This window comes from Serratia sp. NCCP-200 (genome assembly GCF_059697885.1).
The window spans coordinates 862,274-919,944 of the sequence record NZ_BAAKUJ010000002.1 but is presented as its reverse complement, the minus strand read 5'-3'; the positions used below and the strand labels follow the sequence as shown (position 1 = coordinate 919,944).

The window sequence follows — 57,671 nt, the reverse complement described above, 5'->3', positions numbered from 1 at the left end:
AGCATAGGCAATGTTGTTGGCAATGGTGTCATTGAACAGGTGGACGTTCTGTGAGACCAGGGCAACCTGATCGCGCAGCGAGGCCAGGGTATATTCCCGCAGATCGTGACCATCCATCAGGATCTGCCCTTCCTGCACGTCGTAGAAGCGCGTCAGCAGGTTGGCAATCGTCGATTTACCCGAACCAGAACGACCAACCAACGCCACCGTTTTACCTTCTGAAATGCTCAGATTGATATCACGCAGCGCTGGGATCTCGCGCCCCGGATAGGCGAAGGTCACATTACGGAATTCGATATCGCCTTTGGCACGCTCAACCTGGCGAGTACCGGTATCCTTTTCCTGTTCCAAATCCAGGATCGAGAACAACGTCTGGCAAGCCGCCATGCCGCGCTGGAACTGGGCATTCACGTTGGTCAAGGATTTCAGTGGACGCATCAAGGCAATCATGGCGGAGAACACCACGGTAATGGTACCGGCGGTCAGCGTATCCATCACGCTAGGGAAGCTTGCTGCAAACAGCACAAACGCCAATGCCAATGAGGCGATCAACTGAATAATAGGATCGGCAATAGAAGAAGCCGAAACCAGCTTCATCCCCTGCTGACGCATGCGGTTACTGACGGTGTTGAAGCGCTCGGTTTCCACCTGTTGGCCACCAAAGATCAGCACTTCTTTATGCCCTTTCAGCATCTGTTCTGCACTGGTCGTCACCTGCCCCATGGTGTTTTGCATATTTTTACTGATATTGCGGAAACGTTTGGAGACCAGGCGGATTGCGAAGGAAACAATCGGTGCCAGCACGATCAGGATCAGTGAGAGCTGCCAGCTGTAATAAAACATCATGATGAACAGGCCGATGATCGAGGCCCCTTCACGCACCACGGTAACCAACGCGCTGGAAGAGGATGAAGCTACCTGTTCCGAGTCGTAGGTAATACGTGAAAGCAGAGTTCCTGTTGATTGCTGATCAAAAAAGGCCACCGGCATTCGCATCATATGGCCGAACAGACGACGGCGCATCTGCATTACCACCATGCCAGACACCCAGGAAATACAGTAGCTGGAGACATAGCTGGTGATGCCACGCATCAGCATCAGGCCAATCACGACCAACGGCATCCAATGCAAGACTCGGCTATCGGCTTTACCAAAGTCATCTAATAACGGTTTGAGCAGGGACAGCATCAACGTATCCCCCGCGGCGTTTAAAACCAGCGCAATGGCGGCGACCACCAACCCGGTTTTAAACGGTGTGATCATCGGCCAGAGGCGGCGGAACGTCTGCCAGGTGGACAGATCTTTATCATTCATCATGCAAATACCAGCATCGGAAGAAATAGCGGCCCATTCTACTCATTATCCCCCTCAACGCCAAACCGCTGATGATACCAACGTGGATTTAGTTGTTCGCGAAAGCCTTTAACTTGCCAATCATGACGATAAAAAAACACGCTGAGCTGCCCTGAGCGGGCCGTATCACGCCAGGGAATGTGATTTTCCCGATAGCGTTTGACTATTTTTGCTGCCGGTAACCGCCAGGCGTTATAGCGGGATGCCGAGGCAAACGCCAGCTTGGGGGCAACGGCACGCAAAAATGGCGGCGTTGAAGATGTCTTGCTGCCGTGATGTGGCACCTGAAGGATAGTGCTGGGTAAATTCGCACGTTGTTTCAGCAATGCCTGCTCGGCCCGGCGTTCAATATCCCCCGTCAGCAACAGGCTGAACTTGCCGTCATCGACACGCACTACGCAGGAATCATCGTTAGCGGCATAATCCACCCTTGCAGGAGGCCACAACACCTGAAAGTTTAGCTCTCGCCACACCCATCGCTGCCCTTGAACACAAGGCAGGTGGCCAACGTTAACGATCGGCGTACGCACGCTGGCCTGTGGAAACGCCGCTTCGAGTACCGGCAAGCCGCCGATATGATCCAGATGGCTATGGCTGATAACGATTTGCTCCAGCGAGATCTGCCGCCAGCGCAGGAATGGCAAAATGTTGCGCTCTGCCGCGCTGGAGGCTTGCCAGCGGTTGCCCGTATCAAAGATGACTGCCTTACCTTCTCGCTCGATCACCACCGCCAGGCCGTGCCCTACGTCGAGCATATCGACCCGCCAGCGATAATCTGGCGATCTTTCCCGCCAGAACAGGCAACCCAGCACCACAACGGCACAACCAACAGGAAAGTGATACCACCAGCGAAAACGCCAGCAAACCACGGCTAACCACCCAAGGGCGCTAAATTGCAGCAAGGCAGCCCCAACCTGTAGCCACCCTTGCTCGAGCCCGGGAAGCGGCCATAAGGCCCAACTGACGGTAAGATCGGCCAATTGCCAACACCAGTGGCTTACCGGCGGAATAAAAAACAGCATCAATGCCAACAATATCAACGGAACCGACAGCAGAGAAACGATCGGTACTGCCCAAAGGTTGGCGGGTAACGATGTCCAGCTCAAGCCATGAAACAGGCCAAATTGTAACGGCATCAGCAATAGCGTCATGCCTAGTTGCATGTGTAGCCAACGCAGAGGTGCCCAACCCCAAGAAGTGCTGAAGCGCCTGGGCAACGGTGCCCATTCGAACCAAAAGATTAAGGCCGCAACCGCCAGGGCGGAGAGCCAGAAGCTGTCCGAAAGCACCGACATAGGATCGCACAACAACAGCAGGCTGATACACCACAGCCAGATTTGCCAGGAAGTGCAGGAAACGCCCTTGAGGCGCAACCAGAGCCACAGAGACAAGGCAATAAAGGCCCTCATTGCTGGCGGTTGCCCACCTGCCAGCCACACATAGCACAGCGCCATCAACCAACTGACGACCAGCGGCAAACGGTAGCCGATGTAACGCGCGGGCAATAAAAACTGCACGCCACGCGCCAGCCCCCAGGCAAAGGCCGCGGCCAGGGAAATATGCAGGCCAGAAATGGCCATCAGGTGAGCCACGCCGGTTTTCATCAGTTGCCCACGCAGCTCATTACTCATCAGCGAGCGTTCGCCAAACGCCAGCGCCAGCAACACCGGGCGTTGCGTCAGTGGAATGAACGATTGATCCATTTGTTTGACGATCAGCTGACGCCAGTTGCAGCCCTTATCCAACACAGTTGCGGAACGTACAAAGCCACGCAACGGTTGCCGATTAGCAATGGCCCAACGCTGCCCGTCAAAGCCCCCTTCATTCAGGCTGCTGTGTACCGGGCGGAAGCGAACCTTCATCGCCCAACGTTGCCCCGCACAGGGCTTTTCGCCGCGCCAGTTTGCCGTAAAGGACAATGCAGGCACCAGCCAGCGCCCGCCAACCTGCTCGATACGCAGTTGCACCTGTGGCGTTTCAGCCCCGTTCAGCCAAATGCTACGCACGGAAGCAATCACGGCTTTATCGCCGTTGGTCGTCAACGTTGCGACTTGCTGCATCAACAGGCTGGCACTGCCGGTGGCGTAGATAAAGCCCAGCAGGCAGCAGCATAGTGCCTGGCGCCATGGATTCGGCTTATATCGCCAGAGCCACAAAGCCGCAACGGCTAGCCCCATCAATAAAGGCCACGACGGTAAGTGGGGCAAAAACAGTATCGGCAGCATCCCCATCACCAAAGCGATGGCGGCCCTATCCAGTGAGATCCTGATTTCCGCGCTCCTTGCCAAGTTTATCCTGCAACAAATGTGACGTCTCAGACGAATAACCGCCAGTTGCAGGTTGCTACTCAGGAAAGGAGGTCGTAAACAATCGGTTGGCTATTTGGCATTTGCAGGAAAGGTTGCGGAGCGGAGCGCAAATTTTGGCAGGTATGGGAGGGTTTTCAGGCGAAAAAAAACGGCACCCTAAGGCACCGTTTTATATTCTTTACAAGCAACAACACTATGGGTGGTCAGCGACTAGCCATAGATATTGGCACGGTCACGTAACTCTTTACCTGGCTTGAAGTGAGGGACGTACTTGCCGTCCAACTCAACTTTGTCACCCGTTTTAGGGTTACGGCCGACGCGCGGAGCACGGTAGTGAAGAGAAAAACTGCCGAATCCGCGGATCTCGATGCGCTCACCTTCGGCTAGCGTAGCTGCCATGTGTTCGAGCATCTCTTTCACTGCATCCTCAACGGCCTTCGCCGGAATATGAGATTGCTGGCCAGCAAGTCTTTCAATAAGTTCAGACTTGGTCATAGTTCCTCCAAGCTTTGCAGCTAAACTACCGTATCGGGGCGGTCAGAAACCGCCCCCCGTCATTACTCGCCTTTAGCCGCTTTGAAGGCTTCAGCCATAGCGTTAGAGAAGTTGCTTTCTTCCGGCTTGGTGTTGTTAACCGTAGCGATTGCATCTTTCTCGTCAGCTTCGTCCTTCGCACGGACGGACAGGCTTACAACGCGGTTCTTACGGTCAACGCCAGTGAATTTAGCTTCAACTTCGTCACCAACGTTCAGAACCAGAGTTGCGTCTTCAATACGGTCGCGAGAGGCTTCAGAAGCACGCAGGTAACCTTCTACGCCGCCTGCTAATTCAACTGTAGCACCTTTGGCGTCAACTGCAGTGACTTTACCAGTAACAATAGTACCTTTCTTGTTCATAGACAGGTAGTTATTGAACGGATCTTCAGCCAGTTGCTTCACGCCCAGGGAGATACGCTCGCGCTCTGCGTCAACTTGCAGAACCACAGCTGCGATTTCGTCGCCTTTCTTGTATTCACGAACTGCTTCTTCGCCTGCAACGTTCCAGGAGATGTCAGACAGGTGAACCAGGCCGTCGATGCCGCCGTCCAGGCCGATGAAGATACCGAAGTCAGTGATAGACTTGATTTTACCTTCAACGCGGTCGCCCTTGTTGTGGGTTTCTGCGAACTGCTGCCATGGGTTGTTTTTGCACTGCTTCAGGCCCAGGGAGATACGACGACGTTCTTCATCGATGTCCAGAACCATCACTTCCACTACATCGCCCACGTTAACAACTTTGGACGGATGGATGTTTTTGTTGGTCCAATCCATTTCAGAAACGTGTACCAGACCTTCAACGCCTTCTTCGATTTCCACGAAGCAGCCGTAATCAGTCAGGTTGGTAACACGACCAGTCAGCTTGGTGCCTTCTGGGTAACGTTTAGCGATAGCAACCCATGGATCTTCGCCCAGTTGCTTCAGGCCCAGAGATACACGAGTACGCTCGCGGTCGAACTTCAGCACCTTGACAGTGATTTCGTCGCCCACGTTGACAATTTCGCTTGGGTGCTTAACGCGTTTCCAAGCCATGTCAGTGATGTGCAGCAGGCCGTCAACGCCGCCCAGATCCACGAATGCACCGTAGTCAGTGAGGTTCTTAACGATACCTTTAACTTCCATGCCTTCCTGCAGGTTTTCCAGCAGTTGATCGCGCTCTGCGCTGTTTTCGGATTCGATTACTGCACGACGAGAAACAACAACGTTGTTGCGCTTCTGATCCAGCTTGATGACTTTGAACTCAAGCTCTTTGCCTTCCAGGTGCAGAGTGTCGCGAACTGGACGCACGTCAACCAGGGAACCTGGCAGGAACGCACGAATACCGTTCAGCTCTACAGTGAAGCCACCCTTAACTTTGCCGTTGATAACACCGACGACAGTTTCAGCTTCTTCGTAAGCTTTTTCCAGCGTGATCCAAGCTTCGTGACGCTTAGCTTTCTCACGGGACAGCAGAGTTTCACCGAAGCCATCTTCAACAGCGTCCAGCGCAACGTCAACTTCGTCACCAACCTGGATTTCCAGCTCGCCCTGGGCGTTTTTGAATTGCTCAGCCGGGATGGCAGATTCAGATTTCAGACCGGCGTCAACCAGTACGACATCTTTATCGATAGCAACAACAACACCACGAACGATGGAACCCGGACGGGTTTCGATTGTTTTCAGGGATTCTTCAAAGAGTTGAGCGAAAGATTCAGTCATGTTTAATCTTCAGGGTTCTATAGTTTAACGTCCATTTAGCGTCCCGCCGAATGGGGTTGTTTCACATACCTTGCCATTGGCTTCCTGCCGACAAGGTTTAGGTTACAGGGGTAAAATTTTACCCGATATATTCAGTTACTGCTATGCAGTACGATGACAAATATGACAAAAAGCTAAAAACGCCGCCGCGCTTATTGCTGCGGCAACGCCAAAACTTCATGTGCATATGCCAACGCCCGCTGGATCACTTCCTCGATCGACATGCTGGTAGAATCCAACACGAGGGCATCGAGAGCCGGTACCAGTGGCGCAATAGCCCGATTACGGTCACGGTCATCCCGTTCCTTTATCTCGGCTAAAAGACGTTCAAAGTTAACATTAAAGCCCTTTTCCTGCAACTGTAGCATGCGACGATGCGCACGCTCTTCGGAACTGGCGTCAAGGAAAATTTTAACCGGCGCGTCGGGGAACACCACCGTGCCCATGTCACGGCCATCGGCGATCAGGCCCGGTGCCTCGCGAAATGCGCGTTGGCGGCGCAGCAGCGCCTCACGAACTCGTGGGAATGCGGCCGTTTGCGAAGCCGTATTGCCAACGGTTTCGGTGCGGATCTCATTGCTGACGTCCTCACCTTCCAAAATAACCTGCAGCTTGCCATCCTGAGCAACAAAGCGGACGTCGAGATGGGCGGCCAAGGGGACTAACGCCTCTTCAGAGGTGATATCCACCTGATGGTGCAACGCTGCCAGGGCCAGTACGCGATAAATCGCGCCGGAATCCAGCAAACGCCAACCAAGGGATTCTGCCAGCGCCTTGCACAGCGTGCCTTTGCCTGCACCACTTGGTCCATCAACGGTTATCACCGGAACTGTAGCCGTCATTTCTCTCTCCTTCAGGTAGGAACCTCACAGGAACACGCCCTGCAGTCTGCCCAAGTAGGAGCAGATTCGGGGGCATATTATACGCGCCTGTGGAGTTTACTGTTACCGCGAACTGTCTGATTGCCGAAAAGATGGGCACTAATCGCAAAAAAGGCCTCAAACGAGGCCCATTGATAACGGATATAGAGAAGATTAGGCCAACTGGCTGATACGCGCCAACTGCTCAAAATAGTCCGGGAAGGTCTTGGCGGTACACTTCGGATCAAGAATGGTCACCGGCGTATCCGACAGCGCCACCAGCGAGAAGCACATCGCCATACGGTGATCGTTGTAAGTGCCGATCTCGGCAAACTGCAGCTTGCTTGGCGGCACGACGTGGATGTAATCCTCACCTTCATCCACCTCGGCGCCAACTTTGCGTAGTTCTGTTGCCATCGCCGCCAGACGGTCGGTTTCTTTTACCCGCCAGTTGTAGATATTGCGGATGGTGGTCGGCCCGGCCGCGAACAGCGCGGTGGTGGCAATGGTCATCGCCGCATCTGGAATGTGGTTCATGTCCATATCGATGCCTTTAAGCTCACCGCGGCTGCACTCGATAAAGTCATCGCCCCAGGTGATGCGCGCGCCCATTTTTTCCAGCACGTCGGCAAATTTGGTATCGCCCTGCACGCTTTTCTTACCGATACCGGTAACACGCACTGTGCCGCCCTTAATCGCCGCAGCGGCCAGGAAATAGGATGCTGAAGAGGCATCGCCTTCTACCAGATAGTCGCCTGGTGAACGGTAAGTCTGCTGCCCACGGATATGGAACACGCGATAGTTGTCGTGCGTGACTTCCACGCCGAAAGTCCTCATCAGGTGCAGGGTAATATCGATATAAGGTTTGGAAACCAGCTCACCTAAAATATGGATAGCGGTGTCTTGGGCCGCCAACGGTGCCATCATCAGCAAGGCGGTCAGAAACTGGCTGGATACGCTGCCGTCAACGCTTACGTCGCCGCCGCGGAAACCGCCACGCAGGCGCACAGGTGGATAATCGGTTTGTTCAAGGTAATCGATTTGCGCCCCGCCCTGGCGTAAGGCATCCACCAGATGGCCGATCGGGCGCTCTTTCATGCGCGGTTCGCCGGTCAACACCACGTCGCCCTCTCCCAGACACAGTGCTGCCGCTAATGGACGCATTGCCGTACCGGCATTACCGAGGAACAGCTCCAGCGGCTGCGCGGCAACCAACGGGCCAGCATTACCCTCAACGGAACAGGTGGTGCGATCGTCGGAGAGCTGGTAACTCACTCCCAGCGCCTGCAAGGCATTCAACATATGACGCACGTCGTCGCTGTCCAGCAGGTTGGTCAGCCGGGTCGTTCCCCGCGCCAGTGCAGCCAGTAGCAAAGCCCGATTGGATACGCTCTTGGAGCCGGGTAAGTTGACGGTGCCATCGACCAAAGCAACCGGTTCTAACGTCAGGGAATCCACCATGTGAACAAAACTCTCCAGAATCTGATAAACGAAACGACCCCGGGATAATGCCGGAGCCGCTTTAATGCAAAAGGACAACAGCGGTACGACCGCCCGTTCAATGCGGGCGGTGGCAATCAACCATGGCGGCGTTCAAAGTCGACCATAAAGTCGGTCAGGGTCTTCACGCCGGCCAGCGGCATCGCATTATAGATGGAAGCACGCATGCCGCCTACTACGCGGTGGCCCTTCAGCGCCTGCAGGCCAATGGCTTCTGCTTCGCTCAGGAACACTTTATCCAGCGCAGGATCGGCAAGCTGGAACGGCACGTTCATCCAGGAGCGGTTGGCAACGGCCACACGGCTACGGTAGAAGTCCGACTGATCGATAGTGCTATACAGCAACTCGGCCTTGGCCTGGTTACGCTTTTGCATTTCCACCAGGCCGCCCTGCTCTTTCAGCCATTTGAATACCAGGCCAGACAGATACCAGGCGAAAGTTGGCGGCGTGTTGAACATCGAGTCGTTTTCTGCCAACACGGTGTAATCCAGGATCGACGGGACTTCACGGCGTGCTTTACCCAGCAGGTCATCACGCACAATCACCAGCGTCAGGCCAGCGGGGCCAATGTTTTTCTGTGCGCCCGCATAGATAACGCCGAAACGGCTGACGTCCAACGGACGGGAAAGGATGGTCGAAGAGTAATCGCCAATCACCACTTTATCGCCAAAGTCTGGCGTTTCATCAATGGCCACACCGTCAATGGTTTCGTTCGGACAATAGTGGACGTATGCCGCGTTATCGCTCAGTTGCCACTCTTTCATCGGCTTGATGCCGCTTAAGCCGTCAACGGTGGTTTTGACGTCGATCACGTTGGGTTGGCAGTATTTTTCCGCTTCGGTGATCGCGCTGTGCGCCCAGTAGCCACCATCGATATAGTCGGCGGTGGTGTTATCACCCAACAGGTTCAGTGGCAACGCGGCAAATTGGGCACGGGCACCGCCGTGGCAGAACAGCACTTTATAGTTGGCGGGGACTTTCAGCAGATCGCGCAGATCCTGTTCGGCCTGTTCGGCGACGGCGATAAATTCTTTACTGCGATGGCTGATTTCCATCACCGACGTGCCAAGACCGTGCCAGTTGCACAGCTCTTGTTCCGCACGACGCAACACTTCAACCGGCAGCATCGCCGGGCCTGAGCTAAAATTATAAACCTGAGTCATTTCCCCTCACCACATTCACTGTGCGCCGTAAAAATCGGCTTTCGACATATGCCCGAAGTTAACGCTGATGTTAACCAACTCTATCGGTTTTATCACTCACGTAACCCGGCTGCAATGCTTATTGTTCCAAGGGTGAGAAACTGGCGAGGCCGCAAATAACAGGCTCTGCGGCCTCAGGGTTTATTTATGCCATAAAACGCTGTGACACTGGCGTATTCAGCGGGTTAACGCGGTTTTTTGTGCTGTATTCAGCTTACCCGGCTATGGGACAAGGCTGCGATCCATTTACGGTTACCACAGCGTGGGCAGTCGTGTTCGGGTGATGGCGTCAAGGTGGAGATCAGGCTACACATCCCGCAGGCATAGTCACCCTCCACATCAATCTCAACCACGCTTTTGACGCATTGTGCCGGTAACACTGGTAATCCTGGCCGTACCTGCTCATCCGGGTAGAAATACACCGATATGGTGCCGTTCACCTCAAGGATGGCCAATCTCACCTGCCCAAGGTGCTCAACACCGGCCTGACGGAGTTCCATAAAGAACTCATCATGGGTGATATTTTCCCGGCACAGGATATCCCAATCGAACAGCCCCTCACTGACCAGAATCAGCGGCTCGCCCTCCATCCAGGTCTGGAGTTTTTGAAAGCGATCCATCAACCAGGTGGAAAAGCGGTACATCACCATCATACAAACGAAAACCATCAGCACCGGTAGCAAAGGAACATCGTGATAAAACGCGACGTCACCCGCGGCGGACCCCAGAGTCAGGATGATCAGCACTTCAAACAGCGACATTTGGCGTACGCCACGGCGCCCGGTCATTTTTAAGAAGATAAACACCAGCAGAAAAGTGAACAGGCAGCGTAGCGCCACCTCGGCCAGGAACTCTGGCGTGGTCTCGTCAAATGCCATTCTTTGGATATCAAATGCCTGCATGAAATCGTTCCTGCGAAAAGAGATTTCCTACAGCATAGTCGGAGCGGGGAAAATGGGGGCATTACGCCCCCACTTGAGTCAGGGATCAATACTGATTAAACATCGCCTGGATCTGTTTGGCGTCTTTGGTTTGAGTTAATGCCAGTTGCAGCAGAATTCTCGCTTTTTGCGGATTCAGCGTTCCGGCTGCCACAAAACCGAGTTTAGTATCATCCACTTCCGCATCTTCAGTAGTGGAGCCAGTAGGCACACGGGAGGAACGCACTACCGCTACGCCGTTATGGGCCGCCGTGGCCAGCGTATCAAATACGGTTTTATACAGGTTGCCATTACCCACCCCGGCGCTGACGATCCCTTGATAACCTTCGGCGATCAGCGCCTTGGCTGGCGCGTCGGACGCGTTGGCATAGTTATAGATAATACCAACCGTCGGCAGCGTACTCATCTGGTCGACGTTAAACGGCGTTTCGCTGGTGTGCTTGCGCTGTGGCGAACGTTGGTAGTCAATTTTGCCGTTGTGGATGTATCCCAATGGACCAAAATTAGGTGACTGGAAGGTCTGTACGCCGGTAGTATTGGTTTTGGTCACGTCGCGGCCATCGAGCACCGTATCATTCATCACCACCAGCACGCCACGCTTGGCCGATTGAGGGTCTGCGGCTGTGACAACTGCGTTATACAAGTTAAATGGGCCATCGGCACTCATGGCCGTTGCCGGGCGCATCGCCCCCACGATCACTACCGGCTTATCGCACTTGACGGTGAGATCCAGGAAATAGGCGGTCTCCTCCAGCGTGTCGGTACCGTGAGTGATCACGAAACCATCGGTTTTGGCACAGTCCGCATTAATTTTCTTGACCAGCTTGAGCCAGACTTCGTCATTCATATCCTGCGAACCGATGTTGACCACCTGCTCGCCCTGCACGTTGGCAACCTTTTTCAACTCCGGCACCGCATCCACCAACGCCTCTACACCCAGTTTACCCGCAGTGTAGTTAGACTTGGTGGCCGAGTCGCCGCCGCCAGCGATAGTACCGCCGGTGGCCAGCAAGGTGATATTAGGTAACGCCAGTGCCGAACCACAAACCCCGGACAACAGTAGTGCCAATACGCTAAGTTTCACTGATTTCATTACGTTTCTCCGTTATTGATAACCCGCTGAATTATCGTCTTTATCCACATAATTACTGTGACATCTGATCGGCTTTCGGAATACGTGGAGCTTGAGAACAAAACCCCGTATCATTGCGCGTTTTTAGTACGCCATATAAGTGAAGACAATGACGCAAACTTTTATTCCTGGCAAAGACGCTGCGCTGGAAGACTCCATCGCCCGTTTTCAGCAGAAATTAACCGATCTGGGTTTCAATATCGAAGAAGCCTCCTGGCTGAATCCGGTGCCACACGTCTGGTCAGTGCATATCCGCGATCGCGATTGCCCGCTGTGCTTCACCAACGGTAAGGGTGCCAGCAAGAAGGCCGCGCTGGCTTCCGCGCTGGGCGAGTATTTCGAGCGCCTGTCGACCAACTATTTCTTTGCCGATTTCTATTTGGGCCAACAGATTGCCGAAGGCGATTTCGTTCACTATCCCAATGAGAAATGGTTCCCGATCCCGGCTGACAACTCACTGCCACAAGGCATCCTGGATGAGCGCACGCACGCCTTCTACGATCCGGAGCAGGAACTGACAGCCAGCGATCTGATCGATCTGCAGTCTGGCAATAGCGATCGTGGCATCTGCGCCCTGCCATTCACCCGCCAGTCGGATCAGCAGACCGTTTATATTCCGATGAACATCATCGGTAACCTGTATGTGTCCAACGGGATGTCCGCTGGCAATACCGCCAACGAAGCGCGGGTTCAGGGCCTCTCCGAGGTGTTCGAGCGTTATGTGAAAAACCGCATCATCGCCGAGTCCATCAGCCTGCCGGAAATCCCGAGTGAAGTGCTGAACCGCTATCCTGACGTGGTTGAGGCGATCGCCAAGCTGGAGGCCGAAGGCTTCCCGATCCTCTCTTATGATGCTTCGTTAGGCGGCAACTACCCGGTGATCTGCGTGGTGTTGTTCAACCCCGCCAACGGCACCTGCTTTGCCTCCTTTGGTGCTCACCCCGATTTCGGAGTCGCGCTGGAGCGTACCGTTACTGAGCTGCTGCAAGGCCGCGGCTTGAAAGATCTGGATGTGTTTACCGCCCCAACCTTCGACGACGAAGAAGTGGCCGAGCATGCCAACCTGGAAACTCACTTCATCGATTCCAGCGGTTTGATCTCCTGGGATCTGTTCAAACAGGATGCCGACTATCCGTTTGTCGACTGGAGTTTCAGCGGCAGCACGCAGGAAGAGTTCGCCACCCTGATGAGCATCTTTAATAAAGAAGATGCCGAAGTGTACATCGCCGATTACGAGCACCTGGACGTGTACGCCTGCCGCATCATCGTACCGGGGATGTCCGACATCTATCCGGCAGAGGATCTGCTGCTGGCCAACAACAGCATGGGCGCACACCTGCGTGAAACCCTGCTGCAACTGCCGGGCAGCGAGTGGGAGCCGGAAGAATACCTGGCTCTGATCCAGCAGTTGGATGATGAAGGGCTGGACGATTTCACCCGCGTACGTGAATTGCTGGGCATTGCCTCTGGTAAAGACAACGCCTGGTACACCCTGCGCGTTGGCGAACTGAAATCCATGCTGGCATTGGCCGGTGGCGATCTCGAGCAGGCACTGATCTGGGCCGAGTGGACGCAGGAGTTCAACGCCTCGCTGTTTACCCCAGAGCGCAGCAACTACTATCGTTGCCTGCAGACGCTGCTGCTGTTGGCGTTGGAGCCAGAACGCGATCCTGCTCAATATCACACGGCCTTCGTGAAGATGTATGGTCAGGATGCGGTTGACGCTGCCTCTGCGGCCATGAGCGGTGAAGAGCGCTTCAACGGCCTGTTTGCCATCGACAGTGAATTGAAAGCCCTGCCGGCCCACCAAGCGCTGTTGGCGGCTTACGAAAAGCTGCAAACCGCTAAACGCCGTCACTGGGCGCAGGCATAAGCCTGATTGATACGCCGGTAGAACCTTACCGGCGTTACTCCCAAAGAAGCAGCCTTGACCCGGTTGCCGATCAAAAAACAGGCAAAGCTTGGCGTTGAATGTTTTTATCAAAAGCGCACTTATCAGCCAACAGGATAATTAAATCGCCAATTGTTACGTCAGCGTGAAATATTAATTAACCATCAATTAATGCTTATTCATCAAAAAGCGACAATAAGTACAAAAATTTAACCCTTCCCAGTCCAAAACGGCGTTAACTTCAAAATTTTTTGTAAACATTAAAAAATATTTTTTGCATTAAAATCAATAATATAACTCAATAAACCCTACTAAATTTGCGGTTTTAAGCCGTTTTACTTCCGCGCGTTATGATCCAAGTCAATTTTTACCCTATACTGCTTTGCTAGTATCTCAGTGTGTTGTAATAACCCTTAAGAGCGAGAGTTAGTGTGAGAGCTGACAACCCCTTCGATATGCTGTTACCTGCCGCGATGGCGAAAGTTGCCGAGGATGCGGGGGTGTATAAAGCCACCAAGCATCCGCTGACGACTTTTTATTTAGCGATCACCGCAGGTGTGTTCATTTCTATCGCCTTTGTTTTTTATATCACAGCGACCACCGGCACCGCCGCCATTCCTTTCGGCCTCGCCAAGCTGGTGGGTGGTATCTGCTTCTCCATGGGGTTAATGCTGGTCGTCGTCTGCGGGGCAGACCTGTTTACCTCCACCGTACTGACCGTGATCGCCAAAGCCAGCGGGCGTATTACCTGGGGGCAATTGGCTCTTAACTGGTTAAACGTCTATATTGGCAACCTGATTGGTGCCCTGTTCTTCGTTGCTCTGATCTGGTTCTCAGGCGAGTATATGGCGGCCAATGGCCTGTGGGGTTTGAACGTATTGCAAACCGCCGACCATAAACTGCACCACACCTTTATCGAAGCCGTCTGTCTGGGCATCCTGGCTAACCTGATGGTTTGCCTGGCCGTCTGGATGAGCTACTCCGGCCGCAGCCTGATGGACAAGATGTTCGCCATGATCCTGCCGGTAGCCATGTTCGTTGCCAGCGGCTTTGAGCACAGTATCGCCAACATGTTTATGATCCCTATGGGTATAGTGGTTAAGCACTTTGCCACGCCAGAGTTTTGGCAAGCCGTGGGGGCAGCACCCGAGCAATTCGCTCATCTGACCGTAAGCAACTTTATCATCGACAACCTGATCCCCGTCACCATCGGTAACATCATTGGTGGTGGTCTACTGGTTGGGTTGACTTACTGGGTAATTTATCTGCGTGGCGGCAAACAGAATCACTAATCTGTTGGCTGGCACGGCGCCGGGTTTACAAAGAAATCCACATTAGAAGGTAGGTGTATAATGACCGAACTTAACGAGAAGTTAGCGACCGCTTGGCAAGGTTTCAGCGAAGGTGACTGGCAGAAAGAAGTCAACGTACGTGACTTCATCCAGAAAAACTACACTCCTTACGAGGGTGATGAATCCTTCCTGGCTGGCGCAAGTCAAGCCACTACCACTCTGTGGGACAAGGTTATGGAAGGGATCAAACTGGAAAACCGCACCCATGCGCCAGTTGATTTCGATACCAACGTCGTCTCCACCGTGACTTCTCATGATGCGGGCTATATCAACAAAGATCTGGAAACCATCGTTGGTTTGCAGACCGATGCTCCTCTGAAACGCGCGCTGATCCCATTCGGCGGCATCAAGATGGTTGAAGGTTCATGCAAGGTTTATGGCCGTGAACTGGATCCACAAGTGAAGAAAGTGTTCACCGAATACCGCAAAACCCACAACCAGGGCGTATTCGATGTTTACACTAAAGACATCCTGAACTGCCGTAAGTCTGGCGTGTTGACCGGTCTGCCAGATGCGTATGGCCGTGGCCGTATCATCGGTGACTACCGTCGCGTTGCTTTGTACGGTATCGACTTCTTGATGGCCGACAAGCTGAACCAGTTCAAGTCTCTGCAGACCCGTCTGGAAAATGGCGAAGATCTGGAAATGACCATCCAGCTGCGCGAAGAAATTGCTGAACAGCACCGTGCCTTGGCTCAGATTAAAGAAATGGCCGCCAAATACGGCTACGACATTTCTGGCCCAGCCAGCACCGCTCAAGAAGCCGTACAGTGGACCTACTTCGGCTACCTGGCCGCGGTGAAATCCCAGAACGGTGCAGCCATGTCCTTCGGCCGCGTATCTACCTTCCTGGACGTGTTCATTGAGCGCGATATCAAGGCCGGTAAACTGACCGAACTGCAGGCGCAGGAACTGATCGACCACCTGGTCATGAAACTGCGTATGGTTCGCTTCCTGCGTACTCCTGAGTATGATGAGCTGTTCTCTGGTGACCCTATCTGGGCAACAGAATCCCTGGCAGGTATGGGTGTTGATGGTCGTACGCTGGTGACCAAAAACAGCTTCCGCTTCCTGAACACGCTGTACACCATGGGGCCATCTCCAGAGCCAAACATGACCATCCTGTGGTCTGAAAAACTGCCGTTGAACTTCAAAAAATACGCTGCGAAAGTGTCTATCGACACCTCCTCCGTACAGTATGAAAACGACGACCTGATGCGCCCAGACTTCAACAACGATGACTATGCCATCGCCTGTTGCGTCAGCCCGATGATTGTCGGTAAGCAAATGCAGTTCTTCGGTGCGCGTGCCAACCTGGCGAAAACCATGTTGTACGCAATCAACGGCGGCGTTGATGAAAAACTGAAAATGCAGGTTGGCCCGAAAGAAGCCCCAATGATGGACACCGTACTGGACTATGACAAAGTCATGGAACGTATGGACCACTTCATGGACTGGCTGGCCAAACAGTATGTGACCTCGTTGAACATCATTCACTACATGCACGACAAGTACAGCTATGAAGCTGCGCTGATGGCTCTGCATGACCGTGATGTTTATCGCACCATGGCTTGTGGTATCGCGGGTCTGTCCGTAGCAGCCGACTCCCTGTCTGCCATCAAGTACGCCAAAGTATCCACCATCCGTGACGAAGACGGCCTGGCTGTCGACTTCAAAATCGAAGGTGAATACCCGCAGTTCGGTAACAACGATTCTCGCGTAGATGACATCGCTTGCGACCTGGTAGAACGTTTCATGAAGAAAATTCAGAAACTGCGTACCTACCGTAATGCGGTACCAACTCAGTCCGTGCTGACCATCACCTCTAACGTGGTTTATGGTAAGAAAACCGGTAACACCCCAGATGGCCGTCGTGCTGGCGCTCCATTTGGTCCAGGTGCCAACCCAATGCACGGCCGCGATCAGAAAGGTGCTGTAGCCTCTCTGACTTCCGTAGCCAAACTGCCGTTTGCCTATGCGAAAGATGGTATCTCTTACACCTTCTCCATCGTGCCTAACGCGTTGGGTAAAGATGACGACGTGCGTAAAGCCAACCTTGCGGGTCTGATGGATGGTTACTTCCACCACGAAGCGTCCATCGAAGGTGGTCAGCACCTTAACGTGAACGTGATGAACCGTGAAATGCTGCTGGACGCGATGGAAAACCCTGAGAAATATCCTCAGCTGACCATCCGCGTATCGGGTTACGCAGTGCGCTTCAACTCGTTGACTAAAGAACAGCAACAAGACGTGATTACTCGTACTTTCACCCAGTCGATCTAATCGCGGTTTCTCCGGGGCGGATCGCTCTGCCCCGCTGAACAAGTCTTACCAAGGCCGGATATTCCGGCCTTTTTACTAAGTACCCCCTGACTCTGGTCTTGAGTCTGTTTTGCCAGGTATCTACGCTGCTGCTCAGCCTGTGATAGGTATATACTGCATGGATATCTGGCAAAACAGTGAACCGGTATGTAACCGGCCAACAGGAATCGTTTTACCTGGCACCTTTTTTTCGCCACATCGTTGATCCCTGCCTGGCGGTTACCAGCCTATTGTAGACTGCGTTTGACAGTCGATTTTGGAGAAACCCGCAATGTCCTTGAAAGGCCGCATCCACTCTTTCGAATCCTGTGGCACCGTTGATGGCCCTGGTATCCGCTTTATCGTGTTCTTCCAGGGTTGCCTGATGCGCTGCCTGTACTGCCATAACCGCGATACCTGGGACACCCACGGCGGCAAGGAGGTCACGGTTGAAGAGCTGATGACTGATACCGTGGCCTACCGTCACTTTATGAACGCTTCCGGCGGCGGCGTAACGGCGTCCGGCGGCGAAGCGATCCTGCAGGCCGAATTTGTTCGCGACTGGTTCCGCGCCTGTCACAAGGAAGGGATCAGCACCTGTCTGGACACCAACGGTTTTGTCCGCCGTTACGACCCGGTGATCGATGAGCTGCTGGATACCACCGATCTGGTGATGCTCGATCTGAAACAGATGAATGACGATATTCACCAGAACCTGGTGGGGGTTTCCAACCATCGCACGCTGGAGTTTGCCCGTTATCTGGCCAAGCGTAATCAACGCACCTGGATCCGCTACGTGGTGGTGCCGGGCTGGTCTGATGATGATAAATCGACGCATCTGCTCGGTGAGTTCACCAAGGATATGACCAATATCGAGAAGATCGAGCTGTTGCCTTACCACGAACTGGGCAAGCACAAATGGATCGCGATGGGTGAAGAGTACAAGCTGGACGGCGTTCATCCGCCTAAGGCCGACACCATGGATCGCGTGAAGGGGATCCTGGAAAGCTACGGCCACAAAGTGATCTATTAAGCTCCCACAGATGCCCCTCACCCTAACCCTCTCCCACAGGGAGAGGGGACCGAACGTGCCACAGCTTAACTCATATACCTAACTTCAACACCGAGGCGCCCCTCCCTCTCATTTGGGGGATGGAAACGGGCCACAGACTGACTTCTGCACCTGACTGCAGCGCCGAATCAGCTCCCTATTCCTTCGGGTGAAATCCCATACATTTACTCTCGCACCAAATTCCGGCTCTAATGGCCTTAGTCTGTCACAGAATGACTAAGGCCCCAAAACGGCGCCGAATCAGCTCCCTCTCCCTGTGGGAGAGGGTTGGGGTGAGGGGTCAGGCCGCTGCCAACGGGGTGTGGTGATGGTCGGGCTTCTTCAGCAGCATAACCAGATAAACCAAAGCCACTACCGCAATCATCACAAACAGCAGCCGATCAGAGTAGCTCTGCATCAGCATCGAGGTCATCGATGGGCCGATCAAGCTACCGACGGTATAGCTCATCAACAATGTCTGGTTCATCGCCACCAACTGATGCGGCAGCACCTTTTCGCAGGCCCAGGACATCGCCACCGGGTATAAGGTAAAACCAGCACAGCCAAGCATAAACAGCGCCGGAGCCATCGCATAGTTCCCCAGCATTGCGATGCTGGCAAGGATCACCACGAACACCTGAATGCGCAGCACCAGTAAGCGGCCATAGCGATCGGCCAAACGCCCTACAGGCCACTGACCCACGATGCCGGAACTGACCAGCAGCGCCATCCAGTAACCCACGTTGGCATCACTCATCCCCTGATGGTTTAAATAAAGCGGCATCAGGCCGTACAGTGAGCCCAGCACGATCCCCGAGATAATACAGCCGTTGATGCCCAACCGGGCGTCACGACGTTTGAACATCTGCCAGATTGAGGCCTGCTGCGGCTCGTCATCTTGGTTATTAACCCGCGCAAACAGCATTGGCAGCATGGCGGCCATCACAACGGCGGTCACCCACGGCACCACATCCAGCAGCTCGGTTGAAACACTGCTTAGCAGCAACTGCCCCGCAACCGTACCGAGATAGTAAACTATCATATACGCCGCCAACAGTTGGCCACGGTTACTCAGATTACCACTGCGCAACAGCGCGCTTTCAACGATCACCCAAATCCAGGCACACCCTACCCCGGCAAAGAAGCGCCAGCCGATCCAGCTCCAGAAGTCCAGCGACAGCACCATACCCACGGTAGCGAAGGCAAAGACCAGACAGGCAAGATGATAGCTGCGGGTAAAGCCAATCCGCTTGATCAGTTTGCCCGCCACCAGCGTTCCCATCAGATTCCCGGTAAAGTAAGACGAACTGACCACCCCTACTTGCCAGGTTGGCAATTGAGCATGGGTTAACCAGAGGGGAACCAAAGTGTTCAAAACGGCGATGGAAACCGTAAGCAGCAATAGGCCGCAGAGCAACATAAGCACTGGGCGAGAATATGCGGACATAGTGAAATTGAAACCGAGCAGACAGAGTAGAGTGCGCGCATCATGCCACTGGCGATAAAAAAGTCAATCGGCGGTTAACGGGCGATCGCACAATATGTTTAACAATGGGTTAAAACTGGCTTTATAGCTGTTCCGGCAACGATTTTTCACCTGAGGCGGCCAGGGAAATATGCCCATGAAAGCAAGATAGCTTGCACAGCCCGCAGCCATTACACAGCGTATCGTCACACTGCAATTGGCGGGCACCGTTTTCAGAAAGCTGGAAGGATAAAGCCTGTTGCGGACAGTTGATGGTACACATCCGGCAGCTGTCCTGGCGCCCCAGGCAGCTATGGCTAATTCGCGGGCGCAGCAGCGTGTCGCAGGGCATTTTGTCACGCAGCGCCCCTGTTTGGCAGGCGGCGGTGCATTTGCGGCAGACATCGCACTCGGTGAAATCGATGCTCAATACCGGCTTGCCTTGCTCGAGGTTCAATAAACCGTACGGGCAACTGCTCACGCAGCCGCCACAGCCGTTGCACAACGCGCTGAACAACGCCTCCGGCAAAGCCTGAGGTGGACGAGCCACCGCAGGCAATATCACAGAGGGCGTATCCTGTTCCGGCAAGGCTTTACTACGATCCAGCCAACCAGTCAGCAACCGGCGGCGGCTATTGCCTTGCGCAGATAACTGCTGGTCGTTGTTCATTAGAAATACAGCTCCAGGCTCGGCACCGGTGACGGGCACTCTTCCGCCCAGGCTGCCAGCGTGATTTGTGCCAACTGCGCCACACCTTGATAGAACGGATGTCCGGCATGTTGCTGCAGCAGCTCCAGATAACGCGGTGCCCACGGAAGAATGTGCAGCGCAATCAGCCCGGAAATCATTTTGTGCTGCTTCTCTTCGGCCAACCAGGCCGCCATCATCAGCAAAGTGCCAATATGGTCTTCCGGCTCATTCTGGTCGCGCTGGGCTTCGATACCGTTCACCCGCAGCCATTGGCGCAGGCGCAGCGTCGAATCACCAAACAGCACGCTCTCTCTATCCAGATAGACCGAACCCCAAGGCGGAGCAACCAGCGTATGTGGTCCAACAAACAGGCGTTGATAGGCCTCTGACAGCGTCTCTGGCTGGTTTCCAGCCAAGCCTTCGGCGATCAGGGCTGCCGCTTCTTGTGCGCCTTCATAAGGCCATTCGGTCAACCACTGCGGGTCGGCCAGGGAGTCCAGTAATGGCTGGCACTCTTTGCTCTCCGGTGGGGCATACAATAAAACACCTAGCACACGGCCAGTCAGGGCAATTTTTTCAAGCATCATAACTTGGGGCTTCTCCAGGGGCGCAGCCAGGCCGCGCCCAGATTAACGTTAGCCAGCCACGGCCATGCCAACGGTCATATGCAGGCCGTAGAACACGCCACGGCCAATCAACTCACCGGCAAAGACTAACACAAAGCCCAAGGTCAACCCCATTACACTGGCGTTACCACGGCGCAACTGCGGGCAAATCCAGCAACCCAGGCCGAGAACCAGCAATACCAGCCGCCATACCATCAGTTGGCCATATTCCGGGATCAGCGCCGACGCCTGCTGTACCGAGCTGCTGATGGTCGCCAACTCACTGCCCTGCAACAGCGCCGAGCACAGGCTAAGCAGCAGCGCCAGCACGCTGATCATCATCAGTTGACCACGGCCAGCCACTTGCAGCCCGGCCGCCCTCAGCAGCAACACACCCAACAGCGGCCCGCCGATAAACACCGACAGGAAGAAGTTCAACGTGGTGTAACCGTTATGCCAGGTCGGTACGGTATCGATCTGGTAGACACGCGTCATGGCGTAGACAAACAGCAGGCCTAGCACCATGGTGAGCACCAGCCAGGCTTTACCCAGCGCCGGCGGCATTTTTTTCAACACGGCCAGCAGCCAATAAAGGCCACCAACCGCAAAGAATATCGAACCGCTGGCGATTTCATTACTCAACGCCGACTCACCGATGCGATTGAGCGAGTTAAAGGCCCTGATCGGTGTCCCCAGGTGCATCACGGAGGCGATAAAGGCGATCCCCATCAGCAACCACAGGAAAAACATAGAACCGTGTACCGCCTTGCTCTGGCGATCGGTCAGATTACCGGCGATCAACGCCAGCCCCATTACGATAACGCCGCCCACCACAAACTGCCCTAATACGGTGAACACCATCAGCGGCCATTCATGCCATCCCGTTCCCATTTTAAACCTCCTTCGGATTAGCCAGATGGCCGGTAGTGTCACCACTCGGGCGGCTGTTGGCGTTAGGTTTCAGTACGATGCACGGTTTGGTGAAATGCGCGGCCGGTAACGGTGCCACTTGCGCCAGGGTGCCATGTTGTTTACGCAGTTCGTCGATCGGGCCAAAGTCCAGGGCACGCAGCGGGCAGGACTCGACACAAATCGGCTTTTGGCCAACGGCAACGCGCTCATAGCAGCCATCGCACTTGGTCATGTGCCCTTTCGCTTCGTTGTACTGCGGTGCGCCGTACGGGCATGCCATATGGCAGTAGCGGCAACCGATGCACACCTCTTCATTCACCACCACAAAACCGTCTTCTCGCTTGTGCATGGCGCCACTTGGGCACACTTTGGTACAGGCCGGGTCTTCGCAGTGGTTACAGGCGATCGACAGGTAATAGGCAAACACGTTTTGGTGCCAGCTATCGCCGTCCTGCTGCCAGTCGCCCCCGGCATACTCATAGATGCGGCGGAAGCTGACGTCCGGGGTTAGGTTTTTATAGTCTTTGCAGGCCAGCTCGCAGGTTTTGCAGCCGGTGCAACGACTCGAATCAATGTAGAATCCATATTGCGTAGTCATCAGCTACTCCTTAAAGTTTGGCGACCTGGACCAGATTGGTGTGAGAAGGATTGCCCTTGGCCAACGGCGACGGGCGCTGGGTGGTCAGCACGTTGATACTGCCAGCATGATCGATACGGCTACCATCTGGCGCATACCAGGCTCCTTCGCCCATAGCGACCACGCCCGGCAACATGCGTGGCGTCACCTTGGCATTAATGCGTACCTCACCCCGATCGTTGTAAATACGGATCAGGTCCCCGTTGGCTATGCCGCGGGATTGCGCATCAATCGGGTTGATCCACATCTCCTGGCGGCAAGCGGCCTTCAGCACGTCGACGTTACCGTAGGTAGAGTGGGTTCTGGCCTTGTAGTGGAAACCGGTCATCTGCAATGGATACTTGCTGCTTAACGGATCGTCGGGGCTTTCGAAACCGGCCGCATACACCGGCAGCGGATCGATAACGTCGTCCTTGGATAATTCCCAAGTCGCTGCCAGCTCCGCCAGTTGGGCAGAATAGATCTCGATCTTGCCTGAAGGCGTTTTCAGTGGATTAGCCTGCGGATCGGCCCGGAAGGCTTTGTAAGCCACATGGTGACCATCGGGATCGCGCTGCTTGAAGATCCCTTGCTTGAGGAACTGTTCAAAGTCCGGTAGCGCCGGAATGGCTTCGCGGGACTGCTGATAAAGGTGACGCAGCCACTCTTCCTGAGTCCGCCCCTCGGTGAAGGCCTGCTCAACCCCCATACGTCGGGCGATCTCGCTGGTCATTTCATAAATGTTCTTACATTCAAACTGCGGCTTGATCGCCTGATCGGCGAAGATGACGTAACCCATATTGCCGCTTGAGGCATCCAGACAGAAATCCATCTGCTCAGAGGCGGTGCAATCTGGCAGCACCAGATCGGCATATTTCGCCGACGAGGTCATGTGGTTATCGATTACCACGATCATCTCGCACTTCTTCTCGTCTTGCAGAATGTCATGGGTACGGTTGATTTCTGAGTGCTGGTTGATCAGACAGTTACTGGCATAGTTCCAGATAAACTTGATCGGCACGTCCAGCTTGTCCTTGCCCTGCACGCCGTCACGCTTGGCGGTCATTTCCGGCCCGCGCAGAATGGCATCGGTCCACATGAACATGGAGATGCTGGTTTTAACCGGATTCTCCAAGGTCGGCATCCGAACAAACGGCAGGCCGTAGGAGCCTTCGCGTGCCCCCGTGTTACCGCCATGGATCCCGACGTTACCGGTGAGGATCGGCAACATGGCGATGGCACGTGAGGTCAACTCACCGTTGGCATGGCGTTGCGGCCCCCAACCTTGGGAAATGAACGCCGGTTTGGTACTGCCAATTTCGCGCGCCAGTTTGACAATGCGGTCGGCCGGGATACCGGTAATTTTTGAGGCCCAGGCCGGCGTCTTCTCAATGCCGTCGTCACCTTGGCCCAGAATATAGGCTTTATAGTGCCCATTAGCTGGAGCCCCCGCAGGTAAGGTTTTTTCGTCGTAACCCACGCAGTATTTATCAAGGAACGGCTGATCGACCAAATTCTCGCTGATTAACACATGCGCCAACCCGGCAACCAGTGCCGCATCGGTGCCAGGGCGAATTGGGATCCACTCGTCTTCCCGACCGGCAGCGGTATCGGTGTAGCGCGGATCGATCACAATCATGCGTGCATTCGAACGCTCACGCGCCTGCTCCAGCAGGTAGGTGACTCCACCGCCGCTCATGCGGGTTTCGCCAGGGTTATTGCCGAACAGCACCACCAGCTTGCTGTTTTCGATGTCCGTCGGGCTGTTACCGTCCGCCCAACCGCCATAGGTATAATTCAGCCCCATGGCGATCTGCGCGGTGCTGTAGTCACCATAGTGGTTCAGATAGCCGCCGCAGCAGTTCATCAGGCGCGCGATCAACGTAGAACCCGGTGGCCAGGAGCGGGTTATTGTGCCCCCCAAGGTGCCGGTGCCGTAGTTCAAATAGATGGCTTCATTGCCATAGTCTTTGATGATGCGCTTCATGTTGTCAGCGATCAGCGTGTAGGCTTCATCCCAGCTTATCTGCTTGAATTTTCCTTCGCCCCGCTTGCCCACGCGGAGCATGGGGTACTTCAGGCGGTCCGGGTTATACACGCGGCGGCGCATTGAGCGCCCACGCAGGCAGGCACGAACCTGATGCAACTCTTGGTACTCGTCGTTGCCAGTATTATCCGTTTCGACATATTTGATCATACCGTCGACCACATGCATCCGCAGTGGGCAACGGCTACCGCAGTTTACCGTACAAGCACTCCACACCACTTTTTCTTCGGGTTTGGCAAGGGCGGATGTCGGGGAGGTTTCAGCGTTGGCACGACGGCTGAAAGGCAAAGAAACGCCACCAACGGCAAGGGCAAGCCCGCCAATGGCACTGTTTTTAACCAGCTTTCGTCTGGAACACTGAAAGCCGGTTAGAGGTTTTTTGGGGGACTCGCTCATAATATTTCGCTCTGGGTTGCTTCAATCAGCCAGGGGTATGGCTACAGGAAAATCTGCAATCAACTACGCAGACCGGTTTAAATGGCAGGTAATGATTTTTTTATTTTGACCTGCTCTAGGTGGAACTATCCTCCTAAAGGGGTAGTTCCACCTTGTTCACAATCAATAAATAGTTGATATCACTGCCATTATTGATAATGATAATTATTTCATAACTTTTCGATCTCGATCAGGTTGGTATGCTGCGGGTTACCTTTCGCCAGCGGCGATGGCCGGTGGGTGGTAAGCGTATTCATGCAGGCACCGTGATCGATACGATCGCCGTTCATGTTGGCCTGATGCCAGGCTCCTTGTCCCATAGCTACCACGCCCGGCATGATGCGCGGTGTGACTTTGGCGGCCACGCGAACTTCGCCACGGCCATTGAATACCCGCACCGTTTCACCGCTGGCAATGCCGCGCTGGCTGGCATCCAGCGGGTTAATCCAGACTTCCTGCGGGCAAGCCGCCTGCAGCACATCGATATTGCCGTAGCTGGAGTGGGTCCGGGCCTTATAGTGGAAACCGAACATTTGCAGCGGGTAGGTGTTACGCAACGGGTCATCCCAACCTTCAAAGGTTGAGGCGTAGACCGGCAGCGGGCTGATGGTTTCGTCCTTCTCCAGCTCCCAACTGTTGGCAATCTCTGCCAACTTAGCCGAATAGATCTCGATCTTGCCTGAAGGCGTCTTCAACGGGTTGGCTGCGGGATCGTCACGGAATTTTTTATAGGCCACAAAGTGCCCATTCGGGTCTTTACGCTTGTAAATCCCCATGCTGCGCAAGGCTTCATAGGAAGGTAGCTGCGGGTCCTTCGCCAGCATTTTGGCGTACAGGTATTGCAGCCACTGCTCCTGGGTGCGCCCTTCGGTAAATTTTTGATGTACCTCAGGCCCAAGGCGACGCGCCACCTCGCTCATCACTTCATAGATAGGTTTACGCTCAAACTTGGCAGAAGTGGCCGGCTGGATAAAAATCAGGTAGCCCATATTGCCGGCATAATCGTTCGGGATAATGTCCTCCTGCTCGACCGTCATCAGATCCGGCAGCAGAATATCGGCGTATTTCGCCGAAGAGGTCATAAAGTTTTCCAGCACCACGATCATTTCACACTGAGAGTCATCCTGCAGAATGTCGTGGGTTTTGTTGATATCGGAGTGCTGGTTGGTAATGGTGTTACCGGCATAGTTCCAGATGAACTTGATCGGCACGTCCAACTTGTCTTTGCCGCGTATCCCATCACGTTTGGCGGTCATTTCCGGGCCGCGGGCGATGGCATCGGTCCAGCTGAAGCAGGAAATCTGCGTTTTTACCGGATTTTCCAGCACCGGCATCCGCTCTATGGTGATGGTATAGGTTGATTCACGCGCACCGCTGTTACCGCCGTTAATCCCTACGTTGCCGGTCAGGATCGGCAGCATGGCAATAGCCCGCGAGGTGAGTTCACCATTTGCCTGGCGCTGTGGCCCCCAACCTTGCGAGATATAGGCCGGTTTGGCACTGCCAATCTCACGTGCCAGTTTGATGATGCGCTCGGCCGGAATGCCGGTGATTTGCGATGCCCACTGGGGAGTTTTCTCAACACCGTCCTCGCCCTGCCCCAGAATATAGGCCTTGTAATGACCGTTGGCAGGTGCACCGGCGGGTAAGGTTTTTTCATCGTAACCCACGCAGTAATTATCCAGGAACGGTTGGTCGACCATATCCTCGCTGATCAACACATGCGCCAATCCGGCGACCAGTGCGGCATCTGTACCAGGCCGGATTGGGATCCACTCATCTTCCCGCCCTGCGGCCGTATCCGTATAACGCGGATCGATGACGATCATGCGCGCGTTAGAACGTTCCCGCGCCTGCTCCAGGAAGTAGGTGATGCCACCGCCGCTCATGCGGGTTTCCGCCGGATTGTTGCCGAACAGCACCACCAGCTTACTGTTTTCGATATCAGAGGTGCTGTTACCTTCATTGCTGCCGTAGGTATAAGGCATGGCGCAGGCGATCTGGGCGGTACTGTAGGTGCCATAGTGGCTGAGAAAACCGCCGTAACAGTTCATCAGACGGGCGACCAGCGAGGCATAGGGTGAAGAACGGGTAATATTGCCGCCGACAATGCCGGAGGTGTAGTTGATGTAAACCGCTTCATTGCCGTATTTGGCGACGATACGTTGCAGGCTGGCGGCGATTTCTCTGTAAGCCTCTTCCCAACTGATGCGTTTGAATTTGCCTTCACCACGTTTGCCGACGCGTTTCATCGGGTAATTCAGACGTTCCGGATGGTTCATGCGCCGACGCATGGAGCGGCCACGCAGACAGGCGCGCACCTGGTGGTTACCGTAAACATCGTCGCCCGTGTTGTCGGTTTCCACCCAGTAAACTTCATCATCGCGCACGTGTAGCCGCAAGGCACAGCGGCTGCCACAGTTAACCGAGCAGGCTCCCCACACCACTTTATCCTGAGGCACGGGTTGCACCGCGGTGCCGACCGTTTCTGCCACGGCATGGCGGCTAAAAGGCAACGAAAAACCGCTAGCGGCCAGGGTCAAGCCCGCTACCGTGCCGGATTTCATTAGCGTACGGCGGCTGATACCGTTGGATGATGATGCTGCAGATTTTTGCTTCGACATAGCTCACTCCTGGTCTTGCCCGAACAACGGGAAACGTCATGCCTTGGTTGGCAGAGACAGGAGGAAGCTGAATTAGCGCTGGGTGGTTTGATGTGGAAAAACGATTCCCCCTCCATAAGTAAGGATATTACTCATTAGGGGGTAGTAAACTTTGTCTGCTATCAATAAATGTAGCTTTCATTCGTAAATAAAAAACCATTCAAACGAAAAAAGCGCCCGTAGGCGCTTTCGATAGACTATTTTGCTACCACCGTGAGGTGGATTAACCGATATATTCCAGGCCGCCCATGTAAGGACGCAATGCTTCAGGCACCTGAATACGGCCATCTGCCTGCTGGTAGTTTTCCAGCACGGCAACCAGAGTACGGCCTACGGCCAAACCAGAACCGTTCAGCGTGTGCACCAGGCGTGGTTTTTTCTCGGTTTTGCTGCGGCAACGAGCCTGCATACGACGCGCCTGAAAATCTCCCATGTTGGAGCAGGAAGAGATCTCACGATAGGTGTTCTGCGCAGGTAGCCACACTTCCAGATCGTAGGTTTTGCAGGAACCAAAACCGATATCACCGGTGCACAGTAGCACTTTACGATATGGCAGGTTCAGCAATTGCAGCACTTTCTCCGCATGGCCGGTCAACTCTTCCAGCGCATTCATCGAGTCTTCTGGGCGCACGATCTGGACCATTTCGACCTTGTCGAACTGGTGCATACGGATCAGGCCACGGGTGTCACGCCCGTAAGAACCGGCTTCTGAACGGAAGCATGGCGTATGCGCGGTCATCTTCAGCGGCAGATCTTCTTCATCGAGGATCTCGTCACGCACCAGGTTGGTAACTGGCACTTCCGCAGTTGGGATAAGCGCATAGTTGCTGCTTTCCGATTCTTCTTCCAGTGGTTTGGTATGGAACAGATCTTCACCAAACTTCGGCAACTGACCAGTACCGTACAGCGTGGCATGGTTCACCAGATACGGCACGTAGGTTTCCATATAGCCGTGCTGTTCCGTGTGCAGGTCCAGCATGAACTGGGCCAACGCACGGTGCATACGAGCCATTTGGCCTTTCATCACCACAAAACGCGCACCGGTCAGTTTCACCGCAGCGGCAAAGTCCAGCCCACCGGCCATTTCGCCCAGCTCAACGTGATCGCGTACCGGGAAATCGTACTGACGCGGTTCGCCCCAGCGGCAGATTTCCAGGTTTTCGCTATCGTCTTTGCCATCCGGCACCGCGTCGTCCGGCACGTTCGGCATCACCAACGCGTAATCACGGATCTCGTTCTGCAGCTTATCCAGTGCGGCCTTGGCAGCATCCAGCTTGTCACCCAGTTCGTTCACTTCGCGACGCAGTGGCTCGATATCTTCACCGCGCGCTTTGGCCGCGCCGATGGATTTCGATCGGGAGTTACGTTCTGCCTGCAGTGTTTCAGTTTCTACCTGCAGAACCTTACGGCGCTCTTCTTGCGAACGCAGCAGATCCAGATCGAGTTTAAAGCCTCTGCGAGCCAGTTTTACGGCGACTGCGTCTAGCTCATTACGCAGCAGATTGGGATCGAGCATGCTAATCCTGTGCTTGTTGTTATTGAAAGAGAAATTGTGTTTTATGCCGCAACGGTATAGCCGCATAAAAGAAGTGTGATACCCGCTAACCTTACCGCAACGGCAACGCTAGCGGTAGCGTTTTGTCTGGCTATTTTGATCCTGCTCAGCCAGCCATGCCAACTTTTCACCGATTTTGCCTTCCAGCCCGCGCGAGGTTGGATGATAGTAGCGCGTGGTGGCCATTTCCGCCGGGAAATAGCTCTCTCCGGCCGCATAGGCGTTGGGTTCGTCATGGGCATAGCGATATTCTGCGCCCAGACCCATTTCCTTCATCAGCTTGGTCGGTGCGTTACGCAGATGCTCCGGCACGTCATAGTCCGCCATCTCTTTGGCATCACGCATGGCGGCTTTAAAGGCGGTATAGACGGCGTTGCTTTTTGGCGCGCAGGCCAGATAAACGATCGCCTGTGCGATGGCGCGTTCCCCTTCCGCGGGGCCAACGCGGGTGAAGCAATCCCAGGCGGCAATGGCCACCTGCATTCCGCGTGGATCGGCGTTGCCAACGTCTTCAGAGGCAATGGCCAACAGGCGGCGCGCAACATACAGCGGATCGCCACCGGCAGTAATAATACGTGCATACCAGTACAAGGCGGCATCCGGTGCCGAGCCACGCACGGATTTATGCAGCGCTGAAATCAGATCGTAATAGCGATCGCCTTTGTTATCGAAGCGCGCGCTGCGTTCACCGGAGACCTCTTTGAGCAGTTCCGGGGTTAATACCCGCATGCCTTTGCCGTCGATTTCCGCCATATCGGCCATCATCTCCAGGCTGTTCAAGGCGCGGCGGGCATCGCCACCCACCAGCTCTGACAGCATGCGCTTGGTTTCCGGCGGCAGCTCGATGTTTTGATCGCCAAAACCCCGTGCCTTGTCTTCCATGGCCTGATCCAGCACCTGGCCGATGTCGTCCGCCGTCAGCGCTTTGAGCAGATAGACCCGCGCGCGGGACAGCAACGCCGAGTTCAGCTCAAAGGAGGGATTTTCCGTGGTGGCGCCGATAAAGGTAATGGTGCCGTCTTCGATATGTGGCAGGAAGGCATCCTGCTGGCTTTTATTGAAGCGGTGGACTTCATCAACAAACAGGATGGTGCGGCGGCCTGCATCGCGGTTTTGCCGGGCGCGCTCGATGGCTTCGCGGATCTCCTTGATGCCGGAGGTTACCGCTGAGATACGCTCAACATCGGCCCGGCCATAGCGGCCAATCAACTCTGCCAGCGTCGTTTTCCCGGTTCCCGGCGGCCCCCACAGGATCATAGAGTGCAATTGCCCAGCCTCGATGGCGCGTGGCAACGGCTTGCCAGGGGCCAGCAAATGCTGCTGGCCAATGTATTGTGCCAACGTGGTTGGCCGCATACGCGCGGCCAGTGGCTGGAACTCATTATGGGAAAAATCGAGTGACATGTTGCTCACGTAGACCTCACTGGCGCTGGTCGTCCAGCGTCACCCCCTTCGGTGGGGTAAATTTGAATTTGGCAGCATCAACGCTGCTGCTCTGCTGGCTCTTCAACTGATAAGCGCTACGCTGGCCATCTTGCTCAACCGCAGCAAAGCTCTTGATGGTGCCGCTATTGGTCACGGTGATGGCAAACTGCTTCAGATTACCGCTGCTGGCCTTTGGCGTCAGTTCGAAATCATCGCCTTTCTGCTTCACGTTGTATTTTTTCCAGTCGTTAGCATCGTTACGGGTGATCAGCATAAAGGGCGTATTGCCAGTGGCGTTCTTCAGCCAGGTGGCCGTCACCTGCTCGACGAACGGGTTGTAGAACCACAGGGTCTCCCCGTCCGAAACCAGCACGCTCTCATCCGGCGAGGTCATGTGCCAGTTAAACAGATTGGGGCGTTTTACCCATAATTCGCCTTCCCCTTGCTGCACTGCAGCGCCATCGCTACTGGTGACCGATTGGGAGAAACTGGCATGGAAACTGTTTACTTTCGCCAGACGACTTTGCAAATCTTGCGCTGCATCCGCCAATACGGAAGTAGATGCGAATCCCGAAAGCAGACAACAGGCAATCAACAGTTTTTTCATTATTCCAAGTACCTTATGAAATGCGTTTACCGCAAGCTGGGTCAATATAACCCTGAACACCTCCACTCTACCCGAAGCGCTCGACTGACAGCCAGAGCACGATTCCGATAAAGCAGGGGTTTACGCTTCTTTGCACAAGGGCCGCAAAGCGGCCCTTTTATTATGGTTACAGCGCCTGATGGCAATCAGTCATGCCGCGGCGGAGCCAGCACCTCACGGTTACCGTTATGCCCCTGCTCGCTGACAATGCCCTGCGCTTCCATCTGTTCGATGATACGCGCGGCGCGGTTGTAGCCGATGCGGAACTGACGCTGTACACCGGAAATCGAGGCGCGGCGTTTATCCACCACAAACTCGACCGCCTGATCGAACAGCGGATCCAGCTCTTCGTCACCGTCCAGACCACCGCCTGCGCCACCCTCACCGTCTTCACCGGCGCTGAGAATACCCTCTTTATACTGCGGCCGCTCACGCGCTTTCCAGTCTTTGACCACGGCATGAACTTCCTGATCGCGGACAAACGCCCCGTGCACACGCACCGGTATTGAAGAATTCGGTGCCAGATACAGCATGTCACCCATTCCCAGCAAGGATTCCGCTCCGCCCTGATCGAGAATGGTGCGGGAGTCGATCTTGCTCGATACGGTAAAGGCGATACGCGTCGGGATGTTGGCCTTGATCAAACCGGTGATCACATCCACCGAAGGACGCTGGGTTGCCAGCACCAGGTGGATCCCCGCAGCACGCGCTTTCTGTGCCAGACGAGCGATCAGCTCTTCAACCTTTTTGCCCACCGTCATGATCAGATCGGCAAATTCATCCACCATCACCACGATGTACGGCTCTTTTTCCAACACCGGCGGCGTGATATCCATGCTGTCGCTTGGCTTCCAGAACGGATCCGGGATTGGCCGGCCCATCGCCTCGGCCTGATCGACCCGCTCGTTGTAGCCTGCCAGGTTACGAACCCCCAGGGCAGACATCAGCTTATAGCGGCGCTCCATCTCGGCCACGCACCAGCGCAATGCATTGGCGGCGTCTTTCATATCGGTAACCACATCGGTCAGCAGATGTGGGATGCCTTCGTAGACCGACAGTTCCAGCATTTTCGGGTCGATCATGATAAAGCGCACTTCTTTCGGCGTGGCCTTATACAGGATACTGAGTATCATGGCGTTGACCCCAACCGACTTACCGGAACCGGTGGTACCGGCCACCAGCAGATGCGGCATTTTACCCAGATCGGCGACCACTGGCTGACCCGCGATATCTTTACCCAATACGATCGCCAGAGGCGATGGGTTGTCGCGGAAGGCTGGGCAATCCAGCACTTCGCGCAGATACACGGTTTGTCGTTTGACGTTCGGCAGTTCCAGGCCGACGTATGGCTTACCCGGGATCACTTCCACCACACGCACGGCGGAAGTTGACAATGAGCGGGCCAGATCGCGCGACAGGTTGGAGATACGCGCGGCCTTGACGCCAGGAGCCAAATCCAGTTCGAAGCGGGTAATGACCGGGCCAGGCAGAATATCGACCACGTCGGCCTTGACGCGGTAATCCGCCAGGCTGGCTTCCACCAGCCGCGCTTTCTGTTCCAACGCAAAGGTATCGACCGGTTCGACCTCTTTCGGGGCCTCGGTCAACAGATCCAGCGTTGGCAGTGGCGTAGTCGGTTTCTGCAGCGGCATATCATTACGCATCAGGAATGGATGGATCAGGCTGTCCATCGCTGGTGCTGGCGGTTGCTGCTGAACGGGTGGCTGATAAGTCTGTTGCGGCTGGTAACCAGGCGCAGGGGGAGCTTGCGGACGCGGTGCCTGATAAGCGGGCGCCTCAGGCTCAAACTGCCCGAACGGCACGTCGTCTTCCAACTCGCTTTCCAACTCGATGCTATCCTCAAGCTGTGGCGACAGGGTAAACAGCGGCTCGGTTGGGCCGTCATCCACCAGATCTGCCATCGGTGAGAAACTGTAGGCCTGGCGGGTATCCACCGGGCGAGTCACCGGAGCCGGTTCTGGTTCAGGCTGCGGTTCTTCTACGCCATAGCGAGCCTGTTGCTGCGCGGCAAATGCCTGACCGAGTTCGGCCTCACGCTGCGCATCTTCGTCATCTTGTTGTTCTTGCGAATACTCTTCGCCATAGCGCTGGCTTTGCTGTTCGGCAAAGGCCTGACGCAATGCAGCTTCTTGCAGGACTTCATCTTCTTCCTGCGGGTTGCTGAACGGTTCTGGCTGAGGTTCATCCCCACGGTTGCGCTGCTCCTGCTCCGCGATCCGCTGCGAAGGCAGCTTGATGCCGTAGGAGGCCAGCTCACGCCGGGTTGGAATACGCACCGGATTTGGCCGTGGCAGTTCCGGGCCGATGCCCTGCTTGATCTGCGAGCTCGCATCACTGGTGGCAGTAAACGCAGGCATGAAGGTGTTGTTCACCGCACCGGCGGTTGCTGCGGCTGCGGCAACCGCCGCTGGCTTCACTACCTCTCTGGCGCTGAAACCCGTTGAGCCAATGACATCGTCGCTATCCCGCTGGGCCGCAGAGAAATCAAACGGTGACGGCTCTGGTTTTGGCGTAACGGGGGTCTGCCAGTCACCCAGGCGCGGCTCATGTTCCTCACGATAAGGCTCCGTTACGCGCGTCGTTCTCGGTGCCGGTGTCTCTTCAGGCAGTTCAAACGAATACAGCGGCGGCGTGTCTTGTGGTTGCGCAGGGGTTAATGGATGCTGATTGATGGAAGCAGGCGCTGTCGGGGCCACGGTGACCGGAGCCTGAACGGCCGCTTTCGGCATTACCGGGATATCAGTAACGACCGGCGCTGGCTCGGCAAGCGAGAGGTCATCATCGCTGGCACGCAACCCACTTAATAAAGGATCTGCGGCATCTTGCGCTTCTTCTTCGGCGGTTTCGGTCACGGAAGAGGCAGAGAACAACGCGTCGTCCTCATCTACTGCCATAGCAGCAGGTGCCACAGGTTGGCCGCTTTCTTCGCGATCGTCGAACACGACATCGTCATCGTCGTGATAGCGGTCTTCACGGCGTGAACGGTTAGTCATAAAGGTAGCGGCGCCCAGCACGACACCACCAATTTTTTCCGCAATCACCAGCCATGACCAGCCGGTGAACAGCGTCAGCCCCACTGCCCAAATGCCGAGCAGCGCCAAAGTGGCGCCAATGCCGTTAAACCACGGCAACATGGCATTGCTTAGCAGGCTGCCAATCACCCCGCCGGAAGCGAAGTAATAGAGATCGTCAACGTTTAACGCCGCCAGGCCACACGAGGTGAGCACCAGCGCCAATGTGCCGATCAAACGTAACGAGAGCCCAAAGAAATCGACGTAATCGCCGTTATCGCGCCGACGGTAACCAGACAGGCACAACACCAGCATAATCGGTGGGATCGCATAGGCAAGGACCCCAAAGGTGAAGAACAACGTGTCGGCCAACCATGCGCCTACCCCGCCGCCCAGATTGTGGATAGGCTCATGCCAGGCAGTTTGCGACCAACTAGGATCGGAAGGATTGAAACTGACCAATGCAGCCATAAGGTAAACGGCAAAAATTGCCACCACGATCAACACAGCCTCGAGCAAACGTCGCCCACTGCTGAGTTTTTTCAGGGTAACTTCTTTATCTTCTGTGTATTCCTGGCTCAAGAAAGGCACTCCAGGTTCCTGTTGACGGATAGAGTAACGGCGCCGAGAAGTTTCCCCGGCGCCAAAACTGTATGAATAAACAGGAGTGTAACGAATTTAATCAGGTTTTGCACCTGCACCTTACCGTGTTTTGATAACCAGACGGTTACTCTGTTTGACTTCTTCCATCACGACGTAAGTACGGGTGTCATTCACCCCCGGTAAACGCAACAGAGTTTCGCCCAACAGCTTACGATAAGCTGACATATCTGGTACTCGGGTTTTCAACAGATAGTCGAAATCACCGGAAACCAGATGACACTCCTGAATTTCTTCAAGTTTTTGCACCGCAGAGTTGAATTGCTCAAACACATCCGGCGCACCGCGGTTCAACGTGATTTCCACGAAGACCAGCAGGGAAGCATCCAGATAATGCGGGTTAAGCAATGCGGTATACCCATGAATAAAGCCTTGACGCTCAAGACGGCGCACACGCTCCAAACAAGGGGTTGGGGATAACCCCACGCGCTTTGAAAGCTCGACGTTCGAAATACGCCCATCCTTCTGCAACTCATTGAGGATGTTGCGATCGATACGGTCGAGATCTTTACCCGGGCGTTTTTTAGTATCTACCATTATTATTGTCTCTCTTATGTTCTTCCCTGCACTTGCCACACCCTAGCCAACGTCAATGTGCAAGGATTTGTTCCAAGCGAAGACCCGATGCCAGTGTTTAGCGGTTCATCCCCCTGAGGGAACAGGATACGTAATACCAACCGCCCTTGTGCTTCGTCACTCTTTGTCACTACCATCTTCCGCCGTTGCCCAGCCTGTCTGTCACCTCTGGGCAACGAATTCAAATGATTTACGTTCAGAAATCCATCAACCCCGTCAGGGCAAACCCTCCCTCACCCGTCGCGCCCCGACAATATTCTGCCTGGGTGGCGAAAATGCCTACGATTTGCAGCTGACACGGGGTTAATTTCTTCTTCCAATGATGTTTTCGCAAATGCGCAGCGGATTGTCAAAGTAAAAGAACTAAAATCAGTAGAACGTACCGCCAGCAAAACTGAGCACCTGATTTTTTATTAGGAATTTCCCCTACCCGAAACCGGGTAGTTGCCCACATAAACCCGACAAAAAACGCATTTTTAACCCATTGCTGTACAAAATTATTGCTGCTGTTACCTCTCCCAGCCCAAGGATAAAATCGCGGCTAATAGGCGCTGATTATCAAACAAATCGGTAACAACATCCCCTGGCGCTTTTTTTACTGCCGCATTTTCCCTACAATCGGTTTCATTGTCCGCCATTGTGGGAAACGAGGTTATTCATGGGCACGGCTAAACATAGCAAATTATTGATCCTGGGCTCTGGCCCGGCTGGCTACACCGCAGCGGTTTATGCAGCACGCGCGAACCTGAACCCGGTATTGATCACCGGTATGGAGCAAGGCGGTCAGCTGACCACCACCACCGAAGTCGAGAACTGGCCAGGCGACGCCGAAGGTTTGACCGGCCCGGCGCTGATGGAGCGGATGCGTGAGCACGCAGAAAAGTTCGACACCCAGATCGTGTTTGACCATATCAACAGCGTCGATCTGCAGAACCGCCCTTTCCGCCTGTTGGGTGATAGCGGCGAATATACCTGCGATGCCTTGATTATCGCTACTGGCGCATCGGCCCGTTATTTAGGCCTGCCATCGGAAGAAGCTTTCAAGGGCAAAGGGGTCTCCGCCTGTGCCACCTGCGATGGTTTCTTCTATCGCAACCAGAAGGTCGCCGTAGTCGGTGGTGGCAACACCGCCGTGGAAGAAGCACTGTATCTGTCAAACATCGCCTCTGAGGTTCACCTGGTGCACCGCCGTGACAGTTTCCGCAGCGAAAAGATCCTGATCAATCGCCTGATGGAAAAAGTGAAGAACGGCAACATCATCCTGCATACGGACTGCACGCTGGACGAAGTGTTGGGCGATCAGATGGGCGTCACCGGGATGCGCTTACGCAGCACCAAAGACGCTGAGCAGACCAAAGAGTTAGAGCTTGCTGGCGTATTTATCGCGATCGGTCACAGCCCGAACACCGCGATCTTTGGCGGGCAGCTTGAGCTGGAAAACGGCTATATCAAGGTGCAGTCCGGTATTCACGGCAACGCGACCCAGACCTCCATTCCTGGCGTATTTGCCGCAGGTGACGTCATGGATCACATTTACCGCCAGGCGATCACCTCAGCCGGAACGGGCTGTATGGCCGCACTGGATGCCGAACGCTATCTCGACGGTATCGCACAGGCCGAGTGCAAATAACCCTTCAGCGATAAACGTTACCGAGGCGGCCGATTGGCCGCCTTATTTCTATCCCCCGCTCCTGAAAGTTCAAAACAACCCCATCCGCGCTAAAAACGTGACTGTTGCCCAAGTGATGAAAGGGATATTTAGTTCACGTCTACCGAGTGACGAGGTAACATTAGCGTTCACTTGTCTTATTTCCCGCTGAGACAAACACTTTTTTAACAGTACGTTAACCAAGCCTGCTACAACAGGCATCGGCGACGCAGACTACCTGATGAAAAAAACCAGACAGCACCAGTTAACCCGTTGGCTCAAAACACAGAGTACGTTGGCGCAGCGTTGGCTGCGTTTATCCATGCTGTTAGGCCTGGCAAGCGGCATCTTGATCGTCGCCCAGGCCTGGCTGTTGGCCTCACTGCTCCATGCGCTGATTATTGAACATCAGCCCCGTGGCGAACTGGTTTCGTCGTTTATCTGGTTGGCCGCCACCTTTGCCCTGCGCGCCTTCCTGAGCTGGCTGCGCGAACGGGTTGGCTTCATCTGCGGGCAGGTCATTCGCCAGCGTATGCGTGCGCAGGTGCTGGATAAGCTGCAACAGCTTGGCCCCGCCTGGATCCAGGGCAAGCCCGCCGGGAGCTGGGCCAGCATCATCGTTGAGCAGATTGAGGATATGCAGGATTACTATTCCCGCTATCTGCCGCAAATGTATTTGGCCGTGTTTATCCCAGTGCTGATCCTGATCACCGTCTTCCCGATCAACTGGGCGGCCGGGTTTATCCTGCTGGCTACCGCCCCACTGATCCCGCTGTTTATGGCACTGGTCGGTATGGGTGCGGCCGATGCCAACCGCCGTAACTTTGTCGCGCTGGCAAGGCTCAGCGGCAATTTCCTCGATCGCCTGCGCGGCCTGGATACTCTGCGTCTGTTTAATCGCGGCCAGGCGGAAACCGATCACATTGCCAAATCCTCAGAAGATTTTCGCCAGCGCACCATGGAAGTGCTGCGTCTGGCCTTCCTCTCCTCCGCCGTGCTGGAGTTCTTCGCCTCGATTTCCATCGCCGTGGTGGCGGTCTATTTTGGCTTCTCCTACCTCGGTGAACTGGACTTTGGCAGCTATGGCATGGGCGTAACGCTGTTTGCCGGTTTTCTGGTGCTGATCCTGGCACCGGAGTTTTTCCAACCGCTGCGCGATCTGGGCGCCTTTTACCATGCCAAAGCCCAGGCCGTGGGCGCTGCCGAAGCGCTGGAAACCTTCCTGGCCGCAGAGGGCGAGCAGGTTGGCAATGGCTCTCAAACGCTAAATAGCCAAGAAGCACTGACCATACGGGCGCAGCAGTTGGAAATCCTCTCACCCAATGGCGTAGTGCTTGCAGGGCCGCTTGATTTTACCCTGCCAGCCAATCAGCGTATTGCCTTGGTCGGGCTTAGCGGTGCCGGGAAAAGCTCGTTGTTGAACCTGCTGCTGGGCTTCCTGCCCTACCGGGGCTCGTTGCTGATCAACGGCATCGAACTGCGCGAGCTGGCTGCGGTTAACTGGCGCCAGCAACTGGGCTGGGTGGGGCAAAATCCCCATCTGCCAGCTCAAACTCTGCGGGACAATATTCTGCTCGGCTATCCGCAGGCCAGCGAGGCCCAATTGCAACAGGCGGTTGAACAGGCTTACGTCAGTGAATTCCTGCCGCATTTACCAAAAGGGTTGGCAACCGATCTGGGTGATGGCGCTGCCCGCCTTTCCGTTGGGCAAGCTCAGCGTGTGGCCGTGGCGCGGGCGCTGCTCAGCCCCCGCCGTTTGCTGTTACTGGATGAACCTGCGGCCAGCCTGGACGCCCACAGCGAGCGTTTGGTGATGCAGGCGCTGAATGCCGCCTCCCATCAGCAGACCACGCTGTTGGTCACGCACCAGTTGGAAGATACCGAAGATTATGACCAGATTTGGGTGATGGACAGCGGCAAAATCGTGCAGCAGGGCAACTACGCCACGCTCAGCACCCAGCCCGGTCTGTTTGCCAAACTGATTGCACACCGCAGCGGGGAGCTATAATCATGCGCGTTTTGCTGCCATTCCTGGCGTTGTATCGTCGCCACACGTTTCTGATTTTACTGGGTATCGTGCTGGCTATCGTCACCCTGCTGGCCAGTATCGGCCTGCTGGCGCTGTCCGGCTGGTTCCTGGCTGCCTCTTCGCTGGCCGGGCTGGCGGGGTTGTATACCTTCAACTACATGCTGCCGGCCGCTGGCGTACGGGGTGCGGCAATCTTCCGTACCGCCGGGCGTTATGCAGAACGGGTCGTCAGCCATGACGCCACTTTCCGCGTGTTGTCCCATCTGCGGGTATTTACCTTCCGCAAGATCCTGCCGCTGTCACCGGGTGGTATTGCACGCTTCCGTCAGGCTGAGCTGCTTAACCGCCTGGTTGCCGACGTTGATACGCTAGATCACCTCTACCTACGCGTTATCTCGCCAATGGTCAGCGCTGCGGTGGTGATTGTGGTAGTCACCTTCGGCCTCAGTTGGCTGGATGTTCCGTTAGCCCTGACGCTGGGAGGACTTTTGTTATTGCTGTTGCTGGCCGTTCCGCCGGTCTTCTATCGCGCAGGTAAGCCCATCGGGGGAGAGTTGACCCTGTTACGCAGCCAGTACCGCACCGACCTGACCGCCTGGCTCCAGGGGCAGGCCGAACTGGTGGTGTTTGGCGCGCTGGACGGTTTCCGGCATAAGCTCAACGCAACCGAACAACGCTGGCAGAGCCGTCAGTGGCAACAGGCTTCGCTAGGGGGGATTGCCCAGGCGCTGATGATCCTGGCAAGTGGCCTCACCGTCACGCTATTGATGTGGCTTGCCGCTGCGGGGATCGGTGGCGATACCCAACCCGGGGCCCTGATTGCCCTGTTTGCCTTTGCCGCCCTGGCCTCTTTTGAAGCCATGATGCCCGTCGCCGCCGCGTTCCAACATCTGGGCCAGGTGATCGCTTCGGCAACCCGGGTCAAGCAGATCATCGATCAGCAGCCGGAAGTCACCTTCCCTGCCAGCGGTCCAGCCTCACAGCCGGGCGCAGCGCTGCAACTAAGCGAGGTGTCTTTCACCTATCCCGACCAGCCGCTGCCGGTGTTGAACAACGTGACGCTGAACATCGCCGCTGGTGAGCACATCGCGCTGTTGGGCCGTACCGGCTGTGGTAAATCGACCCTGCTGCAATTGCTGACCCGCGCCTGGAATGCCGACGGCGGCCAAATGCTGCTCAACGGCCAACCATTGGCCAGCTATGATGAAGCTACGCTGCGCGCCATGACTACGGTAGTGAGCCAACGGGTGCATATCTTCAGCAGCACGCTGCGTGAAAACCTGCGTATCGCCGCACCTGCGGCCAGCGATGAGGACTTAAACCTCGCACTGCAACAAGTTGGTCTGGATAAGCTGCTGGAAAATGAGGGGCTGAATGCCTGGCTGGGTGAAGGTGGCCGCCAGCTTTCCGGCGGTGAGCAACGCCGTCTGGGCATTGCCCGTGCCCTGCTGCATCAAGCCCCGCTATTACTACTGGATGAGCCGACCGAGGGGCTGGATGCCGAAACCGAACAACAGATCCTGGCCCTGCTCCGCCAGCATTGCCGCGGCAAGACGTTAATTCTGGTGACTCACAGACTCTATGGACTGGAGCATTTCGATCGCATCTGCGTGATGGATGGCGGCAGTATCGTGGAACAAGGCAGCCACGCGGCGCTAATGCGCCAGCCTGGCCGTTACGCCCAATTCCACCAACGTATCAGTAATCTATCGCTGTAGAACCGCCTGTGGGCGACGCTAAGAGGTTTTATGCGCATTGTTAAGCTGTCATCGCAGTCTGTAGCGTTTCCCTCACCAGAGGCCGCCCTGCACGATCCTAACGGACTGCTGGCCATCGGTGGCGATTTGACGCCTGCGCGGCTGCTGGCAGCCTATGAGCGCGGGATCTTCCCCTGGTATTCGCCTGGGGAAGCCATCCTATGGTGGTCACCGGACCCTCGGGCGGTGCTGTTCCCAGCGGATTACCATGTCAGCCGCAGCTTCAAGCGATTCCTGCGCAACCCGCCGTTCCGCATTACCCTCAATCATGATTTTGCCGCCGTGATCGCCGCCTGTGCATACCGCCCCGATGAAGGCACCTGGATCGGCGAGGAGGTACAGCGTGCCTATTTACAACTGCATCACCTTGGGCACGCCCATTCCATTGAGGTGTGGCAGGGGGAAGAGCTGGTCGGCGGCCTGTACGGTGTCGCCCAGGGGGCGCTGTTCTGCGGTGAATCGATGTTTAGCCGCACCACCAACGCATCAAAGTGTGCTTTATGGGCGTTTTGCCGCCATTTTGCCGCTTATGGAGGAGAATTGGTTGACTGTCAGGTGCTTAACGCTCACACTGCCCGGCTTGGAGCGAGAGAAATTCCCCGCCGCCAATTTTTGCAGCAGTTGAGCAACCTTCAGCGCAGAGTGTTAGCGCCGGAATGCTGGACAGCGCAAGTCATACCCCCACAGCTGGTTGAACTGCCCTCCCAAACTGACTAATTTTGTGGAATCGGTGCATTGTTCACCGACACTCCTTTACATAATGTGGGTTTTTCGGCATTATCTTGCCGGTTAAAAACTAAGGTAGTTAGACCTAGAGGATTCGATGGCCAAAGAAGACAATATTGAAATGCAGGGCACCGTTCTTGATACGCTGCCGAACACCATGTTCCGTGTTGAATTGGAAAACGGGCACGTGGTTACCGCTCATATCTCCGGTAAAATGCGCAAAAACTATATCCGCATCCTGACGGGTGACAAAGTCACTGTAGAGCTGACCCCGTACGACCTGAGCAAAGGCCGCATTGTCTTCCGTAGCCGTTAATCGGCTCACCCGTCGCCAGCCACTGGCGACACCGAGGATGTGATCCCTCAAAAGAGCCCTTTCCGTTTACCCCCGCAGCAACGTTCTCCACCGAGTTGTGTTGGCGCAGGTAAACTGAGAGGGCTCACTCATTTTGTTGAGGCGAACCTGTTCGCCCCGACCTGGTTCAATTTCGTAGTCCGTGAAATTCACGTATAAAAAAAGCGATGCCAAGGCATCGCTTTTTCGTTACCTGCCTACCGCTTAGTGCACCGCACCTTCATCCGCTTTACGCTTCTGGGCGCTGAGGAAGTGGTAAGTCAGCTGTTTCTTGTCTGCGTCCAGCTCGACTTTCACCGAGCCGCCGTCCACCAGTGAGCCAAACAGCAGTTCGTTGGCCAGCGGTTTTTTCAGGCTTTCCTGCATCACACGCGCCATTGGACGAGCGCCCATCGCACGGTCATAGCCTTTCACAGACAGCCAGTCGCGCGCTTCGTCGCTCACTTCCATCGACACGCCCTTCGCATCCAGCTGCGCCTGCAGTTCGACGATAAACTTGTCGACCACCTGCTGGATCACCGCAGGAGACAGATGGTTGAACCAGATGACGTTGTCCAGACGGTTACGGAATTCTGGCGTAAACACCTTCTTGATCTCGTCCATCGCGTCGATGCTGTTGTCCTGTTCGATCAGGCCAATCGATTTGCGTTCGGTTTCACGTACCCCGGCGTTGGTGGTCATCACCAGGATCACGTTACGGAAGTCTGCTTTACGGCCGTTGTTATCGGTCAGCGTCCCGTTGTCCATCACCTGCAACAGCAGGTTGAACACATCCGGGTGCGCTTTCTCGATTTCATCCAGCAGGACCACCGCGTGCGGATGTTTGATCACCGCATCGGTCAGCAGGCCGCCCTGGTCGTAACCGACGTAGCCCGGAGGTGCGCCAATCAGACGGCTGACGGTATGACGTTCCATATATTCGGACATATCAAACCGCAACAATTCGATATCCAGCGCCTTCGCCAGCTGCACGGTAACCTCGGTTTTCCCTACCCCGGTCGGCCCGGCGAACAGGAAGGACCCCACCGGCTTGCGATCCTGGCCCAGACCGGCACGGCTCATCTTGATCGCTTCGGTCAGCGCCTCGATGGCCGGATCCTGGCCAAACACCAGCATTTTCAGGCGGTCGCTCAGGCTTCTCAGCACGTCGCGATCGCTGGCAGAGACGGTCTTTTCCGGGATACGCGCAATGCGTGCGACCACGGATTCGATATCCGCCACGTTGACCGTTTTCTTACGCTTGTTCACCGGCAGCAACCGGCTACGCGCACCAGCCTCATCGATCACGTCGATTGCCTTGTCCGGCAGGTGACGGTCGTTGATGTATTTCACCGACAGCTCTACCGCAGCACGAACCGCTTTAGCGGTGTAACGCACGTCATGGTGCGCTTCGTACTTGGTTTTCAGACCGTTGATGATCTGAATGGTCTCTTCCGGCGTCGGCTCGGTAATGTCTATTTTCTGGAAGCGACGCGCCAGCGCGCGGTCTTTTTCGAAAATATTGCTGAACTCCTGATAGGTGGTGGAACCAATCACCCGGATCTTGCCGCTCGACAGCAGCGGTTTGATCAGGTTGGCGGCATCCACTTGCCCACCGGAAGCCGCACCGGCACCGATGATGGTGTGAATTTCGTCGATAAACAGGATGCTGTTCTTATCCTGCTCCAGCTGTTTGAGCAGCGCCTTGAAGCGCTTCTCGAAATCGCCACGGTATTTGGTGCCCGCCAGCAATGAGCCAATATCCAGCGAATAGAGGGTGCAGTCTGCCATCACCTCTGGCACATCACCCTGCACGATCCGCCAGGCCAGCCCTTCGGCAATGGCGGTTTTACCTACGCCGGATTCACCCACCAGCAGCGGGTTGTTTTTACGGCGGCGGCACAGCACCTGAATGGCGCGCTCCAGTTCACGGTCACGGCCAATCAGCGGATCGATACCGCCGACGCGGGCCAGTTGGTTGAGGTTGGTGGTGAAGTTTTCCATACGGTCTTCCCCTCCAGGCTGCTCTTCGTTTACCGGGTTTTCCGCATTAGGTGCCTGGCCCGGCTCATCTTTACGTGTACCATGTGAAATGAAGTTCACCACGTCCAGACGGCTGACGTCATGTTTACGCAGCAGGTATGCCGCCTGGGACTCCTGTTCGCTGAAGATCGCCACCAACACGTTGGCACCGCTCACTTCGCTCCGGCCGGAGGACTGCACGTGGAATACCGCACGCTGCAGTACACGCTGGAAGCTGAGCGTCGGCTGAGTGTCGCGCTCCTCTTCGCTGGTGGGCAGCGTTGGTGTGGTTTGTTCGATAAAGGCTTCCAGCTCCTGGCGTAACGCAGCCAGATCCACCGTACAAGCCTCGAGCGCTTCGCGCGCGGCAGGGTTGCTGAGTAACGCCAGCAACAGGTGCTCCACGGTCATAAACTCATGTCTGTGCTCGCGCGCTCTGGCGAAAGCCATGTTGAGACTGAGTTCCAATTCTTGATTGAGCATAGGCACCTCCCCAATAGATTGCCTTTTCAGGCTTTTTCCAGCGTACAGAGCAACGGATGCTCATTCTCCCTTGCGTAACGGTTCACATGGACCACCTTGGTTTCTGCGACCTCGGCGGTGAATACACCGCAGATCGCCTTGCCTTGATAGTGGACCGTGAGCATCAGTTGCGTTGCACGTTCAATATCATAAGAAAAGAACTTTTGCAGAACGTCAATCACAAATTCCATCGGTGTGTAATCGTCGTTGTTAAGTATAACTTTATACATTGACGGCGGTTTTACCGCATCGATTTGTTTTTCTTCGGCTAAGTGTTCAATATTTAGCCAATCGTTGCTATTGCCCATTGCTGCTCATCTTCTCTGCCATGCCTCAGTATATGGGGCCATGTTCGGGTTATTCAAACGGGAGTATCAACACTATTTTACCATCTTCGCGGTTAACGTGCCGCAGCACAACGAGATTAATCACCCTTATCGCGACCACAATTTGTTACCAAACCATGTCAATAGCGTTAACTACTTCAAACTTTGGTGAACTGCCCGACGCGGTCATTGGCCGATCCCTTGACGTGTTGATCATTTGCTCTAGAGTGTAATTTTGTGAGTTGTTGGTCTTTTGACCAGTTGAAGCTCACCTGGATCAGTTATTCATCTCATTTTAAAAATAGCATTGCGAGGGATGTAGCAACATGGAGACGGGTACTGTTAAATGGTTCAATAACGCCAAAGGGTTCGGCTTTATCTGCCCAGAAGGCGGCGGTGAAGATATCTTCGCGCATTATTCAACAATTAAAATGGATGGCTACCGAACGTTGAAAGCGGGCCAACAGGTCAGGTTCGACGTACATCAAGGGCCGAAAGGGAACCACGCGAGCCTGATTATGCCGCTGGAAAGCGAGGCAATGGCCTAAACGCTCCCCTTCAGCCACTTCTGCACTGTCAACTCAAAATGCCAGCCGCCATACGGCTGGCATTTTATTTTTGCTGTTACTCGCGCGCCAAAGCGTCAATCGGATTCAAGCGGGCAGCGCTGCGTGCCGGCAGATAGCCGAACACCACGCCAATACCGGTGGAACACAAGAACGCACTTAGCAAGGCCACCGGCGGGAAGCTGATCTGCCAGCCCGGCATCACCAATTGCACCAGCAGGCCAATCGCGAACGACAGCGCGATCCCCAACGCGCCCCCCACCAGGCAGACCAGCACCGCCTCGATCAGGAACTGTTGCAGAACGTCGCCAGAGCGCGCCCCCACCGCCATGCGAATGCCGATTTCACGCGTCCTTTCCGTTACCGAGACCAGCATGATATTCATCACCCCAATCCCGCCAACCACCAGCGAAATCACCGCCACCAGGGTCAGGAACAGTTGCAGCGTGCGGGTGGTTTTCTCCGCGGTTTGCACCAGGCTGTCCATGTTGTAGGTGAAGAAGTCTTTCTTGCCGTGGCGCAGCGTCAGCAACCGCGTCAACTGCTGTTCCGCTTCCTGGCTGTTATAGCCCTCACGGATACGCACGGTGATCGAGTCAAAATAGTCATTGCCCATCAGGCGATTGGCCATCGTGCTATAGGGCACCCATACGCTCAGCGCCTTGCTGCTGCCGAACATCGACTGCTTTTCCTTGGCCACCCCCACTACCGTGGCTGGCATATTGCCGATCAGGATCACCTCACCCACCACGTTTTTTTTATGCGGGAACAGCCGCCGCTGGGTATTGGCGTCGATCACCACCACCTGCGCCTGGGATTGCACCTGTAGGGCATCGATACCTACCCCCTGGGAAAGCGTCATGCCGTACACTCGGAAAAATTGTTCACCGACGCCCGCGACGTTGGCGGCCACATCAATGTTGCCAAACCGTAGCCGCATGCTGCTGCTGATATTCGGCGAAAGCGCACTGACATAGGGTTGTTCGCGCAACGCGCTTAGATCGCCATACTTCAACGCCTGGCGGAAGCTGGGATCGTCATCACCAAAGTCTTTGCCGGGATAGATGTCCACGGTGTTGGTGCCAATGGATTTGATGTCTGCCAGGATCATCTGCTTGGCCGCGTCGCCGATCACCAGGATTGAGACCACCGAGGCAATGCCGATGATGATCCCCAACATGGTTAACGCCGTGCGCATCTTGTTGGCTGCCATAGCACGCCAAGCCATCACCAACGCCTCACGGAAACGGCCAGCTACCTGCTGCCAGGAAGGTGCTGGCGCAGCCATATCCAGCATTTTGGCCTGCGGGTTACCCTGCGCCTGTGGCCGAGAGTCGGCGATGATTTCACCGTCGCGGATTTCGATAATCCGCTCTGCCTGCTGCGCTACCGCCGGATCGTGCGTGACGATAATCACCGTGTGCCCCTGCTCGCGCAGTTGCTTGAGGATCGTCATCACCTCTTCACCGGAATGGCTGTCGAGCGCACCGGTCGGTTCATCCGCCAGGATCACCTGACCACCGTTCATCAAAGCCCGCGCAATACTGACACGCTGCTGCTGCCCCCCCGAAAGCTGGCTTGGCCGGTAGGTGATACGTTCCCCCAGCCCCAGACGTTGCAACAAGGCCGCCGCCCTTTCGCGCCGTGCTGCCTTGCCCAGCCCGGCATAAACCGCAGGCACCTCCACGTTATGCGCCGCACTCAGATGGGGTAGCAGATGATAGCGTTGGAAGATAAAGCCAAAGTGCTCGCGCCGCAGCCGGGCCAGCGCATCGCCATCAAGCGTTGCCACATCCTGCCCGGCCACACGGTAAGTTCCGGCGCTGGGCTTGTCCAGGCAGCCGAGAATGTTCATCAGCGTCGATTTACCGGAGCCAGAAGCCCCCATAATCGCCACCATCTCACCAGCGTTAATGCGCAGACTGACGTTTTTCAGCACGTCTATGGTCTGGTCGCCGGAGAGGTAACTACGCCGGATATCACTCAGTTCTAACAGTGCCGTCATCAGTTGGCCTCCGCGCCGCCGCGGCTGACAATCACTTCTTCACCGGCCTGCAACCCACTGACAATCTGCACATCCACATTGTTGCGAATGCCGATCGTAACTTCCCGCTTCTCTTCCTTACCCTGCTTCAGTACCGAAATATGGTAACGGTTATCGGCGATCTGATCCCCCAATGCCGCCAGCGGGATCACCAGCGCATCGCTGACGCCAGCCAGCTGAATATGCACCTGCGCGGTCATTTGCAGACGCAGCAAGCCCTGTGGGTTTGGCACTTCGAAACGCGCATAATAGAAAATGGCATTGTTGACCTTCTCTGGCGTGGGCTGAATGTCTTTCAGCTCGCCGTCAAAACGTTTGCTCGGATCGCCCAGCACGGTAAACCAGGCTTTCAACCCCGGCTTGAGGTGGATCACGTCCGCCTCGGAAACCTGGGCCTTCACCATCATGGTACTCATGTCTGCCAACGTCAGAATGTTGGGCGCTTGCTGCGCGGCGATCACCGTCTGACCCTGCAAGGTGGTGATCTGAACCACATCACCGTCCATCGGCGCTTCGATACGGGTATAGGCGAGATTGATCTTGGCGGTATCCAGGCTGGCCTGATTTTTGGCGATCTGCGCTCTGGTGGTTTCAACCTGCGCTTTTTTTACCGCCAGCTCAGTGGTGAATTTATCCAAATCCTGGCGCGACACCGCCTGCACCTTGGCCAGTTCGCGGTTACGCTGCAAGGTCACCGCCGCAAGTTGTTGCTCTGCCAAAGCCTGTTGCAGCTGGGCTTGCAGTTGCTGCAGCGTGGCTTCGCCTTCGCGAATGCTGTTTTGTGCCTGTTCGGGATCGATAATGCCGAGCAGTTGGCCTTTTTGCACCTTATCGCCAATCTCGACCTTCAGGCTCTCCAACTGTCCGCTGACCTGAGCCCCCACATCAACCTTACGCACCGCGTCCAGTTGGCCGGTTGCCAATACGCTTTGTTCCAGATCGCGTTTAGCGACCTTGACGGTTTTAAACTCCACCGGGGCCGGATGGCTAAAGTGCCAATAAACCACAACGGCAAGCACCACCAGAACGGCGCACACCAGCAACCCACGTTTCTTACTTTTGAATAACCACGTCAATGTTTGTTCCTACCTGTTTCCTGTCATTCTCAGGCTGCCAACCATGGCAACCCAAGTAAATTAGCATGTTGCGTTTCCGATAACTAAACCAAGGCTCAACGTATTTCGAGCAAGGCAATTTTGCCCTACCGTATTGAGCTTCTGTTTAGTGAAGCCTTGATGAAATAGTCATTTAGACACAAACCAGGATTTCATCATGTCTCAGCTCAGCTATCCACTCATATCGGCCAAACCGGCCAGCCAACTGATGACGGCACTGATCAACGGCGAGAAAGTGCCCAGCAATGCCTGGAAAAAAACGTCATTCCGCCTTAAGTTTCTTGGCCGTTCGCTGCTCTGCTGGCCCACGACTCGCAGCCTGCTCAATACGCTGGCTGCCAACCCGCTGCTGGATGAGATTTTAAGCGCACAGCCCAATCTGCCCTGCAAACTGCATCGCCCCTATCTGGCGAACAACATGAGCCGCATCGACCGTCTTTTTGCCCTGCGCGATCACTACGATCTGCTCACCCAACGCATGCCGCTGAAGGTGCACCTCGGCCAATTGGGTCGCCACCCCTTTACCTTAAGCCGTGCACAGGACAAAAATGGCGAGCAGATCTGCCTGCAACTGGCCTCTCTGGACCACTTGAATAAAGAGGGTGAAACGACCCTGCTGTTGCGCAATAGCCAAGGGATCATGCTGGCTGAAATGACCTTCACCTTGATGAATTACCAGCAACAACCCACGTTATTTATCGGCGGTATGCAAGGCGCCAATTCCACGGTGCCACACGCTGAGATCCAGAATACGACCAAAGCCTGCCACGGCCTGTTTCCAAAACGCCTGGTGTTGGAAGGCATTTGCCACCTGGCCCAACAGTTGGGTATCCGGCAGTTGATCGCGGTAGGCAACACCACCCATATTTACCAGAACTGGCGCTACCACCACAAAAAGAAAAGCCAGCTGCATGCCGATTACGATCAGTTCTGGCTTTCCATGGGCGGCAAGCAACTCGATAACGGCTATTTCCTGTTACCCGAGCGCATTGGCCGCAAGCCGATGGAAACCATCGCCAGCAAAAAACGCGCGGAATATCGCCGCCGTTACCAGTTACTGGATGAGCTCCAACAGGGGATTAGCAAACACTTTTCTTAATCCGCCCGGCCCCGCGCCAGCCATATCACGCGGGAGAACATTTTCTTCAACAACGGTGGCACCGAGTCGGTGCCCCACGCCCCGGCCTGCATGGCCACCTCAATCGCCAGATCGGGTTTTGAAGTGTGATGCACCGCTTTGATGATCACCTTACGCACCGGCATCTGTACCTTTAGCGGTACCGAAGCCACCCGGTGATAAACCGAGCTGAATCCCTCCCGATACATGAAATGCTCCATATCCGGCGCAGGCAGCGCGGTCAAACGATCGCGCTCGTTATCCTCGTGGTTATCCAGCATGCTGCGCACGGCATTGGCATATTTCTTCCCGGCTTCATCGCCATCCACCAGGGCGTGCCATTGAATACCCATGCGCCGGGCAAACTTCAGCAAGGGTTTCAGCCCGCATTGGGCAAACTCAATGACCCGCACACCTTCAGACTCGAAACGATAACCACACTGGCGCGCCAGTTCGTTAAGCAGCCAGACCTCGGTTTCCCCTTCCACCAGCAGCCAGCAGCGGGCAAACAGCGAGGCGGGCCGGTTAAAGCGGATGTGGAACGCAATGCGCCGCCCGTCCTCCGCACTTAGCCCCTTTGGCCCGAGGCGATAGGTGGCAACCCGGGCCGATTCGCGCACCAGGCGGCAAATATGCTCCACCGGCACCAGCGACACCAGCTCGCTGGAGTTGGTGGTGGTAATACGCTGCAACGGCATCTGGTTGAGCAACCCCCAGGCTACCGACAGCATGATGGGATGCAGACGCGTTTCCGGGTCTTCTACCAGCAATAATGGCCGGGCATGGGGATCGAGTTTTACGTTTCCCTTGGCCTGCAGCAACGTAGAGAACATCCCCAGCAGGATCAGCCGCATGCTGCGGCTGTTAGGTTCGGCAATCATGCGGTTGATGCTGTCTAGCGATCGCCACGCCTGTTGTTCCGGTTGGCGACGATGGCGAGGCCCGGCAATCTGCGAACCTTGCTCGGCAAAATAGTGTTCAAGCAGTTGCTGCATCGCCGCCAGCCCCTGCCGTAGTTCGGCATTAGTCAGTTTTTGCGGGTTGCGCACCAGTTCGCGCGTCAGTTGATCCAACTGCTGTGCCAGGGCTTCGTTATCGGCAGGGAGACGATCGCTGAGTGAGCTGGGCCGCAGGCGGCGAATAAAGCGCGCATCACGCAGCCGCAGCACCGGATGAATACGGATCAGGGCGTGCACCAGTTGATCGATATGGTGCAGGTGCAAGGCGTTGCCCTCGGCATCAAGAAAACGCCGCCAGGTGCATACCGTGCCATCATCGTCTAATTCCCCCACGCAGCAGTAGTGAATGCGGCTCAGGTTATCTTCCCCCTTCGACCAAAGCGGCGAAAGATGGCGATAGCGCGGCAGATGCGCATGGCCGGTATCCTTTTCACAAAAGGTGAAGATAATCTGCAAATGACGATCTTTGGCCGCCTCGTCGCCAGGTGGGAAGTAAAAATCTTTGGCTTCAAAGCGGTACAGCGTCTGTTCGGGGGCCAGCAAAAAGGTCATGGCGTCCAGCAGGCTGGACTTGCCCCAGGCATTTTCCCCAAGTAGCACGGTATTATCATCCAGCGTCAGTGAAAGCCGGTTGATACCGCGAAATCCTACAATCTCAATACGCTCCAGGTACATCTGCTGACTCCTTTATTCGCCTGATACCTTGAGGATGAGCAATAAAGCCATTACAGGTCAAGCAGACATTGCCACCGCGTGCTGCAAACCGCGTAAATCCGCCACTTTACTCCGCCGCCCATTTTGGTTAGCGTGTTAGGTTTGCCGTATTCCCTCCAGATTAAAGGACGCTTGTTTCACATGTATTCAGGACTGCTGATTATATTGATACCGCTAATTGTCGGTTATCTTGTCCCCTTGCGTAGCGTCACCCTGATCCGGGCCATTAACCGGCTGCTGAGCTGGATGGTGTATGTGATCCTGTTCATTATGGGGATCAGCCTGGCATTCCTGGAAAACCTCAGCAGTAACCTGCTGCTGATCTTTCAGTACACCCTGGTGTTTTTTCTGTGCATTTTCTGCGCCAATCTCCTTTGGTTATCGTTGTTTGAACGCCGCCGCCCCTGGCACAGTACTCACAAGCAAGAAACATTACCTTCACGCCTGCATATGGCGTTGGAATCCCTGAAGCTCTGTGGGGTGGTGGTGGGTGGCTTTGCCTTGGGACTCACCCAGTGGCACTGGCTGCAATTTGCTGGCCAAGGCAGTGAATATGCCCTGCTGTTTCTGTTGCTTCTGGTGGGCGCACAGTTACGCAACAGTGGGATGACGCTACGCCAGATTGCCCTCAATCGCCGTGGCATGATGGTCGCCGTGGTGGTGGCGCTCAGTTCGCTGGCGGGTGGTGCAGTGGCCGCACTGCTGCTGGGGTTGCCGCTGAAAGCCGGTTTGGCGATGGCTTCGGGTTTTGGCTGGTACTCCCTTTCCGGCATCCTGATCACCGACGCCTATGGCCCAGTGATGGGCAGCGCCGCCTTCTTCAACGATCTGGCTCGTGAGCTGGTGGCAATAATGCTGCTCCCTACGCTGGTGCGCCGTAGTCGTTCCTCTGCATTGGGTTTATGTGGTGCCACTTCGATGGATTTCACCCTGCCGGTTCTGCAACGCAGCGGCGGGATAGAAATGGTGCCTCCCGCCATCGTGCACGGATTCTTGCTGAGCCTGTTGGCTCCGGTGTTAATCGCCCTGTTCTCCTGACGCCCACGGGCGCGGCTCGCCGCGCCTGCTGATCAAAGCGTAATAATTCCCATCCGCACGCCAACTTGTTCTAAATCAAACTTTGTTAAAGTTGTATCACAAAAGCCTTTTTAAGGTTGCGTCATCGATCTATGCTTCAAAACAAGCATTATAAATGCAACTTTAAAAAAGGAAGCGATTATGTTCTGTGTGCAATGTGAACAAACCATCCGGACACCGGCAGGTAACGGCTGCTCCTACGCCCAAGGGATGTGCGGCAAAACGGCAGAAACCTCCGACCTGCAGGATCTGCTGATAGCGGCGCTGCAAGGGCTCTCTGCCTGGGCCTTGCAGGCGCGTGCGTTGGGTATTATCGATCATGATGTCGACAGTTTCTCCCCACGCGCCTTCTTCTCTACGCTGACCAACGTTAACTTCGATTCCGAACGCATTATCGGCTATGCACGTGACACCATTGCCCTGCGTGACTCGCTGGCAGTTCGCTGCCGCTTGCTTGACGCCAGCGTGCAGGTCGATCATCCGCTGGCCCAGCTGCAACTGGCCGGCAACGATATGCCTGCGCTGTTGCAACAGGCCGCACAGTTTGCCCTCAATAAAGATAAAGCCGAGGTAGGCGACGATATCCACGGCCTGCGGATGCTGTGCCTGTACGGCCTGAAAGGGGCCGCCGCCTATATGGAACATGCCCATGTGCTGGGCCAGTTCGACAACCAGATCTATGCCGATTACCACGCCTTCATGGCCTGGCTGGGTACCCAACCGAGCGATCTGGACACTCTGTTGAACAACTCGATGGCCATCGGCAAAATGAACTTCAGCGTGATGGCTATTCTGGATCGCGGCGAAACCGGTGCCTTCGGCGATCCGCAGCCGACCACGGTCAACGTGCGTCCAGTGGCAGGCAAGGCGATCCTGATCTCCGGCCACGATCTGAAAGATCTGCGCTTGCTGCTGGAACAGACCGCAGGCACCGGCGTCAACGTTTATACCCACGGCGAAATGTTACCGGCCCATGGCTATCCAGAGCTGAAAAAATTCCCACACCTGGTGGGTAACTACGGCAGTGGCTGGCAAAATCAGCAGACCGAATTTGCCAAATTCCCGGGTTCGATCGTCATGACCTCCAACTGCATCATCGATCCGAACGTCGGCAACTATGGCGATCGTATCTGGACGCGCAGCATCGTTGGCTGGCCTGGTGTCAACCATCTGGAAGGGGATGATTTCAGCACCGTGATCGCTCAGGCGCAGCAGTTGGCTGGCTTCCCTTATAGCGAAATCGAACAACTGATCACCGTCGGTTTTGGCCGCCAGGTACTACTCAGCGCCGCCGATACCGTGGTTGATCTGGTAGTACAGAAAAAACTGCGCCACGTATTTCTGGTGGGTGGCTGTGACGGCAGCCGTGATGAACGCAGTTACTTCACCGATTTTGCCCGCAGCGTGCCGCAAGATTGCCTGATCATGACGCTGGGGTGCGGTAAATACCGCTTCAACAAGCTGGACTTCGGCACGCTGGAAGGGCTACCGCGCCTGCTGGACGTTGGCCAATGTAACGATGCCTACTCCGCCGTAATGCTGGCAGTGAAACTCGCCGAGAAAGTCGGTGGCACGGTCAACGACCTGCCGCTCAGCCTGGTGCTGTCGTGGTTCGAGCAGAAAGCGATCGTCATTCTGCTGACGCTGCTGTCGCTAGGGGTGAAAAATATCGTCACCGGCCCAAGCGCCCCGGCCTTCCTGACCGACAATCTGTTGGCGGTGCTGAATGAAAAATTCGGCCTGCGTTCGGTCACCACCGTAGAGAAAGATATGCAAACCCTTCTCGGCTAAGGCCGTTGTTCCGGGGCTGCCCATCGCGGCGGCCCCGTTTGTTTTGAGGTGCCCCATGAGCCAACCCAGCCCACTTTGCCCCAACCCGATGCAGGTGCACTCCCTGCAACAGGAAACCGCCGACGTCTGGACGCTGAACCTGATCAATAACGACTTTTACCCTTATCAACCCGGCCAGTTTGCGTTGGTCAGCATTCGCAACAGTGAAGACACGCTGCGCGCTTACACCCTCTCCTCTTCGCCCGGCCTGAGTCCTTTTATCAGCATCAGCGTACGTTGTCTGTCGGATGGCCTCGGCTCACGCTGGCTGACGCAAGAGGTCAAACCGGGCCAAACGCTCTGGTTATCAGACGCCCAGGGAGAATTCAGCTGCGTGCAACACCCCAGCGATCGCTACCTGATGCTGGCTGCCGGCTGTGGCGTCACGCCGATCATGTCGATGTGCCGCTGGCTGGTGGTGAACAAGCCGCAATGCGATATCCGGGTGATCTTTAACGTCCGCACCCCGGCCGATGTGATTTTTGCCGAACAATGGCAACGGCTATGTGCCGCCCATCCGCAATTGCAACTGACATTGATGGCAGAGCAGGATGCGCAACCCGGCTTCCTGTCTGGCCGCATCAATGAACAGGTGCTGCAACAGGCCGCGCCGGACATCAGCTCACGCATCGTGATGACTTGCGGCCCTGCCCCTTACATGCAACAGGTTGAGCAGCTTTGTCTGGCGCTCGGTGTCCCCGCTGCCAACTTCCATCAGGAACAGTTCCACACCTCGGCAAAGCTGGATGATGGGAAAAACGAACAATTAACATTGCGCATCGGTCAGCCGCTGCGTGAATTCCGCATACCGGTCGGCAGCACCTTGCTCGCCGCTTTAGAAGCCCATAAATTACCGGTCAATGCCGCCTGCCGGGCTGGCGTTTGCGGCTCGTGCAAAACCCGTATTATCGACGGCCAATACACCACCACCAGCACCATGACGTTAACCCCGGCGGAAATCGAGCAGGGTTACGTGCTAGCCTGTAGCTGCCAGCTACAAAGTGACGTCACCCTCGCCTGAAGCTTTGCCCCATCTTCCCGATGGGGCACATATCGGTAAGCGTATTCCCTGATGCCCTTCTACACTTTCTGTTTGCCTTTAACCGGGCGAGTACCCCTCATTTTGGATAATGACTGGAGGAACTATGAAGCAAACAGTAGCCACGCTGATCGCCAAAACGTTGGAACAGGCCGGGGTAAAACGGATCTGGGGCGTCACCGGCGATTCGCTCAACGGCCTGAGTGACAGCCTGCACCGGATGGGAACCATCGCCTGGATGGGCACCCGCCACGAAGAAGTCGCCGCCTTTGCCGCCGGTGCCGAAGCGCAGCTCACCGGCCAACTGGCGGTCTGCGCAGGCTCCTGCGGCCCGGGCAACCTGCACCTGATCAACGGCCTGTTCGATTGCCACCGCAATCACGTTCCGGTGCTGGCTATCGCCGCCCATATTCCTTCCAGCGAGATCGGCAGCGGCTACTTCCAGGAGACTCACCCGCAAGAGCTGTTCCGCGAATGCAGCCACTACTGCGAGCTGGTGTCCAATCCAGAGCAACTGCCGCGAGTGCTTGAGATCGCCATGCGCAAAGCGATCCTCAACCGGGGAGTCTCAGTGATTGTGCTGCCGGGGGATGTCGCTCTGCAAATGGCCCCAGAAGATGCCAGCCTGGTGTGGCATACGCCTGCGCACCCACTGATGCAGCCACCAATGAGCGAACTGCAGAAACTGGCAGTAACGCTGAACAGCGCCAAAAATATCACCCTGATGTGCGGCAGCGGCTGCGCCGGATCGCATGACGAAGTCGTCAAACTGGCCGAACTGCTACAGGCCCCGATTGTGCACGCCCTACGCGGTAAAGAGCACATCGAATGGGATAACCCTTACAGCGTTGGCATGACCGGGCTGATCGGTTTTTCTTCCGGCTACCACGCCATGATGAACGCGGATACCTTGGTGCTGCTAGGCACTCAGTTCCCTTATCGGGCGTTTTATCCTGGCAATGCCAATATCATTCAGATCGATATCAACCCCGGCAGCATCGGCGCCCATTGCCCGGTCAATATGGCTCTGATGGGCGATATCAAAACGACGCTCAGTGCCTTGTTGCCGCTGCTGCAAGCCAAGAGCGACCGCAAGTTCCTGGATAAAGCGCTGGAGCATTACCGGGAAGCGCGTAAAGATCTTGACGGGTTGGCAACCGCCAACGATGACCAGCCGATCCACCCACAATATCTGGCACAGCAAATCAGCAACTCCGCCACGGATGACGCCATCTTCACCTGCGATGTCGGCACGCCGACGGTGTGGGCTGCACGGTATTTGAAAATGAACGGCAAACGCCGCCTGCTCGGTTCGTTCAATCATGGCTCAATGGCCAACGCCATGCCGCAGGCGATTGGTGCCCAGGCCACCGAACCGGATAAGCAAGTGATCGCCATGTGCGGTGACGGTGGCTTCACCATGCTGATGGGGGATTTTCTATCGCTGGCGCAGTTGAAGCTGCCGGTCAAGGTGGTGGTATTCAATAACAGCGTGCTGGGCTTTGTAGCAATGGAGATGAAGGCCGGTGGCTACCTTACCGACGGCACCGATCTGCACAACCCGGATTTTGCCGCTATCGCCAATGCGGCAGGCATCAAAGGCATTCGGGTAGAAAAGGCCTCCGAGCTGGACGCGGCATTGCAGGAAATGCTGGCCCATCCTGGCCCGGCCTTGCTCGACGTGGTCACGGCCAAACAAGAGCTGGCGATGCCGCCGCAGATTAAATTCGAACAGGCTAAAGGGTTCAGCCTGTATATGCTGCGCGCCATCATCAATGGCCGGGGTGATGAAGTTGTCGAACTGGCTAAAACCAACTGGCTGCGTTAATCGCTTCTGGGGGCAATGAAGTTGGTTGTCCCCTGCATTTTCCGCTTTTGCCCCGCGCTAATCCGGTTATGATGAAAGCCTCTTCCTCATTGGCTACCAAGGACCCGTATGCTTATCGATTTACGCAGTGACACCGTTACCCAACCTAGCGCAGAGATGCGCACCGCCATGGCGCAGGCTGACGTCGGCGACGACGTGTATGGCGACGATCCCACCGTCAACGCCCTCCAGGCTGAAGCGGTCAGACTCTCTGGCAAAGAGGCGGCATTATTCCTGCCTACCGGCACCCAGGCCAACCTGGTAGCCCTGCTGAGCCACTGCCAGCGTGGTGAGGAATATATCGTTGGCCAGCAAGCGCATAACTACAAATATGAAGCCGGTGGTGCCGCCGTGCTGGGCAGCATTCAGCCCCAGCCGATCGAAGCCAATCCTGATGGCACGCTGCCGTTAGATAAAGTCGCCGCCGCCATCAAACCCGATGATATTCACTTCGCCAAGACTCGTCTGCTAAGCCTGGAAAACACC

The 57,671-nt window shown here is 55.5% G+C and carries 42 protein-coding genes (2 of these 42 running past the window's edge); 16 read left to right on the top strand and 26 right to left on the bottom strand.

The features are described from left to right. From msbA to ansB, 9 genes are all read right to left on the bottom strand, one after another. On the bottom strand, positions 1-1,317 hold the 5' portion of the coding sequence (gene msbA / locus AC6HVW_RS09535) for a lipid A ABC transporter ATP-binding protein/permease MsbA (RefSeq protein WP_024484602.1). Its footprint begins 429 nt before the window's first position; only the first 1,317 of its 1,746 coding nucleotides appear in the window; the start codon lies at positions 1,315-1,317; the stop codon falls past the left edge of the window. Between the two features lie 35 nt (positions 1,318-1,352). Continuing rightward, the gene (locus AC6HVW_RS09530) at positions 1,353-3,641 is read right to left on the bottom strand and encodes a ComEC family protein (protein ID WP_256221018.1); all 2,289 of its coding nucleotides are present in this window, start codon (positions 3,639-3,641) and stop codon (positions 1,353-1,355) included. A gap of 231 nt (positions 3,642-3,872) precedes the next feature. Beyond that, positions 3,873-4,157 carry an integration host factor subunit beta gene (gene ihfB, locus AC6HVW_RS09525; RefSeq protein WP_004928264.1) on the bottom strand — a complete coding sequence of 95 codons (285 nt, stop codon included), beginning with the start codon at positions 4,155-4,157 and terminating at the stop codon, positions 3,873-3,875. Positions 4,158-4,219: 62 nt separating this feature from the next. Then, positions 4,220-5,896, bottom strand: a complete 1,677-nt coding sequence (gene rpsA, locus AC6HVW_RS09520) for a 30S ribosomal protein S1 (protein ID WP_021804919.1) — start codon at positions 5,894-5,896, stop codon at positions 4,220-4,222. A gap of 191 nt (positions 5,897-6,087) precedes the next feature. Then, positions 6,088-6,777, bottom strand: a complete 690-nt coding sequence (cmk, locus tag AC6HVW_RS09515; RefSeq protein ID WP_021804920.1) for a (d)CMP kinase — start codon at positions 6,775-6,777, stop codon at positions 6,088-6,090. Positions 6,778-6,969: 192 nt separating this feature from the next. Next, complete coding sequence (gene aroA, locus AC6HVW_RS09510; protein ID WP_071680744.1) at positions 6,970-8,256, bottom strand: 3-phosphoshikimate 1-carboxyvinyltransferase; 1,287 nt, start codon at positions 8,254-8,256, stop codon at positions 6,970-6,972. A gap of 116 nt (positions 8,257-8,372) precedes the next feature. Then, positions 8,373-9,458 carry a 3-phosphoserine/phosphohydroxythreonine transaminase gene (gene serC / locus AC6HVW_RS09505; protein WP_021804922.1) on the bottom strand — a complete coding sequence of 362 codons (1,086 nt, stop codon included), beginning with the start codon at positions 9,456-9,458 and terminating at the stop codon, positions 8,373-8,375. A 248-nt stretch (positions 9,459-9,706) separates the two neighbouring features. Further along, complete coding sequence (locus AC6HVW_RS09500) at positions 9,707-10,399, bottom strand: DUF421 domain-containing protein (protein ID WP_059200392.1); 693 nt, start codon at positions 10,397-10,399, stop codon at positions 9,707-9,709. Between the two features lie 85 nt (positions 10,400-10,484). Beyond that, positions 10,485-11,531, bottom strand: a complete 1,047-nt coding sequence (gene ansB, locus AC6HVW_RS09495; RefSeq protein WP_024484607.1) for an L-asparaginase 2 — start codon at positions 11,529-11,531, stop codon at positions 10,485-10,487. Positions 11,532-11,679: 148 nt separating this feature from the next. Between ansB and ycaO the strand changes: the two genes are divergently transcribed. From ycaO to pflA, 4 genes are all read left to right on the top strand, one after another. After that, the gene (gene ycaO / locus AC6HVW_RS09490; protein ID WP_071680745.1) at positions 11,680-13,443 is read left to right on the top strand and encodes a 30S ribosomal protein S12 methylthiotransferase accessory factor YcaO; all 1,764 of its coding nucleotides are present in this window, start codon (positions 11,680-11,682) and stop codon (positions 13,441-13,443) included. Between the two features lie 449 nt (positions 13,444-13,892). After that, complete coding sequence (focA, locus tag AC6HVW_RS09485) at positions 13,893-14,753, top strand: formate transporter FocA (RefSeq protein WP_024484609.1); 861 nt, start codon at positions 13,893-13,895, stop codon at positions 14,751-14,753. A gap of 60 nt (positions 14,754-14,813) precedes the next feature. Beyond that, positions 14,814-17,096, top strand: coding sequence for a formate C-acetyltransferase (gene pflB, locus AC6HVW_RS09480; protein ID WP_024484610.1), 2,283 nt, complete (start codon positions 14,814-14,816; stop codon positions 17,094-17,096). A 310-nt stretch (positions 17,097-17,406) separates the two neighbouring features. Then, positions 17,407-18,147: a pyruvate formate lyase 1-activating protein gene (gene pflA / locus AC6HVW_RS09475; protein ID WP_024484611.1), complete on the top strand. Its 741-nt coding sequence runs from the start codon at positions 17,407-17,409 to the stop codon at positions 18,145-18,147. Between the two features lie 319 nt (positions 18,148-18,466). Here pflA and AC6HVW_RS09470 read toward each other — a convergent pair whose 3' ends face one another. The 12 genes from AC6HVW_RS09470 to lrp form a co-directional block, all read right to left on the bottom strand. Beyond that, positions 18,467-19,612: an MFS transporter gene (locus tag AC6HVW_RS09470; RefSeq protein WP_166734651.1), complete on the bottom strand. Its 1,146-nt coding sequence runs from the start codon at positions 19,610-19,612 to the stop codon at positions 18,467-18,469. Between the two features lie 121 nt (positions 19,613-19,733). After that, complete coding sequence (gene napF, locus AC6HVW_RS09465) at positions 19,734-20,300, bottom strand: ferredoxin-type protein NapF (protein ID WP_497569365.1); 567 nt, start codon at positions 20,298-20,300, stop codon at positions 19,734-19,736. Continuing rightward, complete coding sequence (gene dmsD / locus AC6HVW_RS09460) at positions 20,300-20,908, bottom strand: Tat proofreading chaperone DmsD (RefSeq protein WP_447888422.1); 609 nt, start codon at positions 20,906-20,908, stop codon at positions 20,300-20,302. The genes napF and dmsD overlap by 1 nt, the downstream gene beginning before the upstream one ends. Before the next feature lie 48 nt (positions 20,909-20,956). Further along, on the bottom strand, positions 20,957-21,817 hold the full coding sequence (locus tag AC6HVW_RS09455; RefSeq protein WP_497569364.1) for a dimethyl sulfoxide reductase anchor subunit family protein: 861 nt from the start codon (positions 21,815-21,817) through the stop codon (positions 20,957-20,959). 1 nt (position 21,818) lies between these two features. After that, positions 21,819-22,436 (bottom strand): DMSO/selenate family reductase complex B subunit, encoded by a 618-nt coding sequence (locus AC6HVW_RS09450; protein ID WP_024529862.1) that lies wholly within the window; start codon positions 22,434-22,436, stop codon positions 21,819-21,821. Between the two features lie 10 nt (positions 22,437-22,446). Next, positions 22,447-24,897, bottom strand: coding sequence for a dimethylsulfoxide reductase subunit A (gene dmsA / locus AC6HVW_RS09445; protein ID WP_071680749.1), 2,451 nt, complete (start codon positions 24,895-24,897; stop codon positions 22,447-22,449). A 209-nt stretch (positions 24,898-25,106) separates the two neighbouring features. After that, positions 25,107-27,560 carry a selenate/tellurate reductase subunit YnfE gene (ynfE, locus tag AC6HVW_RS09440; protein WP_497569363.1) on the bottom strand — a complete coding sequence of 818 codons (2,454 nt, stop codon included), beginning with the start codon at positions 27,558-27,560 and terminating at the stop codon, positions 25,107-25,109. 262 nt (positions 27,561-27,822) lie between these two features. After that, positions 27,823-29,115 carry a serine--tRNA ligase gene (gene serS, locus AC6HVW_RS09435; protein ID WP_024529865.1) on the bottom strand — a complete coding sequence of 431 codons (1,293 nt, stop codon included), beginning with the start codon at positions 29,113-29,115 and terminating at the stop codon, positions 27,823-27,825. A 108-nt stretch (positions 29,116-29,223) separates the two neighbouring features. After that, positions 29,224-30,567 (bottom strand): replication-associated recombination protein A, encoded by a 1,344-nt coding sequence (locus AC6HVW_RS09430; protein WP_037375016.1) that lies wholly within the window; start codon positions 30,565-30,567, stop codon positions 29,224-29,226. Between the two features lie 7 nt (positions 30,568-30,574). Then, entirely contained in the window at positions 30,575-31,186 is a 612-nt protein-coding gene (gene lolA / locus AC6HVW_RS09425) for an outer membrane lipoprotein periplasmic chaperone LolA (RefSeq protein ID WP_024485997.1), read from the bottom strand. Between the two features lie 185 nt (positions 31,187-31,371). After that, complete coding sequence (locus AC6HVW_RS09420) at positions 31,372-34,839, bottom strand: DNA translocase FtsK 4TM domain-containing protein (RefSeq protein WP_186486174.1); 3,468 nt, start codon at positions 34,837-34,839, stop codon at positions 31,372-31,374. A 120-nt stretch (positions 34,840-34,959) separates the two neighbouring features. Further along, on the bottom strand, positions 34,960-35,454 hold the full coding sequence (lrp, locus tag AC6HVW_RS09415) for a leucine-responsive transcriptional regulator Lrp (RefSeq protein WP_021804943.1): 495 nt from the start codon (positions 35,452-35,454) through the stop codon (positions 34,960-34,962). A gap of 697 nt (positions 35,455-36,151) precedes the next feature. On the opposite strand from lrp, the gene trxB reads away from it, so the two are divergent. The 5 genes from trxB to infA all read left to right on the top strand — a co-directional run bounded on the left by trxB (position 36,152) and on the right by infA (position 41,969). Next, positions 36,152-37,123, top strand: a complete 972-nt coding sequence (gene trxB, locus AC6HVW_RS09410; RefSeq protein WP_071680752.1) for a thioredoxin-disulfide reductase — start codon at positions 36,152-36,154, stop codon at positions 37,121-37,123. 259 nt (positions 37,124-37,382) lie between these two features. Next, positions 37,383-39,149, top strand: a complete 1,767-nt coding sequence (gene cydD, locus AC6HVW_RS09405; RefSeq protein ID WP_071680753.1) for a heme ABC transporter permease/ATP-binding protein CydD — start codon at positions 37,383-37,385, stop codon at positions 39,147-39,149. 2 nt (positions 39,150-39,151) lie between these two features. Continuing rightward, positions 39,152-40,888 carry a heme ABC transporter ATP-binding protein/permease CydC gene (gene cydC / locus AC6HVW_RS09400; RefSeq protein ID WP_497569362.1) on the top strand — a complete coding sequence of 579 codons (1,737 nt, stop codon included), beginning with the start codon at positions 39,152-39,154 and terminating at the stop codon, positions 40,886-40,888. Between the two features lie 30 nt (positions 40,889-40,918). Continuing rightward, positions 40,919-41,644 carry a leucyl/phenylalanyl-tRNA--protein transferase gene (gene aat / locus AC6HVW_RS09395; RefSeq protein ID WP_071680755.1) on the top strand — a complete coding sequence of 242 codons (726 nt, stop codon included), beginning with the start codon at positions 40,919-40,921 and terminating at the stop codon, positions 41,642-41,644. A gap of 106 nt (positions 41,645-41,750) precedes the next feature. After that, on the top strand, positions 41,751-41,969 hold the full coding sequence (gene infA / locus AC6HVW_RS09390; RefSeq protein WP_002211347.1) for a translation initiation factor IF-1: 219 nt from the start codon (positions 41,751-41,753) through the stop codon (positions 41,967-41,969). Between the two features lie 243 nt (positions 41,970-42,212). Here the strand turns inward: infA and clpA are convergent, their stop codons facing one another. Beyond that, on the bottom strand, positions 42,213-44,492 hold the full coding sequence (gene clpA, locus AC6HVW_RS09385; RefSeq protein WP_024529873.1) for an ATP-dependent Clp protease ATP-binding subunit ClpA: 2,280 nt from the start codon (positions 44,490-44,492) through the stop codon (positions 42,213-42,215). A 26-nt stretch (positions 44,493-44,518) separates the two neighbouring features. Then, on the bottom strand, positions 44,519-44,839 hold the full coding sequence (gene clpS / locus AC6HVW_RS09380; protein WP_021804950.1) for an ATP-dependent Clp protease adapter ClpS: 321 nt from the start codon (positions 44,837-44,839) through the stop codon (positions 44,519-44,521). A 344-nt stretch (positions 44,840-45,183) separates the two neighbouring features. Between clpS and cspD the strand changes: the two genes are divergently transcribed. Further along, positions 45,184-45,405 (top strand): cold shock-like protein CspD, encoded by a 222-nt coding sequence (cspD, locus tag AC6HVW_RS09375; protein ID WP_021804952.1) that lies wholly within the window; start codon positions 45,184-45,186, stop codon positions 45,403-45,405. A 76-nt stretch (positions 45,406-45,481) separates the two neighbouring features. Here cspD and macB read toward each other — a convergent pair whose 3' ends face one another. Both macB and macA read right to left on the bottom strand, forming a co-directional pair. Further along, complete coding sequence (macB, locus tag AC6HVW_RS09370; protein WP_071680756.1) at positions 45,482-47,428, bottom strand: macrolide ABC transporter ATP-binding protein/permease MacB; 1,947 nt, start codon at positions 47,426-47,428, stop codon at positions 45,482-45,484. Beyond that, on the bottom strand, positions 47,428-48,543 hold the full coding sequence (macA, locus tag AC6HVW_RS09365) for a macrolide transporter subunit MacA (RefSeq protein WP_497569361.1): 1,116 nt from the start codon (positions 48,541-48,543) through the stop codon (positions 47,428-47,430). Before macA ends, macB begins: the two co-directional genes overlap by 1 nt. 196 nt (positions 48,544-48,739) lie before the next feature. Here macA and AC6HVW_RS09360 point away from each other — a divergent pair, with 196 nt between their 5' ends. Beyond that, complete coding sequence (locus tag AC6HVW_RS09360; RefSeq protein WP_186486170.1) at positions 48,740-49,681, top strand: VirK/YbjX family protein; 942 nt, start codon at positions 48,740-48,742, stop codon at positions 49,679-49,681. On the opposite strand, the gene AC6HVW_RS09355 is transcribed toward AC6HVW_RS09360, so the two are convergent. Further along, positions 49,678-51,333 carry an ATP-dependent endonuclease gene (locus AC6HVW_RS09355; protein WP_071680759.1) on the bottom strand — a complete coding sequence of 552 codons (1,656 nt, stop codon included), beginning with the start codon at positions 51,331-51,333 and terminating at the stop codon, positions 49,678-49,680. The genes AC6HVW_RS09360 and AC6HVW_RS09355 overlap by 4 nt on opposite strands. Before the next feature lie 180 nt (positions 51,334-51,513). Here AC6HVW_RS09355 and AC6HVW_RS09350 point away from each other — a divergent pair, with 180 nt between their 5' ends. The 5 genes from AC6HVW_RS09350 to ltaE form a co-directional block, all read left to right on the top strand. After that, the gene (locus AC6HVW_RS09350; RefSeq protein WP_071680760.1) at positions 51,514-52,410 is read left to right on the top strand and encodes a LysO family transporter; all 897 of its coding nucleotides are present in this window, start codon (positions 51,514-51,516) and stop codon (positions 52,408-52,410) included. Positions 52,411-52,590: 180 nt separating this feature from the next. Next, positions 52,591-54,240, top strand: a complete 1,650-nt coding sequence (gene hcp / locus AC6HVW_RS09345; RefSeq protein WP_071680761.1) for a hydroxylamine reductase — start codon at positions 52,591-52,593, stop codon at positions 54,238-54,240. 55 nt (positions 54,241-54,295) lie between these two features. Continuing rightward, positions 54,296-55,300, top strand: coding sequence for an NADH oxidoreductase (gene hcr, locus AC6HVW_RS09340; RefSeq protein WP_071680762.1), 1,005 nt, complete (start codon positions 54,296-54,298; stop codon positions 55,298-55,300). Between the two features lie 124 nt (positions 55,301-55,424). Then, on the top strand, positions 55,425-57,146 hold the full coding sequence (gene poxB, locus AC6HVW_RS09335) for a ubiquinone-dependent pyruvate dehydrogenase (protein ID WP_186486169.1): 1,722 nt from the start codon (positions 55,425-55,427) through the stop codon (positions 57,144-57,146). A gap of 108 nt (positions 57,147-57,254) precedes the next feature. Then, on the top strand, positions 57,255-57,671 hold the 5' portion of the coding sequence (gene ltaE / locus AC6HVW_RS09330) for a low-specificity L-threonine aldolase (protein WP_186486168.1). The gene runs 600 nt beyond the window's last position; 417 of the gene's 1,017 nt are visible here — the first part of the coding sequence; the start codon lies at positions 57,255-57,257; its stop codon lies off the right edge, out of view.

Excerpts from the sequence above, each read along its gene's own strand:
- cspD (WP_021804952.1), top strand. The coding sequence starts at position 45,184 with ATGGAGACGGGTACTGTTAAATGGTTCAATAACGCCAAAGGGTTCGGC.
- clpA (WP_024529873.1), bottom strand. The coding sequence starts at position 44,492 with ATGCTCAATCAAGAATTGGAACTCAGTCTCAACATGGCTTTCGCCAGA.
- ihfB (WP_004928264.1), bottom strand. The coding sequence starts at position 4,157 with ATGACCAAGTCTGAACTTATTGAAAGACTTGCTGGCCAGCAATCTCAT.
- lrp (WP_021804943.1), bottom strand. The coding sequence starts at position 35,454 with ATGGTAGATACTAAAAAACGCCCGGGTAAAGATCTCGACCGTATCGAT.
- poxB (WP_186486169.1), top strand. The coding sequence starts at position 55,425 with ATGAAGCAAACAGTAGCCACGCTGATCGCCAAAACGTTGGAACAGGCC.
- AC6HVW_RS09350 (WP_071680760.1), top strand. The coding sequence starts at position 51,514 with ATGTATTCAGGACTGCTGATTATATTGATACCGCTAATTGTCGGTTAT.
- dmsD (WP_447888422.1), bottom strand. The coding sequence starts at position 20,908 with ATGATGCTTGAAAAAATTGCCCTGACTGGCCGTGTGCTAGGTGTTTTA.
- AC6HVW_RS09450 (WP_024529862.1), bottom strand. The coding sequence starts at position 22,436 with ATGACTACGCAATATGGATTCTACATTGATTCGAGTCGTTGCACCGGC.
- napF (WP_497569365.1), bottom strand. The coding sequence starts at position 20,300 with ATGAACAACGACCAGCAGTTATCTGCGCAAGGCAATAGCCGCCGCCGG.
- rpsA (WP_021804919.1), bottom strand. The coding sequence starts at position 5,896 with ATGACTGAATCTTTCGCTCAACTCTTTGAAGAATCCCTGAAAACAATC.
- ycaO (WP_071680745.1), top strand. The coding sequence starts at position 11,680 with ATGACGCAAACTTTTATTCCTGGCAAAGACGCTGCGCTGGAAGACTCC.
- infA (WP_002211347.1), top strand. The coding sequence starts at position 41,751 with ATGGCCAAAGAAGACAATATTGAAATGCAGGGCACCGTTCTTGATACG.
- AC6HVW_RS09470 (WP_166734651.1), bottom strand. The coding sequence starts at position 19,612 with ATGTCCGCATATTCTCGCCCAGTGCTTATGTTGCTCTGCGGCCTATTG.
- pflA (WP_024484611.1), top strand. The coding sequence starts at position 17,407 with ATGTCCTTGAAAGGCCGCATCCACTCTTTCGAATCCTGTGGCACCGTT.
- ynfE (WP_497569363.1), bottom strand. The coding sequence starts at position 27,560 with ATGTCGAAGCAAAAATCTGCAGCATCATCATCCAACGGTATCAGCCGC.
- AC6HVW_RS09500 (WP_059200392.1), bottom strand. The coding sequence starts at position 10,399 with ATGCAGGCATTTGATATCCAAAGAATGGCATTTGACGAGACCACGCCA.
- aroA (WP_071680744.1), bottom strand. The coding sequence starts at position 8,256 with ATGGTGGATTCCCTGACGTTAGAACCGGTTGCTTTGGTCGATGGCACC.
- AC6HVW_RS09355 (WP_071680759.1), bottom strand. The coding sequence starts at position 51,333 with ATGTACCTGGAGCGTATTGAGATTGTAGGATTTCGCGGTATCAACCGG.
- serC (WP_021804922.1), bottom strand. The coding sequence starts at position 9,458 with ATGACTCAGGTTTATAATTTTAGCTCAGGCCCGGCGATGCTGCCGGTT.
- macB (WP_071680756.1), bottom strand. The coding sequence starts at position 47,428 with ATGACGGCACTGTTAGAACTGAGTGATATCCGGCGTAGTTACCTCTCC.
- aat (WP_071680755.1), top strand. The coding sequence starts at position 40,919 with ATGCGCATTGTTAAGCTGTCATCGCAGTCTGTAGCGTTTCCCTCACCA.
- hcr (WP_071680762.1), top strand. The coding sequence starts at position 54,296 with ATGAGCCAACCCAGCCCACTTTGCCCCAACCCGATGCAGGTGCACTCC.
- AC6HVW_RS09455 (WP_497569364.1), bottom strand. The coding sequence starts at position 21,817 with ATGGGAACGGGATGGCATGAATGGCCGCTGATGGTGTTCACCGTATTA.
- AC6HVW_RS09360 (WP_186486170.1), top strand. The coding sequence starts at position 48,740 with ATGTCTCAGCTCAGCTATCCACTCATATCGGCCAAACCGGCCAGCCAA.
- clpS (WP_021804950.1), bottom strand. The coding sequence starts at position 44,839 with ATGGGCAATAGCAACGATTGGCTAAATATTGAACACTTAGCCGAAGAA.
- cmk (WP_021804920.1), bottom strand. The coding sequence starts at position 6,777 with ATGACGGCTACAGTTCCGGTGATAACCGTTGATGGACCAAGTGGTGCA.
- lolA (WP_024485997.1), bottom strand. The coding sequence starts at position 31,186 with ATGAAAAAACTGTTGATTGCCTGTTGTCTGCTTTCGGGATTCGCATCT.
- pflB (WP_024484610.1), top strand. The coding sequence starts at position 14,814 with ATGACCGAACTTAACGAGAAGTTAGCGACCGCTTGGCAAGGTTTCAGC.
- dmsA (WP_071680749.1), bottom strand. The coding sequence starts at position 24,897 with ATGAGCGAGTCCCCCAAAAAACCTCTAACCGGCTTTCAGTGTTCCAGA.
- cydC (WP_497569362.1), top strand. The coding sequence starts at position 39,152 with ATGCGCGTTTTGCTGCCATTCCTGGCGTTGTATCGTCGCCACACGTTT.
- hcp (WP_071680761.1), top strand. The coding sequence starts at position 52,591 with ATGTTCTGTGTGCAATGTGAACAAACCATCCGGACACCGGCAGGTAAC.
- serS (WP_024529865.1), bottom strand. The coding sequence starts at position 29,115 with ATGCTCGATCCCAATCTGCTGCGTAATGAGCTAGACGCAGTCGCCGTA.
- trxB (WP_071680752.1), top strand. The coding sequence starts at position 36,152 with ATGGGCACGGCTAAACATAGCAAATTATTGATCCTGGGCTCTGGCCCG.
- cydD (WP_071680753.1), top strand. The coding sequence starts at position 37,383 with ATGAAAAAAACCAGACAGCACCAGTTAACCCGTTGGCTCAAAACACAG.
- ansB (WP_024484607.1), bottom strand. The coding sequence starts at position 11,531 with ATGAAATCAGTGAAACTTAGCGTATTGGCACTACTGTTGTCCGGGGTT.